This window comes from Mycobacterium sp. 1245805.9 (assembly GCF_001672915.1).
Lineage (GTDB): Bacteria > Actinomycetota > Actinomycetes > Mycobacteriales > Mycobacteriaceae > Mycobacterium.
Map to the genome: position 1 here is coordinate 1 of NZ_LZKR01000035.1, position 57671 is coordinate 57671.

The 57671-nt window shown below is 68.1% G+C and carries 45 protein-coding genes and 2 pseudogenes (1 of these 47 running past the window's edge); 23 read left to right on the forward strand and 24 right to left on the reverse strand.

Features of this window, described 5'->3' with window-relative positions:
• From coaE to A9X00_RS05870, 8 genes and pseudogenes are all read right to left on the reverse strand, one after another.
• Positions 1-655, reverse strand: a 655-nt coding sequence (gene coaE / locus A9X00_RS05840; RefSeq protein ID WP_067150374.1) for a dephospho-CoA kinase, incomplete at its 3' end; no start/stop codon positions are given.
• Positions 656-667: 12 nt separating this feature from the next.
• Positions 668-754 (reverse strand): annotated as a pseudogene (locus A9X00_RS31640) (hypothetical protein); the annotation flags it as partial.
• Positions 755-996: 242 nt separating this feature from the next.
• Positions 997-1431 carry a hypothetical protein gene (locus A9X00_RS05845; RefSeq protein WP_067150377.1) on the reverse strand — a complete coding sequence of 145 codons (435 nt, stop codon included), beginning with the start codon at positions 1429-1431 and terminating at the stop codon, positions 997-999.
• An 11-nt stretch (positions 1432-1442) separates the two neighbouring features.
• Positions 1443-2222 (reverse strand): Fpg/Nei family DNA glycosylase, encoded by a 780-nt coding sequence (locus A9X00_RS05850; protein WP_067150380.1) that lies wholly within the window; start codon positions 2220-2222, stop codon positions 1443-1445.
• Positions 2215-3108: a non-homologous end-joining DNA ligase gene (gene ligD, locus A9X00_RS05855; RefSeq protein WP_255363057.1), complete on the reverse strand. Its 894-nt coding sequence runs from the start codon at positions 3106-3108 to the stop codon at positions 2215-2217. The genes A9X00_RS05850 and ligD (A9X00_RS05855) overlap by 8 nt, the downstream gene beginning before the upstream one ends.
• Positions 3105-4103 carry a non-homologous end-joining DNA ligase gene (gene ligD, locus A9X00_RS05860; RefSeq protein WP_067150383.1) on the reverse strand — a complete coding sequence of 333 codons (999 nt, stop codon included), beginning with the start codon at positions 4101-4103 and terminating at the stop codon, positions 3105-3107. Before ligD (A9X00_RS05860) ends, ligD (A9X00_RS05855) begins: the two co-directional genes overlap by 4 nt.
• The gene (locus A9X00_RS05865; RefSeq protein ID WP_067150485.1) at positions 4100-4537 is read right to left on the reverse strand and encodes a hypothetical protein; all 438 of its coding nucleotides are present in this window, start codon (positions 4535-4537) and stop codon (positions 4100-4102) included. The genes ligD (A9X00_RS05860) and A9X00_RS05865 overlap by 4 nt, the downstream gene beginning before the upstream one ends.
• Positions 4538-4574: 37 nt before the next feature.
• Positions 4575-5015 (reverse strand): DUF402 domain-containing protein, encoded by a 441-nt coding sequence (locus A9X00_RS05870; protein ID WP_067150386.1) that lies wholly within the window; start codon positions 5013-5015, stop codon positions 4575-4577.
• A gap of 153 nt (positions 5016-5168) precedes the next feature.
• Here A9X00_RS05870 and A9X00_RS05875 point away from each other — a divergent pair, with 153 nt between their 5' ends.
• Positions 5169-5915, forward strand: a complete 747-nt coding sequence (locus A9X00_RS05875; protein ID WP_156771944.1) for an SDR family oxidoreductase — start codon at positions 5169-5171, stop codon at positions 5913-5915.
• A gap of 12 nt (positions 5916-5927) precedes the next feature.
• Here the strand turns inward: A9X00_RS05875 and A9X00_RS05880 are convergent, their stop codons facing one another.
• Positions 5928-8612, reverse strand: a complete 2685-nt coding sequence (locus tag A9X00_RS05880; RefSeq protein ID WP_232006687.1) for an ATP-binding cassette domain-containing protein — start codon at positions 8610-8612, stop codon at positions 5928-5930.
• 176 nt (positions 8613-8788) lie between these two features.
• Here A9X00_RS05880 and A9X00_RS05885 point away from each other — a divergent pair, with 176 nt between their 5' ends.
• Complete coding sequence (locus tag A9X00_RS05885) at positions 8789-10861, forward strand: serine/threonine-protein kinase (RefSeq protein ID WP_067150392.1); 2073 nt, start codon at positions 8789-8791, stop codon at positions 10859-10861.
• A 417-nt stretch (positions 10862-11278) separates the two neighbouring features.
• On the forward strand, positions 11279-12520 hold the full coding sequence (locus A9X00_RS31185) for a hypothetical protein (RefSeq protein WP_197515070.1): 1242 nt from the start codon (positions 11279-11281) through the stop codon (positions 12518-12520).
• 117 nt (positions 12521-12637) lie between these two features.
• Here A9X00_RS31185 and A9X00_RS05900 read toward each other — a convergent pair whose 3' ends face one another.
• Positions 12638-13054: a hypothetical protein gene (locus A9X00_RS05900; protein WP_232006688.1), complete on the reverse strand. Its 417-nt coding sequence runs from the start codon at positions 13052-13054 to the stop codon at positions 12638-12640.
• A gap of 60 nt (positions 13055-13114) precedes the next feature.
• Between A9X00_RS05900 and uvrB the strand changes: the two genes are divergently transcribed.
• The gene (gene uvrB / locus A9X00_RS05905; protein WP_067150400.1) at positions 13115-15283 is read left to right on the forward strand and encodes an excinuclease ABC subunit UvrB; all 2169 of its coding nucleotides are present in this window, start codon (positions 13115-13117) and stop codon (positions 15281-15283) included.
• Positions 15280-16680, forward strand: a complete 1401-nt coding sequence (locus tag A9X00_RS05910; RefSeq protein ID WP_067150403.1) for an MFS transporter — start codon at positions 15280-15282, stop codon at positions 16678-16680. The genes uvrB and A9X00_RS05910 overlap by 4 nt, the downstream gene beginning before the upstream one ends.
• Positions 16681-16682: 2 nt before the next feature.
• Here A9X00_RS05910 and A9X00_RS05915 read toward each other — a convergent pair whose 3' ends face one another.
• Positions 16683-17402 carry an MgtC/SapB family protein gene (locus A9X00_RS05915; RefSeq protein WP_067150406.1) on the reverse strand — a complete coding sequence of 240 codons (720 nt, stop codon included), beginning with the start codon at positions 17400-17402 and terminating at the stop codon, positions 16683-16685.
• A 39-nt stretch (positions 17403-17441) separates the two neighbouring features.
• Positions 17442-19025, reverse strand: coding sequence for a hypothetical protein (locus A9X00_RS05920; RefSeq protein WP_067150409.1), 1584 nt, complete (start codon positions 19023-19025; stop codon positions 17442-17444).
• A gap of 307 nt (positions 19026-19332) precedes the next feature.
• Between A9X00_RS05920 and A9X00_RS05925 the strand changes: the two genes are divergently transcribed.
• A complete protein-coding gene (locus A9X00_RS05925) occupies positions 19333-19773 on the forward strand; it encodes a universal stress protein (RefSeq protein ID WP_067150411.1) in 441 nt (146 codons plus the stop codon).
• 113 nt (positions 19774-19886) lie between these two features.
• Here the strand turns inward: A9X00_RS05925 and A9X00_RS05930 are convergent, their stop codons facing one another.
• A complete protein-coding gene (locus tag A9X00_RS05930) occupies positions 19887-20573 on the reverse strand; it encodes an MBL fold metallo-hydrolase (protein ID WP_067150413.1) in 687 nt (228 codons plus the stop codon).
• Between the two features lie 119 nt (positions 20574-20692).
• Here A9X00_RS05930 and uvrA point away from each other — a divergent pair, with 119 nt between their 5' ends.
• Complete coding sequence (uvrA, locus tag A9X00_RS05935; RefSeq protein ID WP_067150417.1) at positions 20693-23596, forward strand: excinuclease ABC subunit UvrA; 2904 nt, start codon at positions 20693-20695, stop codon at positions 23594-23596.
• Between the two features lie 177 nt (positions 23597-23773).
• Here uvrA and A9X00_RS05940 read toward each other — a convergent pair whose 3' ends face one another.
• From A9X00_RS05940 to A9X00_RS05950, 3 genes are read right to left on the reverse strand one after another with little or no spacing between them, the layout of a single operon-like run.
• Positions 23774-24958 (reverse strand): winged helix DNA-binding domain-containing protein, encoded by a 1185-nt coding sequence (locus A9X00_RS05940; RefSeq protein WP_067150420.1) that lies wholly within the window; start codon positions 24956-24958, stop codon positions 23774-23776.
• 1 nt (position 24959) lies between these two features.
• Positions 24960-25199, reverse strand: a complete 240-nt coding sequence (locus A9X00_RS05945; RefSeq protein ID WP_067150423.1) for a PspA/IM30 family protein — start codon at positions 25197-25199, stop codon at positions 24960-24962.
• Between the two features lie 9 nt (positions 25200-25208).
• Entirely contained in the window at positions 25209-25637 is a 429-nt protein-coding gene (locus A9X00_RS05950; protein ID WP_369830722.1) for a DUF6653 family protein, read from the reverse strand.
• A gap of 617 nt (positions 25638-26254) precedes the next feature.
• On the opposite strand from A9X00_RS05950, the gene A9X00_RS05955 reads away from it, so the two are divergent.
• Entirely contained in the window at positions 26255-26971 is a 717-nt protein-coding gene (locus tag A9X00_RS05955; protein ID WP_067150426.1) for a hypothetical protein, read from the forward strand.
• A gap of 31 nt (positions 26972-27002) precedes the next feature.
• Here A9X00_RS05955 and A9X00_RS05960 read toward each other — a convergent pair whose 3' ends face one another.
• Positions 27003-28934, reverse strand: coding sequence for a bifunctional diguanylate cyclase/phosphodiesterase (locus A9X00_RS05960; protein WP_082974716.1), 1932 nt, complete (start codon positions 28932-28934; stop codon positions 27003-27005).
• Between the two features lie 343 nt (positions 28935-29277).
• Positions 29278-30588 carry a cytochrome P450 gene (locus tag A9X00_RS05965; protein ID WP_156771948.1) on the reverse strand — a complete coding sequence of 437 codons (1311 nt, stop codon included), beginning with the start codon at positions 30586-30588 and terminating at the stop codon, positions 29278-29280.
• 256 nt (positions 30589-30844) lie between these two features.
• Between A9X00_RS05965 and A9X00_RS05970 the strand changes: the two genes are divergently transcribed.
• Positions 30845-31714 carry a class I SAM-dependent methyltransferase gene (locus A9X00_RS05970; RefSeq protein ID WP_232006690.1) on the forward strand — a complete coding sequence of 290 codons (870 nt, stop codon included), beginning with the start codon at positions 30845-30847 and terminating at the stop codon, positions 31712-31714.
• A gap of 59 nt (positions 31715-31773) precedes the next feature.
• Here the strand turns inward: A9X00_RS05970 and A9X00_RS05975 are convergent, their stop codons facing one another.
• Both A9X00_RS05975 and A9X00_RS05980 read right to left on the reverse strand, forming a co-directional pair.
• On the reverse strand, positions 31774-33906 hold the full coding sequence (locus A9X00_RS05975) for an Rv1355c family protein (RefSeq protein WP_067150435.1): 2133 nt from the start codon (positions 33904-33906) through the stop codon (positions 31774-31776).
• Between the two features lie 120 nt (positions 33907-34026).
• A complete protein-coding gene (locus A9X00_RS05980; RefSeq protein ID WP_067150438.1) occupies positions 34027-34734 on the reverse strand; it encodes a dienelactone hydrolase family protein in 708 nt (235 codons plus the stop codon).
• A gap of 320 nt (positions 34735-35054) precedes the next feature.
• Between A9X00_RS05980 and A9X00_RS05985 the strand changes: the two genes are divergently transcribed.
• Positions 35055-35726 carry a TetR/AcrR family transcriptional regulator gene (locus A9X00_RS05985; RefSeq protein WP_067150441.1) on the forward strand — a complete coding sequence of 224 codons (672 nt, stop codon included), beginning with the start codon at positions 35055-35057 and terminating at the stop codon, positions 35724-35726.
• An 80-nt stretch (positions 35727-35806) separates the two neighbouring features.
• Here A9X00_RS05985 and A9X00_RS05990 read toward each other — a convergent pair whose 3' ends face one another.
• The 3 genes from A9X00_RS05990 to lysX all read right to left on the reverse strand — a co-directional run bounded on the left by A9X00_RS05990 (position 35807) and on the right by lysX (position 42105).
• Positions 35807-37177, reverse strand: coding sequence for a cytochrome P450 (locus A9X00_RS05990; protein ID WP_067150444.1), 1371 nt, complete (start codon positions 37175-37177; stop codon positions 35807-35809).
• Between the two features lie 71 nt (positions 37178-37248).
• Positions 37249-38724 carry an alpha/beta hydrolase family protein gene (locus tag A9X00_RS05995; protein WP_197515071.1) on the reverse strand — a complete coding sequence of 492 codons (1476 nt, stop codon included), beginning with the start codon at positions 38722-38724 and terminating at the stop codon, positions 37249-37251.
• A gap of 45 nt (positions 38725-38769) precedes the next feature.
• Positions 38770-42105 carry a bifunctional lysylphosphatidylglycerol synthetase/lysine--tRNA ligase LysX gene (gene lysX, locus A9X00_RS06000; protein WP_197515072.1) on the reverse strand — a complete coding sequence of 1112 codons (3336 nt, stop codon included), beginning with the start codon at positions 42103-42105 and terminating at the stop codon, positions 38770-38772.
• Positions 42106-42514: 409 nt separating this feature from the next.
• Between lysX and infC the strand changes: the two genes are divergently transcribed.
• The 4 genes from infC to A9X00_RS06020 all read left to right on the forward strand — a co-directional run bounded on the left by infC (position 42515) and on the right by A9X00_RS06020 (position 44646).
• Entirely contained in the window at positions 42515-43123 is a 609-nt protein-coding gene (gene infC, locus A9X00_RS06005; protein WP_082974724.1) for a translation initiation factor IF-3, read from the forward strand.
• Between the two features lie 71 nt (positions 43124-43194).
• Complete coding sequence (gene rpmI, locus A9X00_RS06010) at positions 43195-43389, forward strand: 50S ribosomal protein L35 (protein ID WP_067012098.1); 195 nt, start codon at positions 43195-43197, stop codon at positions 43387-43389.
• Positions 43390-43446: 57 nt separating this feature from the next.
• Positions 43447-43842: a 50S ribosomal protein L20 gene (rplT, locus tag A9X00_RS06015; RefSeq protein WP_067150449.1), complete on the forward strand. Its 396-nt coding sequence runs from the start codon at positions 43447-43449 to the stop codon at positions 43840-43842.
• The gene (locus A9X00_RS06020) at positions 43843-44646 is read left to right on the forward strand and encodes an RNA methyltransferase (RefSeq protein ID WP_067150452.1); all 804 of its coding nucleotides are present in this window, start codon (positions 43843-43845) and stop codon (positions 44644-44646) included.
• Positions 44647-44672: 26 nt separating this feature from the next.
• Here the strand turns inward: A9X00_RS06020 and A9X00_RS06025 are convergent, their stop codons facing one another.
• Positions 44673-45731, reverse strand: coding sequence for an oxygenase MpaB family protein (locus A9X00_RS06025; protein WP_067150455.1), 1059 nt, complete (start codon positions 45729-45731; stop codon positions 44673-44675).
• Positions 45732-45985: 254 nt separating this feature from the next.
• Here A9X00_RS06025 and A9X00_RS06030 point away from each other — a divergent pair, with 254 nt between their 5' ends.
• The 9 genes and pseudogenes from A9X00_RS06030 to A9X00_RS32715 form a co-directional block, all read left to right on the forward strand.
• Positions 45986-46888: a PE family protein gene (locus A9X00_RS06030; RefSeq protein ID WP_067150458.1), complete on the forward strand. Its 903-nt coding sequence runs from the start codon at positions 45986-45988 to the stop codon at positions 46886-46888.
• 139 nt (positions 46889-47027) lie between these two features.
• The gene (locus A9X00_RS06035; RefSeq protein ID WP_232006692.1) at positions 47028-47879 is read left to right on the forward strand and encodes an adenylate/guanylate cyclase domain-containing protein; all 852 of its coding nucleotides are present in this window, start codon (positions 47028-47030) and stop codon (positions 47877-47879) included.
• An 18-nt stretch (positions 47880-47897) separates the two neighbouring features.
• Entirely contained in the window at positions 47898-48704 is an 807-nt protein-coding gene (locus tag A9X00_RS06040; RefSeq protein WP_067150504.1) for a rhomboid-like protein, read from the forward strand.
• A gap of 123 nt (positions 48705-48827) precedes the next feature.
• Positions 48828-49871 carry a phenylalanine--tRNA ligase subunit alpha gene (pheS, locus tag A9X00_RS06045; protein WP_067150464.1) on the forward strand — a complete coding sequence of 348 codons (1044 nt, stop codon included), beginning with the start codon at positions 48828-48830 and terminating at the stop codon, positions 49869-49871.
• Positions 49871-52357 carry a phenylalanine--tRNA ligase subunit beta gene (gene pheT / locus A9X00_RS06050; RefSeq protein WP_067150467.1) on the forward strand — a complete coding sequence of 829 codons (2487 nt, stop codon included), beginning with the start codon at positions 49871-49873 and terminating at the stop codon, positions 52355-52357. The genes pheS and pheT overlap by 1 nt, the downstream gene beginning before the upstream one ends.
• Positions 52358-52494: 137 nt before the next feature.
• Positions 52495-53886: a PE family protein gene (locus A9X00_RS06055; protein WP_067150470.1), complete on the forward strand. Its 1392-nt coding sequence runs from the start codon at positions 52495-52497 to the stop codon at positions 53884-53886.
• Between the two features lie 274 nt (positions 53887-54160).
• Complete coding sequence (locus A9X00_RS06060; protein ID WP_067150473.1) at positions 54161-55678, forward strand: PE family protein; 1518 nt, start codon at positions 54161-54163, stop codon at positions 55676-55678.
• Between the two features lie 348 nt (positions 55679-56026).
• Positions 56027-57553, forward strand: coding sequence for a PE family protein (locus A9X00_RS06065; RefSeq protein WP_082974732.1), 1527 nt, complete (start codon positions 56027-56029; stop codon positions 57551-57553).
• Positions 57554-57648: 95 nt separating this feature from the next.
• Positions 57649-57671 (forward strand): annotated as a pseudogene (locus tag A9X00_RS32715) (PE domain-containing protein); its annotated part runs 154 nt beyond the window's last position; the annotation flags it as partial.

Here is a 57671-nt window from a genome sequence, read left to right on the forward strand (position 1 = left end):
TCGGGTCGGCCGGTACGAGACGCGCGGGCGCCCTGGCGATCTGGCACGCGCTCAGGTTGTGGGCGAACGGCAGGATACGGGCGTTCCAGACGTCGCGGGCCCGCTGCGCCAGCTCCTCGGGGCTGCCCGAGTTGTCCAGCCAGACGTCGGCGACGGCGCGGCGCTGCTCGTCGTCGGCCTGCGCGGCGATCCGCGCGCGGGCGTCGTCCTCGGGCATGCCACGTTGGTCGACCAGCCGTCGCACCCGCACCTCGACGTCGGCGTGCACCACCACGACGAGCGGGAACAGCGGCGCCATCCCCGACTCCACCAGCAGCGGAATGTCTTCGACCACAACGGAATCCTCGGGCACCGACGCGATGATCTCCGAGCGGCGCTTGCCCACCAGCGGATGCACGATCCCGTTGAGCTTCTGGCGCGCCTCGTCGTCACGAAAGGCCTTGGCGGCCAACGCGGGACGATCCAGCGATCCGTCGGGCGACAGGATGTCGTCGCCGAACGCCTCGACGAGCGCCTTCAGGCCCTCGGTGCCCGGCTCGACGACCTCGCGCGCGATGACGTCCCCGTCGACGACGACGGCACCGCACTTCGCGAAGGTCGACGAGACCGCCGACTTGCCGGCGCCGATGCCACCGGTCAACCCGATGCGCAGCATCCCTGGACGCCGTTAGGCGTTGCCGGCGAGCTTTTCCCGCAGAGCCGCCAACTGGGCGTCGCTGGCGAGCGATCCACCCGCCGCCTTCTCCGACGACGCGCCGTTGCCCGGCGCCGAGTCACCGGCGGCATGGGCGGCCGACTCAACCGGATGGCAGCCCTAGGCGTCGCGGTCACAACAGTCACACTGGCCACCGCAGGGTTGGGGTGCGCGTGGTGCCCACCTCACAGCGACAAATCCTTTGCGTGCCTTGGTTTGTCGCTGTGAGGTGGACAGAAAGGGTGCCGTCGCCGGGAGAGATTCCTGTGGCAGATGTGATTGCCGGCGGCCGCCGTGCCTGGTCACCCGGATGGCAGCCCTAGCCGATCCGGCGTCGCGCCGCACTGCAGCATGCCGTTCTTGGGGTCGGAATTACCGGGCGTTGGTCTGACGAACTGATCGAGCTGCGTGAAAACGTTGTCGTCCACGTCGATTTCGCAGTGCACGTTCGCCGAGTAGGGGAAGTGCAGCACGATCTGCATGCCGGCCTGTTGCGGATCGGGCAACACCGTGTTGGCCTCGAACACGTTGCCGGGCATCGACGGCAGGTTGGTGCTGTTCGTCCGGTTGCCGTTGATCACGAAAATGGCCTGACTGCCGGTGGTCAGTGCATCGATCCGGGCGCGGTAGGTGATGTTGTGCAGGTCGGCCTTGGCGGTTGCCGGGCTTAGCTGGGACCCGGCCGCGATGACGGTCAAGGCGGTGATCGCCATCCATCTGTGGTTGCTGGGGCTCATAGCAGCCGAGATTACCCGGGCTGACAGCGCGGACACCACAGCGACGTCCGCCCCGCGACCCGGGCCCGCGCGAGGCGGGTGCCGCAGCGCGGACAGGACGGGTCGGGGTCGTCGCGCACGCGGGTGAGCCACCGCGGCAGGCCGGGCACCCGACCGTGCGGCACCGCGGTGCGCAGCACCTGAGTCATCGCGGCGTGCAGGCGCTTGACGTCGTCGGCCTCGAGTTGCGGGATCGGGCGGGCCGGCGCGATCCGGGCCCGCCAGCAGATCTCGTCGGTGAGCAGGTTGCCGAGCCCGGCGATCACCGCCTGGTCCATCAGCGTCGGCTTCAGGCGCCCGGACCGGCCGCGCAGCGCCTCGCGGAACGCCGGCAGGCCGAGGCCCAGCGCGTCGGGGCCCTGCGGGCCCGTGACGTGCGCGACGTCCTCGTCGTCGTCGGCCAGCCACACCCCGCGCAGCTTGCGCAGGTCGGCGTAGCGCAGTTCGCCGCGATCCAGCGCGATCACCAGCCGCTCGTACGGCTCGCGCTCGGCGCCGTCGGCGGCGTAGTACGGGTGCCCGGTCATCCCGCTGTGCACCAGCAGCGTCGGGCCGTCCGTCGGCAGCATCAGCCACTTGCCGTGCCGGCGTGGGCGATCGAAGCGGCGCCCGGCGAGCCGCCGGCCGAGCGCCGCGGCGGTGGTGTTTCGCAGGATGCCCGGATCGCGGACCCGCACGCCCCGGATCCGCCGGCCGGGCAGCGCGTCAGCCAGCTCGCGCCGAAAGCCCTCCACGTCGGGCAGTTCAGGCACGAAGCTTCGCCACCCGCTGCGCGGGACCCTTCAGCGAGCGGGCGTGCCGGTACATGCCGGCCCACGGATCACCCTGCCCGGCAAGCCGTTTGGGGACATCGCGGATGGTGAATCGGTCCGCCCGCAGGCCCCGCATGTCCAGCTCGTCCCACTCCAGCGGGGTCGCCACCGGGACGCCCGCCCGGGCGCGCACCGAATACGGCGCAACCGCGGTCTGCGCGTAGGCGTTTCGCATGATGTCGAGGTACACGCGGTCGCCGCGGTTGTCCTTGCGGGCTTCCAGGGTGCGATGCGCGGGGTCGTCGGCCACCACCACTTCGGCGACCTCGCGGGCGAATTGGCGGGCGGTGTCGAAATCGGTGTCGGGACGCAGCGGCACCACGACGTGCAACCCGCGCGACCCGGTGGTCTGCACATAGCGCGCCAGCCCGAGGTCGTCCAGGACCCCGGCCGTCACGTGGGCCGTCGCCCGCACCACCGCGAAGTCGCTGTCGGAGGGGTCGAGGTCGAACACCAGCCGGTCGGGCTTGTGCAGCCGGTCCCGCCGCGACTGCCATACGTGCAGCGTGACGCAGTTCTGGTTGGCCAGCCAGCGCAGCGCCTCGGGGCGTTCCGCCACTGGATGCACCACGGTGCCGCGCTCCTTGTCGACCTCCACCCGGCCCATCCAGTCGGGCAGCGAGTCGGCGAAATCCTGCTGCACCCAACCTTGTTCGCCGATGCCGCGCGGGAACCGCTGCACGGTCAGTGCCCGGTCCCGCAGGTGCGGCAGTATCGCGTCGGCGACCCCCTCGTAGTAGTCCACCAGCTCGCCTTTGGTGATCCCGTCCTTCGGGAACATCACCCGGTCCGGATGGGTGACCTCGACGTCGACGCGCGGCGTCACCGCGTCTCCCGCACGACGTCGGACGCGTCCTTGTCGGTGCGCAGCCCCTGGTATCGCGGGTGGCGCAGCTTGCCGTCACGCGTCCACTCGGAAAACCCGATCTGGGCCACCAACTCCGGGCGCACCCAGTGGGCGCCGTTCTCGCGCACCAGACCCCGGGTGAACGGCGGCTCGTCCTGCTCGAGGGGGGACAGCCGCTCGTGCAGGTTACGCAGCGTGGGTTCGTCGAACCCGGTCCCCACCTTGCCGGCGTAGACGAGGTCGCGGCCGTCGTGGTAGCCGAGCAGCAGCGCACCCAACTCGATGCGGCTGCCCTTGGGACTGGTGTAGCCGCCGACGACGAATTCCTGGTCCCGAACGCATTTGAACTTCAACCAGTTCTTCGACCGGCCGCCTTCGTACGCGGCGTCGGCCCGCTTGGCGATCACACCCTCGTCGCCGCGCTGACATGCCGCCTCATAGGCGCCGATCCCGTCCTCGACCCGGTGCACCGCGAAACGCAGGGGATCCTCGAAGTCAATCGCCTTGCGCAACAGTTTCTTTCGCCACAGCTGCGGCACATCGATGGTGGACTTGCCGTCGATGTGCAGCAGGTCGAACACGTAGTAGAAGACGCGGACGGGGGACGCGCGGGCCACCTCGGGGTCGGTGATGCCCAGCCGGCCCTGCAGCCGTTCGAAGCTGGTGCGCCGGCCCGCGAACGCCACCACCTCGCCGTCCACGACGAACCGCGTGGTGCGCTGGGCGCCGAGCGCGTCGACAAGCTCGGGATAGGTTCCATTGAGCGGCTGCCGATTTCGCGACAGCAGCCGCACCCGGTCACCGTCGCGAAAGCCGACGCAGCGCATCCCGTCGAATTTGCGCTCGAATATCCACTGCGGATCGGAAAACCGCCGGTCGGTCAGGGTCGCCAGCGTGGGGGCCCGCCAGTCGGGCACCGGTTCGTCGTGCAGCGCCGCGCGCACCGGTGCGGGCAGGGCGGCGAAGTCGGTCATGACACGTCGTCCAGTGAGTGGCCGGTCAGCGCCGGCTGGCGCAGCGTGTCGGCGTCCTCGTCGCCTTTGCGCCTGATCAGCAGCCACGTCTCGGCGCGGCCGTCCCGGACCCGGGTCAGCGTGTACCAGCCGCGCAGCCACTCGCCGCACAGAAAGAACGAAAGATGGCCGCGTTCAAGGCATTCGCCCATGTCGAAGGGCGTCGCATTGACATAGGTGCCGCGGTCGCCGTCGACGTCGCGCTCGGCAGCGTCGAGCGGCAGGTCCTCGGTGCGGTGGGCAATTCGGCTGTGGTCGGGGATCGCCCAGGACACCAGCACGCCGTCGATCTCGAGGCGAAGGTAGTAGTAGTCGCTGGCCGCCCCCTGCCGTTGGATGACGAAACGCGGGTCCCGGTCGGGCCGGCGTTTGCGTCGGTGGTCGATCAAACGCATCAGGAAGTGATACCCGTGGGTCACGTGAGGAAACGAGCTATGCCTCACGCCAGGTCAGCTCCATGCCATGGGTGGCCATCCACCGGGAAAGGTCGTAGTCGTTGCGGGCCAGGCCGTCGATGGCGACCACGGCGCGCCGCACGGCCCGTTCGGCCACCTCCGGGGTCAGCAGGCCGTGGCGCACGGCGTCGAGCAGCTCGTCGACGTCGGCCAGCCCGGCGCCGTCGCCGGTGCGGACGACGATGTCGAGGTAGTGGTCTTCCGAACGCCACACGTCCGGGCCCGGCGTGTATTCGCCCACGTCGAGGTAGAAGTCCTGGTCGCGTTCGTGCCCCGGGTTGAAGTGAAAGACGGTGGCGCGCAAGCCCAACGACGGCAGCAGCCACGATTCGAGGTAGTGGAACTGCGCGCGGCCCGGGGTGGGGCGGGCGAGGTAGAGCCCCCACGGGTGCACGACGTACTCGTCGACGGCCCGCACGATGCCCTTCGGATCGGTGTTGGTGCGGGCGACCAGGTCGAACGTCTCGTGCTTCGGCGGGTGGATGGTCCCACCCTAGTTGCCGCGGCCGTTGGCAGGCATCATCACCATGTCGAAGTGAGCATGGGCAATCGGGCCACGGGGAGGGGCAGAGTGAGCGACCTCAGCGGAAAGACAGCCCTCGTCACCGGCGGGAACTCGGGCATCGGGTTGGCGACCGCGCAGCGACTGGCCGACGCGGGCGCCCACGTCTTCCTGACCGGTCGCAATCAGGACACCATCGACGCCGCGGTGGCCTCGATCGGTGACCGGGCGACGGGGATCCGCGCCGACGTGGCCAACCTCGACGACGTGGCGGCGGTCGCCGACGCCATCACAGCCCGCGGGGGCGGCCTCGACGTGCTCTTCGCCAACGCGGGCGGCGGGGAATTCGCGGCCCTGGGCGACATTTCGGTCGAACACTTCACCTCTACGTTCATCACCAACGTGGGCGGCACTTTGTTCACCGTGCAAGCCATGCTGCCGCTGCTCAACCGCGGCTCGTCGATCGTGCTGACCGGTTCCACCGCCGCCTACAACGGCACCCCGGCGTTCAGCGTGTACGCGGCGACCAAGGCGGCGATCCGCTCCTTCGGGCGGACCTGGGCCGCCGAACTCGTGGGCCGTGGGATCCGCGTCAACACCATCGTTCCCGGCCCGGTCGAGACGCCGGGGCTGCTGGGACTGGCGCCGGCCGGACGAGAGCAGGAGCTGCGAGAAGGCGAGGCCTCCAAGGTCCCGATGGGCCGCCTGGGCAGGCCCGAGGAGGTCGCCGCGGCGGTGCTTTTCCTCGCGTCGGACGAAAGCAGTTTCATGACCGGCAGCGAGTTGTTCGTCGACGGCGGTGCGGAGCAGCTCTAGGGTCGGCCCGGACTAACGCTTCAGCCGGATCTTCCACCGCACGAAGCCGCCGTAGAACACCGACAGCGCGGCCAGCATCCCCATGTCAATCAGCCAGACCTTCGAGGTGTGCTCCCAGAACCGGTCCTGGGACAGCAGCGTGTCGGGCACCAGGTGGCGCAGGTCGACCGTCGACGCCGCCGCGGCGTAGCCCCAGCGCGCCGGCATCGCGAAGGACAGCTGGTCGAGCCCGAGCCGGCCGGTCACCGGGACCATCCCGCCGCACAGCACCAGCTGCGCCATCACCGTGACCACGAACAGCGGCATGATCTGCTCGCTGGAGCGGACTAGCGACGAAATGGCCAGCCCGAGGATGGCCGAGGCGACGCAGGTCCCCGCCACGGTCAGGAATAGCTCGATGGTGGCCCCGGCGGTCGAATGGCCGAGCAGAACGGCGCCACGAGTGGGGGCGCTCTTGCCGATCACCACGATCGCGGTGACGATCGCCGACTGCAGGATCGCGAACCCGCAGAACACCGCCGTCTTCGCGAGCAGGTAGGCCGTCGTCGACAGCCCGACCGCCTGCTCGCGCTGGAAAATGGCGCGCTCGCCGACCAGGTCGCGGATCGTCAGCGCGGTGCCCATGAACGCCGCGGCCGGCAGCAACAGGGCCAGGATCTGCGCGGCTTCGTCGGGCGTCCCGGCGTTCGGCCCCGGCACCTGGAATCCGTGGTTGCCCGGCACCGTCAGCGACAGCGAACCCAGGATGAACGGCAACAGCGCCAGGAAGACGAAGTAGGCGCGGTCGGCGACGACGAGGCGGACCTGCCGGCGGGCGACCGTGGAAATCTGGCGCCGCACGCTGGTGTGGACCGGCTCGCCCAGGTCGCCGGGCTCGTCGGTCCGGGCCGGCAGCAGTTTCTGGGGCCGCTTCTGGGCCTCGGCCCGCTCCTGGAAGCGCCGGTTGGCCTCCTCGGGGTCGGCGCCCACCTTGGTGAAGATCTTGGCCCAGTTGGTGGTGCCCATCGCCTCGCCGATCTGGTCAGGCGGGCCAAAGTAGGCGGTCTTGCCGCCCGGGGCCACCAACAACAGCTGGTCGCAGATGTCCAGGTAGGACAGCATGTGCGTCACCACGATCACGACGCGGCCGGCGTCGGCCAGCTGGCGCAGCATCGTCATGACCTGGTGGTCCAGCGCCGGGTCGAGGCCCGACGTCGGCTCGTCGAGGATCAGCAGCGACGGCCCGGTGAGCAGCTCGAGCGCCACCGAGGCGCGTTTGCGCTGGCCGCCCGACAGCTTGTCGACGCGGGTGTCGGCGTGCTTGGTGAGGTCGAGCTCCTCGAGCACCTGGGCGACCACCTTGGCGCGGTCGGCCTTGCTGGTGTCGGGCGGCAGCCGCAGTTCGGCGGCGTAGCCCAGCGCCTGGTTGACCGTCAGCTGGCGGTGCACCACGTCGTCCTGGGGCACCATGCCGATCCTGCTGCGCAGCGACGCGTACTCGGCGTGGATGTCGTGGCCCTCGAAGGTCACCGAACCCGAGGTGGGGCTGGTGTAGCCGGCGATCAGCCGGGCCAGCGTGCTCTTGCCGGCGCCCGACCCGCCGATCACGGCGGTCAGCGTCCCCGGGCGGGCGGTCAGCGAGATGTCGTCGAGCAGTTGCTTGCCGTTGTCGACGACGTAGCGGACGTTGCGCACCTCGAGGCCGCCGGTGCGCGCCGCGGCGGCGCCGCCCTCGACCAGCGTGCCGTCCCGGAACACCAGGTCGACGTTGCCGATGGTGACGACGTCGCCGTCGGTCAGGATCGCCGACCCGACCCGGGTGCCGTTGACGAAGGTGCCGTTGATGCTGTTGTCGCGGATCTCGGTCCCGAGCGGGGTGTGCAGCAGCGTGGCGTGGTGACGCGAGGCGAGGACGTCGTAGACGACGATGTCGCTCTCGGCGGCGCGGCCGATCGTCTTGGCGCCGGCCGTGCCCGCGGCCGCCGACAGGCGCGGCGAGAGCAACTTCACGAACCTCGTCGCCAGGTTGGAGACGTCAGCCGTCCTGGCGTCGATCACGGTCGACTGGGCGGGCGGTGGCGCCTCCGGCTGGAGCGCCGGTTCGGCGTTGACAGTGGTCACCTGGTCGGGTGGCGTCCTGTCGGGGGGCCTGGGCGGCGGCGCCTGCCGCGGCTGCGGGGGACGCGGTGGCCTCGGTGGTGTCGGCGGCCTTGGCGGCTGCCGGGGCGGGCCCTGGGACGGCATCGGGCGCGGCGGCGCGGGCTGCCTGGGCTGGCTCCCGGTCTGGCCGCGCCGGGGGACGGGCGGCGCGGTGGGGTTCGTCCGCTCCGGCAGCGCGGACCACGCCACGGTCGGCGGCCCGGAGTCCCGCGTCGGCCTGGCCGGCGGCGGTCCACTGGCGTGGCCGTGCTGCGGTCCGACCGCGAACGTCAGCCTGGGTCCCTGCGGGTTGCCGACGTTGATGCTCTGGCCGTCGTGGATGTCGATGACCGGCATCCGGTAGCCGTTGACGTAGGTGCCGTTCAGCGAGCCGTTGTCGATCGCCAGCCAGCGGCCCTGGTCGAACCGCACAATCAGGTGCGCGCGCGAGATCCGGGGGTCCGGAATCCGCATGTCCGCGTTCGCGTCCCGCCCGACGACGACCTCGTGGCCGGCCGCGAACGAGCGTTGGGACCCGTCGTGCCGGATGGTCAGGACAGGCGGGGCGGGTCGAGTCACTACACAAGTATCGGTCCGCGGTTTGAGTGCTCCCCATGGGACTCGCCTGTGATTTGGCTTTGTTTCGATTTGGCCACTCATAGCTCGCTCATAGCCTCCTGAGACCCGTCGCCAACCGAGATCCGGCATCATTCGGACGTGCGGGGAGTGAAAGCACAGAAACGAGGGGGCAACGATTGACGGACGAACACAGGGGCACGACCCGGCGCATCGACGCCGGACGACGGCTGCTGAGTAACCCGCGCCTGGCGCGTGAGGCCCTGCGCGCGGGCTTCAATTCGGGTCCCTCGGCGACCGTCGCGCACCTGTTTCGTCGCATCCCGCCGGTCAACTCGACCCCGAACGCCGAGCCCCCGGCCTTGGAGGCGGCTGTTGTGTCCCGCCCCGAGGCCAGCGCCTCCCGCCTCGCGCTGAGCAGCGGTGCGGCGTTCGCCGGCTACACGATCCTGCGGCAGCTCGGCGCCGGCGGCATGGCCGAGGTCTACCTGGCGCTGCATCCCCGGCTGCCGCGCCGCGACGTGATCAAGGTGCTCGCCGAGGCGGTCACCGCCGATCCCGAGTTCCGCGAGCGGTTCAACCGCGAGGCCGACCTGGCGGCGACTCTCTGGCACCCGCACATCGTCGGCGTCCACGACCGCGGCGAATTCGACGGCCAGCTCTGGATTTCCATGGACTACGTCGAGGGCACCGACGCCGCCCGGCTGGTCAAGGAGCGCTACCCGGACGGGATGCCCATCGACGAGGTGTGCGCGATCGTGCAGGCGGTCGCGGGGGCGCTGGACTACGCCCACGATCGCGGCCTTTTGCACCGCGACGTCAAGCCCGCCAACATCCTGCTCACCCATCCCGAGGACGGGGAACGCCGAATCCTGTTGGCGGACTTCGGTGTAGCGCGTCACCTCGCCAACATCAGCGGCATCACCGAGACCAACGTCGCGGTGGGGACCGTGGCCTACGCCGCCCCCGAGCAGCTGACCGGTTCCAACATCGACGGCCGCGCGGACCAATACGCGTTGGCGGCCACGGCATTTCATCTGCTCACCGGCGCGCCGCCCTTCCAGCACTCTAACCCGGTCGCGGTGATCAGCCAGCACCTGCACGAGGATCCGCCGCGGCTCAGCGATTACCGCCCCGATTTGGCCTACCTCGACGACGTGTTCCTCACGGCCCTGGCCAAACGCCCCGAGGACAGGTTCGAGCGGTGCCGCGCGTTCGCCGCCGCCGTCGGCGAGCGGATCGACGCCGCCGCGGAGGACGCTTCGGCCGATGGCGCCGCGATCACACCACGGCGCGGGGTGATGGCCCTTGTGCGCCACCGGTTCTCGTCGCGGGCCCGGTGGGCGACCGCGCTGGTGTGCGCGGTGCTGATCGCCATCGCGGCGACCTGGTCGACGCTGTACTCGTTCCAGCCGCAGAGCCCGACGCCCAACGTCCCCGCACTCGCGTCGCGACCGTCCGTGCCGGAGCCCAGCGCGGCGCCCGCGCGACCCGGGGGACCGGTGCTCAACGGCACCTACAAGCTGACCTACGACCGCAGCAAGCAGACCACCAACGGCATCCCGATCCGCCACGACGGCCCGGTCGCCAGCTGGTGGGCATTCCGCTCGGTGTGCACCGCCAACGGGTGCGCGGCGACCGGAACCCAGCTCGACGACACCAACCACCAGGTGGCCAGCACGGTTGACGGCGGCCACACCTACTCGCTGCGGTTCATCGGTGGCTATTGGCAGGGCGGGTTCCAGCAGGAGCGGGCCGGCTGCACCGAGCCCAACGGGCAGGTCAGGGCCACCCAACAGGAAAGCGTCGCCGGGTCGCTGGCGCCGCAGGCCGACGGCACGCTGCGCGGCACCGTGACACAAACCGCCCTGTCCGACGAGTGCGGCGCGCAGGGAGCGGTGGTGCGGGTTCCGGTGGTAGCCACCCGCGTCGGCGACGCCCCGCCGTCCGTGCCGGTCGCCGATCCCGCGCAGGTGATCAGCGCGTCGACCACGCCGCCCCACCCGGGCGCGCCGGTCCTGGGCGGGTCGTGCAGCGACGTCGACAAGCTCGCCTACGACCCGACCAACAGCGAGCAGGTCGTCTGCGAGGGCAACACGTGGGCCAAGGCGCCGATCACAATGGGCGTGCACGCCACCGGCAGCTCCTGCAACCGTCCGAACACCTCGGTGTTCGCGATGTCCACCTCGAGCGACGGCTACCTGCTGCAGTGTGACCCGGTCACGCGGACCTGGACGCGCCCCGGGGCCTAGTTTCTCTGGCCGCTCTGGCCGCGCCCCTTAGCCGCGAGCGTGCGTGTCTGTCCGCCGACACGCCGCGTCGCGTGGCATTCTGCGCACGCTCGTGTGGTCGTGACTGACTTTCGTGGCCCGCGAGTCCTAATAAACTTCCACGTATGCGTGTGGACGTCGCTGATGTGCAGGCGATGGCGGGTCGATGGGGCGCGTCGGTCGGTGAGCGACACGGCCGCTCCGCCGAGGCTCGGCTTGTCGTGTCAGGCCAGCGCCGCAGCGGTGGCTGGCGCTCATGCGGAGGTCACCGCGTTCACGGCGGCACTGGCCGCGCGCGTGGGTGCCCACGCGACTCGCGTGTCTGAGGCTGACACGCGATATGTCGCCAACGAGGCTGACGCTGCCAACGAGATGTCCGCGGTGATCGGCGGGTAGCGAATGTCGGGGGTCGCGGGGTTTCCCGACCTTTCGGGGCTGTTGACCTGGCCCACCGAACATCTCACGGCCGCGGCCGACCACTGGGAGGCCGTCGGTGCGCGCAGCTATGGGGTAGCCAACCAGGTGTGGCGGGACGCGCTTGCCGTCGATTGGCAAGGTGACGGCGCCGACGCGCTGCGCATGGCGACCCACGCTGACATGCTGACGACCAGCGGGGCAGCCGACCAACTGCAAGCGGCGGCCAAGGTGGCCCGCAGCGGAGCCGCCGATCTTTTTGCGGCCCGCTCGCGGCTGCGCCACGCGATCGAAGACGCCAATGCCGCCGGATTCGATGTGCGCGAAGACATATCGGTCACCGACCGCTCCACTGGCGGTACGCCCGCGTTGCGGGCCGCCCGGGAAGCCCAGGCGCAAACCTTCGCCGCCGATATCCGGCAGCGCGCAGCGCACTTACTCGCGCTCGATCAACAGGTGGCGGCGAAAGTCACCGCGGCCGTAGCCGGTGTTCGTGACACCTTTCCGCGAGATCGTGGTACTTCGCTGGACCCCAAGGCCCAAGCCGTCGACAACCACACGTTCAAACAAGACCCGCCGTCGCCGGGTCCTCCTGGCGACCCGTTTAAGGGGTGGAGCGAAGAGCAAAAGCAGCAAGTGGCCATCGAGATCGCGCACGGTCACGCACTCGACAAGCATGCCGAGGACTTTCCGAAGGGGTGGTCCGAGCGAGACCTGGCCCGCTGGATCTACGACTCGATGAATGACCCCAATACTCGTTTCGGTACCGATGTGGACTCTGGCGCGTTGACGTTGCTGCGCGACGGCAAAATTATTCAAATCAATCCAAAGGGCCGGGACTATGGCACTACTTACGCGCCTCAGCCGCGTCCTGGAAGTACCTGGCGAACCCCGCAGGATTATTTTGAGCAGCGCACGCGGCCATTCGAGCCTCTGCCCCCTCCTGCGCCGGGACGGCTCCCGCCCGTCGCTCCGGGCGAGATGGCGCCCCCTGCATCCGCACCACAATCCCCATCGGCACCGCGGGCGGCAGCCCCACCGCCCGTGGAAGCACAGCCAGCGCCCAAACCGGCACCTTCGGCCCCGGGTGGGAGGGGACCGGTCGTTGTTGGCGGACCGGGGGCCACGCCCTTCGGTCCCACGCTGGTGCCGCCTCCGCACACGGGCCATCACCAGCCGCCAGTGCTCGGTGACATGGACCCTGACCCATGGGACCACGGTGAATGATCTCGATCAGGTGGAAATCGGATTGACTATCGGAGCCGGCCGATCGGGCTGCTTCCCGCGAGTCACCTGTGCGTCATCGCCACGCCGTCCGGTCCGTGGCCCCGCTAAACGCGGCCTTTAGTCGACTTGCCCTTGAGTATCGTTTCGGCCGCCCTTTGGGAACAACAGCTTGGCGCGGCGGTAGCCGCCGATTTTGCGCTGCAAACCGCGAAGCAAAGCCAGGGCCTCGACGTCGGAGAAGCTCGTGACCGAGTCAAAGTCCAAACCCGATCCGACCAGGTCGCTGGCCCAAGTGACTTCAGTCAAGAACAGCACTCGCGCCCAATCCAGATCGGTCAGTGCCTCGTGGTCGGTGACGGCATGCTCAAGACGTAGGGTCAGCGCCCCGAATTCCTCCCAAGTTGGCAACCCGAGCACCTGAAACGGAAACGGTTGTCCAGCCGCCGACGACTCCCACTGGCGCAGGGTCTGTCGAATGAAATTGCGTTCATCATCGGTCAGTTCGACTACCACCAAGCCCGAAGAACTTGTCATCGCAACGATCTTAAGACCAGCATTGACACGCTTGTCGGTGGCCGCCTCTACCCTGGTGCCATGGCCTTTGCCACTGAACACCCCATCGTCGCGCACTCGGAATACCGCCCGGCGGCCGAGGACGTCGAAGCGCTGGTGCGCGCCGGTGGCCGCTTCGAAGTTGTCAGCCCGCACGCACCGGCCGGCGACCAGCCCGCGGCCATCGACGAGCTGGAGCGCCGCATCCGGGCGGGGGAGCGTGACGTGGTCCTGCTCGGCGCCACCGGCACCGGAAAATCGGCCACTACCGCCTGGCTCATCGAGCGGCTGCAGCGCCCCACGCTGGTGATGGCGCCCAACAAGACGCTGGCCGCTCAGCTGGCCAACGAGCTGCGAGAGATGTTGCCGCACAACGCCGTCGAGTATTTCGTGTCGTACTACGACTACTACCAGCCGGAGGCGTACATCGCGCAGACCGACACCTACATCGAGAAGGACAGCTCCATCAACGACGACGTGGAGCGGCTGCGACACTCCGCGACGTCGGCGCTGCTGTCGCGGCGCGATGTGGTGGTGGTCGCGTCGGTGTCGTGCATCTACGGCCTGGGCACGCCGCAGTCCTACCTGGACCGCTCTGTCGAACTGCAGGTCGGGACCGAGGTGCCCCGCGACGGCCTGCTGCGGCTTCTGGTCGACGTCCAGTACACCCGCAACGACCTTTCCTTCACCCGCGGCTCGTTCCGGGTCCGCGGCGACACCGTGGAGATCATCCCGTCCTACGAGGAGCTGGCGGTCCGTATCGAGTTCTTCGGCGACGAGATCGAGGCGCTGTACTACCTGCACCCGCTGACCGGCGAGGTGGTTCGCCAGGTCGACTCGCTGCGGATCTTCCCCGCCACCCACTACGTGGCCGGGCCGGAGCGGATGGCCCACGCGATCTCCACCATCGAGGAGGAGCTCGCCGAGCGGCTCGCCGAGTTCGAGCGACAGGGCAAGCTGCTGGAGGCCCAGCGGCTGCGGATGCGCACCAACTACGACATCGAGATGATGCGCCAAGTCGGGTTCTGCTCGGGCATCGAGAACTACTCGCGGCACATCGACGGCCGGGGGCCGGGATCGCCGCCGGCGACGCTGCTCGACTACTTCCCGGAGGACTTCCTGCTGGTCATCGACGAGTCGCACGTCACCGTGCCGCAGATCGGCGGCATGTACGAGGGCGACATGTCCCGCAAGCGCAACCTGGTGGAGTACGGGTTCCGGCTGCCGTCGGCGTGCGACAACCGTCCGCTGACCTGGGAGGAGTTCGCCGATCGGATCGGGCAGACGGTGTATCTGTCGGCCACGCCGGGGCCGTACGAGCTGAGCCAGACCGGCGGTGAGTTCGTCGAGCAGGTGATTCGGCCGACCGGCCTGGTGGATCCCAAGGTGCTGGTCAAGCCGACCAAGGGGCAGATCGACGACCTGATCGGGGAGATCCGCAAGCGCGCCGCCGCCGACGAGCGGGTGCTGGTCACGACGCTGACCAAGAAGATGGCCGAGGACCTCACCGACTACCTGCTGGAGATGGGCATCCGGGTGCGCTACCTGCACTCCGAGGTCGACACCCTGCGCCGGGTGGAGCTGCTGCGCCAGCTGCGCCTCGGCGATTACGACGTGCTGGTGGGCATCAACCTGCTGCGTGAGGGCCTCGACCTGCCGGAGGTGTCGCTGGTGGCGATCCTCGACGCCGACAAGGAAGGCTTCCTGCGCTCGACGCGAAGCCTGATCCAGACCATCGGCCGCGCCGCGCGCAACGTGTCCGGCGAGGTGCACCTGTACGCCGACACCATGACCGACTCGATGAAGGAGGCCATCGACGAGACCGAACGGCGCCGCGCCAAGCAGATCGCCTACAACGAGGCCCACGGCATCGACCCGCAGCCGCTGCGCAAGAAGATCGCCGACATCCTCGACCGGGTCTACGCCGAAGCCGACGACAGCGAAACCGTCGAAATCGGCTCCGGGCGCAGCATGTCCCGTGGCCGGCGCGCCCAGGGTGAGCCGGGTCGCGCGGTCAGCGCCGGCGTCTTCGAGGGCCGCGACACGTCGAACATGCCGCGCGCCGAACTGGCCGACCTGATCAAGGACCTCACCGCGCAGATGATGGCCGCCGCCCGCGATTTGCAGTTCGAGCTTGCGGCCCGGTTCCGCGACGAAATCGCCGACCTCAAAAAGGAACTGCGCGGGATGGATGCCGCCGGCCTGAAGTGACGCACACCGACGCCGTCACCGGCAGCTGGCGCGAGCTGCTGGGCGCCAAGTACCTGGGAACCTCGGTCGTGCTGGCCGGTGGCGTCGCGCTGTACGCGACCAACGAGTTCCTGACGATCAGCCTGCTGCCGAACACCGTCGCCGAGATCGGCGGCAGCCGCCTTTACGCCTGGGTGACCACGCTGTACCTGGTCGGGTCGGTGGTCGCGGCGACCATGGTCAATCCGATGCTGGCGCGCATCGGCGCGCGCTCGTCATTCCTGTTGGGGCTGGCCGTGTTCGGTGTCTCGAGCCTGGCGTGCGGGGCGGCCCCCAACATGGAGGTGCTGATCGCGGCGCGCGCCCTGCAGGGCGTCGCCGGCGGCCTGCTGGCCGGCCTCGGCTACGCGGTCATCAACGCGGCGCTGCCCCGCTCGCTGTGGACCCGGGCCTCGGCGCTGGTGTCGGCGATGTGGGGGGTCGCGACGGTGGTTGGGCCCGCGACGGGCGGCCTGTTCGCCCAGTTCGGTTTGTGGCGGTGGGCTTTCGTCGCGATGACCGTTCTGACGGCGCTGATGGCCACGCTGGTGCCGATCGCGCTGCCCGCCGGCCGCGCCGGGCAGAGCGCCGACGCACTGCGGCTGCGGGTTCCGGTGTGGTCGCTGGTGCTCATCGGTGCGGCCGCCCTGGCGGTCAGCGTCGCCCAGATCCCGCACAACGTCGTCGCGACGGCCGGGCTGCTCGCCGCCGCCGTGGTGCTGGTCGGTCTGTTCGCGGTCGTCGACTGGCGGATGCACGCGGCGGTGTTGCCGCCCAGCGTGTTTGGGCCCGGACCGCTGAAGTGGATCTACCTGGCGATGGGCCTGCTGATGATCGGGGCGATGGTGGACACCTACGTGCCGCTGTTCGGTCAGCGGTTGGCCCACCTGTCGCCGCTCGCGGCCGGATTCCTGGGCGCCGCGCTGGCGGTCGGCTGGACGGTTTCCGAGATCCTCAGCGCGTCGCTGGAGAGCCCGCGGGCGATCGGGCGGGTGATCGTGGCGGCGCCGGTGGTGGTGGCGTCGGGCCTGGCGCTGGGTGCGCTCACCCAGCGCGACAACGCGCCGGCCGGGACCGTCGCGGCCTGGACGCTGGGGTTGCTGGTCGCGGGGATCGGGATCGGGATGGCCTGGCCCCATTTGTCCGTGCGCGCAATGGAATCCGTCGACGACCCGGCCGAAGGCGTCGCGGCGGCCGCGGCGATCAACACCGTGCAGCTCATCTCGGGGGCGTTCGGGGCCGGGGTGGCCGGCGTCGTCGTCAACACGGCTCAGGGCGGCGGCGACGCCACCGCTGCCCGCTGGTTGTTCGCCGTGTTCACAGCGTTGACGGGCGCGGGTGTTGTGGCTTCGTACCGCGCGGTGCGCGGCAACCGCTGAGCTCAGTCGGGCTCTTCGCCGCCGCGGAGGATGGCAACCACCCCGTCGACGTCGGCGAAAACCTCCGAGGCGCTGCCCATCTTGGCGCCCGACAGGGTCATCGTCACCCTGACCTCGCCGTCGTCGATGTCGTGGGCGTCGGCGTCGAGCTCGGTGAGCTGCCACTCGCGCTGCCCGCAGATCCGCAGCAGCTCCCGCAGCACGCCGCGGCCGTTTTCGTAGATGATGGTCAGCCGGCGGGTCCCCCGCAGCCGGGCCGTGAGCTGACGCTCGACCGCGCTGAACGCCAGCGCGCTGACGAAATGCAGGGCCACGACCGCGATGGCCAGCAGCAGCAACCCGGCGCCGACCGCCATGCCGATCGCGGCCGATTCCCACACCGCCGCCGCCGTCGTGAGCCCGTGCACCGCGCCGCGCCGCGTGATGATGATGCCGGCGCCCAAAAAGCCTACGCCCGAAACGATTTGGGCCGCGACGCGGGACGGGTCGAGCGAGACGGTCCCTGCGTGCACGATGTCGAAGAAGCCGAATTTGCTGACCAGCATGATCAACGCCGACGACGTGCCGACGATGGTCTGGGTCCGCAGGCCCGCGCTCTTGCCCTGCACCGTGCGTTCCAGTCCGATGAGCGCCGTCAGGCCGAAGGCGGCCAACAGCTCGATGACGTGGCGCGCGCCCTGCACGTCGCCGCCGAGCAGCGGGTTGGCCAGCAGGATCTGCATCTCCGTCAACTACCCACGGATGGCGCTTCTACGCGCTCGTCACCGCGTCGACTTCACGACCTGCGAGTAATGGAACTGCCAACGCTCGACGATGCGGAACCCGAGATAGCTCGGGAACCGGTACGCGGGGCTACGCCCGAAGGCGGTCCCCGGCGGCAGCGACTGCCCGGCTTGGTGATCCGGCAGCGAGCCGTCCTTGTTGGTGATAGTCCAGATGGCGGGGCACTTGTTGATCTTGGCCGTCGTCAGCCACACGGCGACGTGGCCGTCCCACAGCCAGCCGACCTTTGGCCCGTAGGCGCCGCGCTCCACGTCGATCAGCGAGCGGAAGGCCGCCGGCCGGGTGGCCAGCAGGGCGCGGATCGGTCCGGGTCGCCAGGGCACGGTGTTGTCGACCATCAGGCAGTCCCCGGGCGCGGCGTGCGAGCTGATCAGGTCGGCCACTTGGCTGTAATCCCAGCCCTCCTTGGCGTACGGCCAGCGCTGGATGAACAGGTAATTCGGCACCGCGGCGGAGGCGAACGCCAGGACCACCGCGACGATGAGCCAGGGCTTGCGGGCCAGCGTGACGATGCAGACGGCCATGACGACGGCCGCCGCGGGCGTGGTGAGGATCAGGTAGCGGGGAAAGTAGATCGGTTCGACGACAGCCGAGTAGATGACGACGAGCGCGGTCGGCAGGACGATCCACGCGGCGCAGCTGATCAGGAGCACGCGCAGGTCGCCCCCCGGACCCCGCGCGCCCCGCAGCCACGCCACGACCGCCGCGACGAGAAGCACCGCCGTCAGGATCGCGAACGGCACGCTGTGGTCGAAGTACTGCCGCAGGGTGATGTCGAAGGCGTAGTGCCAGCTGACGGGAAAGAGCCAGTTGACCTGGTACACCTGGCCGTGGGCGAAGACGAGGAACGGTGTCATGGCGCCGACGGCGATGGCCGAGCTGGCTGCCCACCACGTGACCGGCGACCTGCGGGATCCCTTCGGCGCCAGCAGCGGCACCAGCACCGCGTACACCGGCACCAACAGGATCAGGTTGAGGCTGAGCAGGATCGACAGCATCAGCGCCAGCGCGTAGCCCACCCACAATCGCGGCCGGTTGCGCCGCACGGCGGCGACGAGCAACACCGTCAGCCAGATGGCCGCGGCGGCCGCGAAGGCGTACGAGCGCGCTTCCATTCCCGCCCAGGTGGTGCGCGGCAAGATGGCGAAGACCGCGCCCGCGCACCGGGCCGTGGCGCGCCCGGGGACGAACTGCCTGGTGAACACCGTGACGCCCGCGGCGGCGGCCCCGACGGCCAGGGCGCTGGGCGCCCGCGACCAGAACTCCGTCGGCGGAAATATCGCGAACCAACCGTGCATGACCAGGTAATACAGGCCGTGAACAGCGTCGATGTGGCCCAGCAGCTTCCACAGCTCGGGCAAAGTCCTGCTGGCCGAGGCCGAGATGGTGGCTCCCTCGTCGAACCACAACGACGGCCGGCTGGCCCAGGCGGCGCTGACGGCGGCGGCGAACACCGCGATCGCCCACGGATCGAGCAAACCTCCGCGCGGGCGCGCCGGCGCGGCGTCGTCGGCGACGTCTGAGGCGTCGGCGGCGCGCGGCTCAGCGGTGGACATGGCCATGATGCTTGTCACTGTAAGGGGCGCAACGTGAACTGGCTCGCGACGAGCCTGGTGGGGGAGGGTAGGGTGCTTGCCCGCAATTGCGGCGCGCGCCCGCGGCGGGCCAAAAGCGGGGCCGTGCAAGGCTTTCTGCGTGGGCCCCGCTGAATCGGCCCTTGAATCGCGGGGCAAATCGGCCGCTAGTGCCGCCCGGCCTCGGTAAATGCCCGTGGCGTCACGCCACGCTGAGCAAGAAATCTTTCTCCTCTCCCTCCGGCAAACGCGATACTGTCTTGGGTTGGCTGACCAACCGAAACTGGGAGGGTAAATGAGTGCCTATCGAACCGTGGTGGTCGGGACCGACGGCTCGGATTCGTCGTTTCGCGCGGTAGACCGGGCGGCGCAGATCGCGGGGGACGACGCGAAGCTGATCATCGCGTCGGCGTACCTGCCCCAGCACGAGGACACCCGGGCCGCCGACGCACTGCGGGACGAGAGCTACAAGGTGTCCGGGACCGCGCCGATTTACGCGATCCTCCAGGACGCCAAGGAGCGGGCGCGCAAGGCCGGCGCCAAGAACATTGAAGACCGGTCGATCGTCGGCGCCCCGGTCGACGCGTTGGTCAAGCTCGCCGAGGACGAGAAAGCCGACCTGCTGGTCGTCGGCAACGTCGGCCTGAGCACCATCGCGGGACGGCTGCTGGGATCGGTGCCGGCCAACGTCTCGCGCCGGGCCAAGGTCGACGTGCTCATCGTGCACACCACGTAGCGATCGGGGTGTGCAGCTAGGGCTTTGGGTGTGAGGCTAGGGCGCGAAAATCGCCTCAAGCGCCCCGTCAGTGCACGCGGAAAGCCGTCGACGCACACGCGCCGCGCAACGACCTACCAGCCGCGCTCGCGCCATTCGGCCAGGTGCGGGCGCTCGTCGCCCAACACGGTGTCGTCCCCGTGGCCGGGGTAAATGACGGTCGAGTCGTCGTAGACGTCGAACACCCGGGTGGTGACGTCGTCGAGCAGCTGCGCGAAATCTCCGGGCTGCCACGTCTTGCCCACACCGCCCGGGAAGAGGCAGTCGCCGGTGAACAAGTGCGTGACCCCGCCGGGCGCGGGCCCGGCGAGGGCCAGCGCGACCGAGCCGGGGGTGTGCCCGCGCAGGTGGATGACGTCGAAGCTCAGGTCGCCGACCCGCACGGTGTCACCGCCGGCCAGCAAACGGTCGGGCTTGACCGGTAGCGGCTCCGCGTCGATCTCGTTCGCGGCGGTCGGGGCGCCCGTGGCCTTCGCGACAGCCTCCAGCGCCTGCCAGTGATCGAAGTGCTGATGGCTGGTCACGATCAGCGACAGCTTCGGCGCGTACCGGCGGATCAGGTCGATCAGGACGTCGGCGTCGTTGGCGGCGTCGATCAACAGGGTTTCCCCGGTCGCGGAACACGTCACCAGATACGCGTTGTTGTCCATTGGGCCCACCGACGCCTTTAGAATCGTGGCGCCGGGTAGGGTCCGGCGGGCCGCGGTGCCAGGGTCGACGTGTCCGGTGTAGTTGTCGCTTGGCTCAACCGAGACGGTCATAGCGGCCACGTTACTGGTCACCGATCGCTTGTCGGTATGGGCACATAGCATGGAATGCGCCGTGCGCATCAACGGCTACAGCATCAAAGATTCGTTGATAGATCCTGAAAGAAGGCAGCGTGGCTGACCGCCTGATCGTCAAGGGTGCCCGCGAGCACAACCTGCGCGGCGTCGACCTCGACCTGCCGCGCGACTCGTTGATCGTGTTCACCGGGTTGTCCGGATCGGGCAAGTCGTCGCTGGCGTTCGACACCATCTTCGCCGAGGGCCAGCGCCGCTACGTGGAGTCGTTGTCGGCGTACGCCCGCCAGTTCCTGGGTCAGATGGACAAGCCGGACGTCGACTTCATCGAGGGCCTGTCCCCGGCGGTGTCGATCGACCAGAAGTCCACTAACCGCAACCCGCGCTCGACCGTCGGAACCATCACCGAGGTCTACGACTACCTGCGGCTGCTGTATGCCCGCGCGGGCACGCCGCACTGCCCGGTCTGCGGCGAGCGCATCGCCCGCCAGACGCCCCAGCAAATCGTCGACCAGGTGCTGGTGATGCCGGAGGGCACCCGGTTCCAGGTGCTCGCGCCCGTGGTGCGCACCCGCAAGGGCGAGTTCGCCGACCTGTTCGAGAAGCTCAACGCGCAGGGCTACAGCCGGGTGCGGGTCGACGGCGTCGTTCATTCGCTGACGGATCCGCCGAAGCTGAAGAAGCAGGAAAAGCACGACATCGAGGTGGTGGTCGACCGCCTGACCGTCAAGGCCAGCGCCAAGCAGCGGCTCACCGACTCGGTGGAAACCGCGCTGAACCTGGCCGACGGCATCGTGGTGCTCGAGTTCGTCGACCACGAGCACGACGCGCACAACCGCGAGCAGCGGTTCTCCGAGAAGCTGGCCTGCCCCAACGGGCACGCGCTGGCGGTCGACGACCTGGAGCCGCGGTCGTTCTCGTTCAACTCGCCCTACGGCGCGTGCCCCGAGTGCACCGGCCTGGGCATCCGCAAGGAGGTCGACCCCGACCTCGTAGTTCCCGACCCCGAACGCACGCTGGCCGAGGGCGCGGTGGCGCCCTGGTCGACGGGCCACACCGCCGAGTACTTCACCCGGATGATGGCCGGGCTCGGGGAGGAGCTGGGATTCGACGTCGACACGCCCTGGCGCAAACTGCCCGCCAAGGCCCGCAAGGCCATCCTCGAGGGGTCTGACCACCAGGTGCATGTGCGGTACCGCAACCGGTACGGGCGCACCCGCTCCTACTACGCCGACTTCGAGGGCGTGCTGGCGTTCCTGCAGCGCAAGATGGCGCAGACGGAATCCGAGCAGATGAAGGAGCGCTACGAGGGCTTCATGCGTGACGTGCCCTGCCCGGTCTGTGAGGGCACCCGGCTCAAACCGGAGATCCTGGCCGTCACGCTCGCCGCCGGGCGGCACGGCAAGAAGTCCATCGCCGAGGTGTCCGAGCTGTCGATCTCGGACTGCTCGGACTTCCTGAACGCGCTCACCCTCGGGCCGCGCGAGCAGGCGATCGCCGGGCAGGTGCTCAAGGAGATCCAGTCGCGGCTGGGGTTCTTGCTCGACGTCGGGCTGGACTACCTGTCGCTGTCGCGCGCGGCGGCCACGCTGTCCGGCGGTGAGGCGCAACGCATCCGGCTGGCGACGCAGATCGGATCCGGTCTGGTGGGCGTGCTTTATGTGCTCGACGAGCCGTCCATCGGGCTGCACCAGCGCGACAACCGCCGGCTCATCGAAACCCTCACCCGCCTAAGGGATTTGGGCAACACGCTGATCGTCGTCGAACACGACGAGGACACCATCGCCCACGCCGACTGGATCGTCGACATCGGCCCGCGGGCCGGCGAGCACGGCGGCCAGATCGTGCACAGCGGAACCTACGCCGAGCTGCTGGCCAACAAGGACTCGATCACCGGCGCCTACCTGTCGGGCAAGGAGAGCATCGAGATCCCCGCCATCCGGCGGCCCGTCAACCACAAGCGCCGGCTCACCGTCGTCGGCGCGCGCGAACACAACCTGCGCGGCATCGACGTGTCCTTCCCGCTCGGCGTGCTGACCGCGGTGACCGGGGTGTCGGGCTCGGGCAAGTCGACGCTGGTCAACGACATCCTGGCCGCGGTGCTGGCCAACCGGCTCAACGGCGCCCGGCAAGTCCCGGGCCGCCACACCCGGGTGACCGGGCTGGATCACCTGGACAAGCTGGTGCGCGTCGACCAGTCGCCGATCGGCCGCACGCCGCGGTCCAACCCGGCGACCTACACCGGGGTGTTCGACAAGATCCGCACCCTGTTCGCCGCCACCACCGAGGCCAAGGTCCGTGGCTACCAGCCCGGCCGATTCTCGTTCAACGTCAAGGGCGGTCGCTGCGAGGCGTGCACCGGCGACGGCACCATCAAGATCGAGATGAACTTCCTGCCCGACGTGTACGTCCCGTGCGAGGTGTGCCACGGCGCCCGCTACAACCGGGAAACCCTGGAAGTTCACTACAAGGGCAAGACGATCTCCGAAGTGCTCGACATGTCGATCGAGGAGGCGGCGGAGTTCTTCGAGCCGATCAGCGGCATTCACCGGTATCTGCGCACGCTGGTCGACGTCGGGCTGGGCTACGTCCGGCTCGGCCAGCCCGCGCCGACGCTGTCCGGCGGTGAGGCGCAGCGCGTCAAGCTGGCCGCGGAATTGCAGAAGCGCTCGACCGGCCGGACCATCTACATCCTCGACGAGCCGACTACCGGGCTGCATTTCGACGACATCCGCAAACTGTTGAGCGTCATCAATGGCCTTGTGGACAAGGGCAATACGGTCATCGTCATCGAACACAACCTGGACGTCATCAAGACGTCGGACTGGATCGTCGACATGGGGCCCGAGGGTGGCGCCGAGGGCGGAACCGTTGTCGCCGAAGGGACCCCGGAGGACATCGCCGCCGTTCCGGAAAGCTACACGGGCAAGTTCCTGGCCGACGTCGTCGGGAGCCCCGCGCCCGCGCGGCGGTCGAACGGGCGTCGCAAGGTCACCGCCTGACTGCGTCGCCGCGACACTTAAACGTCGCACCCGACACGCCGACGAAAAGTGTCGCAGCCGTTTAAGTTTCGCGACCATGCAGGCGGGTTGATGGCCTCAGGGGCGCGTCGAGTCTGCGCTCAGCGACTCGATTTCGCGAATTCCGCGCTCTGAGCGCAGTCGCGACGGCCGAAGCGCTCAGCTCGCCGGCCCGGCACCGGATTTCGACAGCGGCGACGGGAAGCGCGGGCTGATCCGCACGCCGTCCAGCCACGACGTGAGCTCGTCGGCGCGTCGCTGCAGGGCGCGCCGGCCGTCGCGGCCGGGGTCCTCGAGCAGCTGCAGCCGGACCCGGGCGTCGTCGTCCTGGTACCAGCCGCCCACCACGCGCCCGTTCCACCAGGCGGTGGGGCCGGCGTTGCCGTTGGTGTCGAAAACGTGGGCGCGGTGTTCGCCGAGGTACCAATCGCGCTGAAGCCAGCCCATTGTGGTCACGTCCAGTCCCGGCAGCAGCGCGCACCACGGCGGTACGTCGGGTTCGGGATCGAGGTCGTCGGGCAGCGCCCAGCCGGGACCGCTGCCGTGCAGCTCGACTTCCACCGCGCCGACGTCGGCCAGGGCCTGGCGCGCCGCCGCCAGCGTGGTGCCGAACCACCACTTGATGTCGGCGACGGTCGCCGGCCCGAACGTCGCCAGCCAGCGGCGGGTCAGCTCCGCCCGCGCCTGCCGGTCGGGTGGCGGATCGCCCAGGTCGCCGAGCCAGTGCGCGGTGGTGGCCCAGCGCGGCCGCGACGTGGTCCAGGCGCCGTCGTTTGGCCCGCGCACGATCTCGCCGCTCGCCGACAGGACGGTCAGCACCCGGGGGCCGAGCGGAACCTCGCCGCCCCAACGCTTTCCGGGCGCCGGGTCGTATGTCCCGGCCAGTTCGGGTAGCGCGGCCCGCAGTTCGGTGCTGCTGGCCGGGCCGCTGTCGCGGAGGTGGCGCACCACCGCGGCGCAGGCCAGGTCGACCCAGCGGTCGCCGTCGGCGGCGACACCGGCCTTGCGGACGTCGGCGGCCAGCCGGCGACGTTCGTTGTCGGCGACCCGGTCGCTGGCGGCGGCCTGAATCGTCGTCAGGTCATCGCTGCGCACCAGCCATAGCGTTCGGCGCATCGCCAGATGCTTGACCGCAGAACGTTTCCGGTACAGCTGCTCCTCGAGATCGGCGGTCGCGAATCCCGGCGACCGCGCCCAGAGCGACAGGTAGGGCGTGGCGGGATCGCTCGCGTGCAGGCCGAGCAGCCCGGCGATCACCCGGGTTGTCGGCGATGCGTCGCCCGCCGCTAGGAAATGCCTGCGCGCCAGGCGGTTACGCCGCTCGTGGACGGTGAACGCACGCACCTCAACGCTCGTCGGAGCGCATCGACTCCCGGATCTGCGCCAGCCGCTCGGCCGCGGCGCGCTGGCGCTCTTCGTATTGCTCCTCGACCGAGCGGCCCTCGGCCGTGTCGGCGTCGAGTTCCGCCCCGCCTTCTGCCGTCGCGTACCGGGATTCGATCTTTTCGCGGACGGATTCGAAAGTCGGCACGCCGGCGCTGTCGTACCCGGTGTCGGGTTCGGGGCCTGTCGGTTCGTCGGGCATGCCGCCACGCTACTGCGCGTGGCGGTCCAGGTAGCGCACCATCTGCTCCCAATACACCAGAGTCAGGGCCATCTGCACCACGGTGGCGAGCGCGGCCGGTCGCAGTCGACGGCGGCGGGCGGCGACGACGGCGCCCACCGCGGTCGCGGACGTCACGGCGCTGACGACCATCGCCGCGTCTCGGGGCCGACGGCTGACCCACAGCTCCTCGCCCAGCATCGCCCGCGTCGACCAGGCGCGTTCGTGCGCCGGTTTGCCGAAGACGACCGGGTTGGCGGCAAACCACAGCGCGACCAACGCCGCGTGGCTCCATCGCCGCGTCCAGACGGGGACAAGGGTCAGCGGCGTGGTTGCCCAGCGGGTCCAGGCGCTCCAGGGGTTGCAGTGCCGTGCGAATATCGCACGCCGCACCCGCGCCACGGTCGGGAGCCTGGTCACGACGTCGAGTCTGCCCCACGGCCGGGGTTTCGCCGCCGGCAACCCGCCACCGCTTGAAGAAAGGCGATCAGTTGCCAAACATCAACCGGCAAAATCGCCTCCGCTATGGAATTTCGGCGTGTTCGCCGCCGAGGTGCCAGCGCGACTCAAAATCATGGAAGCGTGCGAAAGTCGGCGGAAAACTCGGTCCATTTCCTCGGTCGGCGGTAGCAAACAGGCCGGACACTCGCCGCCGCAACACAGGAAATCCACAGGTAGAAGCCCCCAGGGCAGTCCGGTTGAATCATCTGGGTGAGAACGGGCCTGGCTGCGTTAAGTGAAGGTCATCGCCACCCGTGGCCAGACCTGGGGCGGCGCGCAGTGCGCCGGCCGACCCCGACTGGGTCGGCGAAGCGGCTACCGGTTCGCCTGACAGATGGCCCCTCCTCCGACACCGACCGCAAACTCTCGGCTCGTTGCCGATTACCGATGGGTAACGCTAACGGTTTGGCCGCCCGGAACGATGTTTCAGAGAATAAATACTGCTGGTTATTTGTCGGGCGCAATTTTTAGGAAATAATTCAAGGCGCGCCGACGAAATAGTCCGGCGGTCATGCTTCAGATTCGAAGGGATACCTATGGAAGCGGCTCAACTCACCCGTGAGGTGATTGACGGCTCGTGGTTGCAAGGTGGGGCGGGCTGGCGCGACCAGGCGACGGGGTGTTGGATCGCCGCGTCCACGCCCGAGGCGGAGCCGGAGCTGTGGGATCAGTACCTGGAAGGCGCGTTTCGCAGCTATCGCCGGCACGGGCTGGAATGGGTGCTCGACCTCGACGCGGTTCGCGACGGCGCCGACACGACGCTGTTCTTCGCCGCGGTCGATCCGGCGGGCCGGGTGGTCGGGGGGACGCGCGTCGTCGGGCCCCTGCGCGCACCGGAGGAGTCCCACGCGCTCGAGGAGTGGAACGGCAGCCCCGGGCGTGCCGTGCTGCGCCATATGATCGCCAACCGCATCCCCTTCGGCGTGGTGGAGGTCAAGAGCGCCTGGACAGACTCCCGGGACTACGGCGGCCGGGCGCTGTCCCGGGTGCTGGCCCGCACCGCGCTGCCGATGATGACGCTGCTGGGCGTGCAGTTCGTCATGGCCACCGCGGCGGCACACGTGCTGGAGCAGTGGCGATCCTCCGGAGGTGTCGTGGCGTCTCGGATACCGGCGGCCGCCTATCCCACCGAGGAATACCGGACCAAGGTGATGTGGTGGGACCGCCGCACCATCGCGACGCACGCCGAGGCCGAACAATTCAAGCTGATGTGCGCCGAAAACTCCGAAATTCTCAGTCGTATCTCGGCTTAGGAGACTATCGCCCTGGGTCGCGGGGAATCCGTCAAGGTAGGTTCCCCTTCCCGCTTCCCTTCCCACGAGCTGAGACCGCTTTCTTCGTTCCAGCCCCTGCATCCTCGCGGGCATCGCTCGTGTTGGAGAAGTCCATCGGTACGACGCGCCTCGCGAGGAGCGATTCCATGGCCGCGCTGTCCAGCGGACGGGATAGCAGAAAGCCTTGCGCCCGATAGCATCCCAGGTCGAGCAGCGTCCTAGCCGACGCCACGGTTTCGACTCCTTCCGCGACGGCGTTGAGCCCGAAGGCGTCCGCTAGGGCCATTGTGGAGCGCACGATCGCGAGATCGCCGGCGTTGGTGTCGAGACCGAGGACGAATCCCTTGTCGATCTTGAGGGTGTCGACGGGTAGTGATTTCAGATATGTCAGCACACTGTAGCCGGTGCCGAAGTCGTCGATTGCGATCTTTACCCCGATGTCCTTCAGTCTGAACAGCGTTTTGCGTGTGGCATCGATGTCTTGCACCACAACGCTTTCGGTGATTTCTAGACACACCGTGTTGGGTTCGAGGCCGAACTCGTCGAGGGTTGCCGCGACATTGTCGACGATGCCATCGGTGACAAGCTGCACGGGCGAGACGTTGATACGCAGCACCGCGCCGTGCCCGACGCCGCGTGACCGCCACAGCCCAAACTGCGCACACGCAGAACGCATGACATGGCGGCCGAGTTTGGCGCCCAGGTTGATCGATTCCACCACGGGGATGAACGAATCCGGCATCAATAGGCCAAGAGTCGGGTGTTGCCAACGGATTAGTGCCTCGGTGCCGAGGATTTCGCCCGAGCGCATATCGAACTCCGGGAGATAATGCAATACAAGTTCGCCGCTGTCGCCATCGATCATCCCTTGCAGATGCAGCTCGATGTCGTTGCGGATCATGTCTGTTCGAGACATTTCCGGGCTAAACGTTGCAACTTTATTGCCGCCGGAACTCTTGGCCGACCGGGTGGCCTGATCGACGCGGCGGAGTAGATCCGAGGTGCTCTCCTCCCCCGGTAGACCGGCGGCGACGCCCATACTGACCGTGCGACTGAGCATTTCACCGTCGATCTCAAGCTGCTTGTCGGCTCGACTGTGTAGCGACTGAGCGAACGCTTCGGCAGCTTCGGCGTCCATCGGCGTGGCTGGCACGATGACGAACTCGTCACCGCCAAAGCGGGCGAATACCGATGGCACCTCGGTAGCCTCACGCAGCATCTTGGAATAGGCCTCGATGAACCGGTCGCCGGCACTTTGACCGAGGCGGTCGTTGATGACCTTGAAGCGGTCCAGGGCAAGGAACACGACCGAGACGGGGCCTGGCTGCCCCGGGGCCATCCTCTGGTCTAGATACTGGATCAGCGCCCTGCGGTTGAGCAGGCCGGTGAGGTCGTCATGTTCAGCGAGATAGTGGAGCTGCTCTTCGGCGACCGTGCGGCCCTGCAGCTGAGCGAAGAGAGCGGCGATCGCCTGCAGCGCGTTGAGTTCTTCCGGTAGCCATTCGCGGTCTCCGAACTTGCCGAAGCCGATCGTGCCGGCGGTGATGTCCCCGGACAGCAACGGTACGGCGGCCAGAGAAACGGCGGGGACGCCAGCGCCCGCCTCTTCGATGTGGCGTTGATAGTCGGCATTTCCCGGGTCGGGACGTACAACCTGCGGCTCTTTGAGGTGTTCAACCTCGGCGAAGACAGAGTCGGCCTCGGCGAAGTACACCACACGGATTGGATCGGGATCTGGAACTTCCGGGCGTTCTGGCCATTCGGCGATGAGCACCGTGGCGCGGATCGTGTGATCGTTATGGCGCAGGAAGCTGAAATCCACGCCTAACTCATTAACCAGGTCGCGGAGTACCCGCTGGCTTATCGTGGCAGCGTCAGCCGCGGTGGCCGCCATCAAGTTGGCGGCAGCAGCGGTAACGAGATGGTCCAATGCGCCCGACATCGCTCTTACCGTAACGGTAACCGGACCAGAGGGCGCGCATTACATAGCGCGTCAAAGCGTCCGGCCTGATCACACGGCGGGCTATCCGTAAAAACGAACCGGTCGAGTGAGCATCCTGGCCGGTCAAAGGCTGCGGCCCGATACCGATGTTGATGGACCAAAGGTCGGGTGACGCCGCACACATCGATAGGACAACCCAGTCCGACACCGGAAGGCGCGGAGTCGCGGCGGCGCACCAATACCGTCTTTTGGGGAAGGTCTCCGAGTACATGCGGTGGCCTCGACGCCGATCTCCAGACCGGTCGAGCAGCTAGGTCTGAACTCGTTGGCTTACCGAAGCCGGCTATCGACGAGGCCGCACCCGCGCGCGGATCGGACCGCCGGCAATCATGGTGAAGTGGAGCGCAAGCGGGAATTCGTCATCAAGAGAATGGATTTCGGCCCCACGGATGATGGTCGCCAGCGCCAGCGTCACCTCGAGCATGGCGAAGTGGTCGCCGATGCACGAACGGGGCCCGCCACCGAACGGCAGATACTGCCAGCGATCCAAAGCCTTAAAGTTCTCCGGGCTAAACCGGTCGGGGTCGAATCGAAGCGGGTCATCCCAAAGATTCGGATCGCGTTGAACGGCCATTCTGCCCACAACGAGCATGGTGCCTTTCGGCACCAGATAGCCGCCGACTTCGACGTCGCGGCAGGCCATACGCGTCCCCGTGGGCGCCGGCGGACACAGGCGCAGCGCTTCGCGTATCACCTGCACGGTGTAGCCGAGCCGTGGAATGTCATCAGGCGTCAACGGCCGATCCGGCAACGCCACAACTTCCGCCGCAACCCGATCCTGGTAGGCAGGGTGACGGCCCAACGACCACAATGCGTACGTCAAAGTCGTCGCCGTGGTGTCGTGACCGGCGAACAGAAAGATGATCAGCTCGTCGCAAATCTCCTGGTCGGACAACCGCTTTCCGGTTTCCGGATCCTCGGCCGCGAGCAACGCTCGCACCAGAGGCGCGACCCGTGTCGGGTCGGCGCGACAGTCACGCAGGATCTCCTGGGTCAATGCATGCAGTTTGGCGCTCGCCGCTCGGGCACGACGCCGCGCCGGTGTTGGCAACCAGCTCGGGGCACGCAAAATGCGCGTCGCGCGCCTGATCGCATAGGTCAATGCAACCCGCAGTGGTTCGGAAACCTCGTCGGCCCGCTGCTCGAGGTCGAGCCCGAGCACGGAGCGTCCGAGTGCGCGCAACGTCAGCGTGCGGCACTGGGCGTCCAAATCGACCTCAGCACCTTCGTGCCACCCGTCACACACCGACTGTGCGGCCTGCGCCATGTGGCCGCCGAACTCGCTCACGCGTTGCCTGGTGAACACCGGCTGCAGGGTGCGTCGACGCGGCTTCCACGGCTCGAAAGGCAGATCCGCCAGGTTTGCGCCGATGACGCGGCGCATCTGGTCGAAGACCGGAGTTGTCTTGTCAACCGAGTCGTCCTTTGTGCTAAGGATGTCGCGAATCGCGCTCGGCGACGTCGCCAGCACCATCGGGGGCATGAGCCAGCGCGGCCCCAAGGTGAAAGCGGTCACCGGCCCACCCGCGTCCCGGAGCCTCTCGGTGCCGGTGCTGAACTCTTTCACCGCCGCCACGCGCTGCCTAAACGACATCGGGTTCACCGGAGGCTTGGACAGTGCCTTGAAGCCATCGTCTACGGGAACCTGGATCACGACATCCTCCCGACATATCCGCTGCGCGCCGATCAAGTTCGAAGCTTTCCGAGCCTAACGGACCGCATTCGCTGGCGAGAATCGTCAAGAAATCCGCGGACAAGCCTTGAGCCGCGACACCATCGCGCTGCTCTGATTATCATGAAGGCCGTTTGCGTGGAGAAACTCGCACACCCACTCAAAAGAAAGATTTGCGGTGACGATCATCCGACCGGTGTGGCGGATACCCGGGATTGTCGCGCGCGAGCGATTCCACTCGCCCGGGCGCCAACGGACTCCCGAACCCATGGTGATGGACGACCCCGAATCCGTTGCCCATTTCCATCTCGGCGGCGCGACCAACCCGGGCATGCGAGCGGTTTACGACTTGTGTGCTCGCGCCCTCGATGCGCTGCTGCCGCCCGACGGCCGGCTCTTGGACCTGGGAGTCGGATCTGGCCGTGCGCTCAGCGCCGTCCTGCGTCGACGCCCCGACATCACGGCGACCGCGGTCGATCTCGCTCCCAACATGCTGTCCACCGCGCGCGAACTGTTCGACCGCGAAGGCCTGGGCGGGCGCGTCGAGCTCCTGCAGGCCGACATCACCGCGCTGCCCGAGCACCTTTCATCCGGCTCGTGGGACGTGATCTCGTGCATGTGGACCCTGCATCAGTTGCCGGATTTCGACGTCCTGCGCGGCGCCCTCGGCCAGATCGCTGCAGTGCAACGCCGCAGCGGGGCCGCAGTGTGGATCTCCGACTTTCAACGCCTACGCGACCCGACGGCCTGCCCCAAAATGCTCGCGTGCGTTGACCCCGACTCGCCAGAAGGCCTGCGGCAGGACGCGATTGCGAGTGAGGCAGCGGCGTTCACGTTCGCCGAGCTAGCGAACGAGCTTGCCGCAGCCGGGCTGCAGGATCTGAATTCTGGCCACTCAACGCCGCTTCCATACTTGCAGGCGTACTGGAAGTTCGGTTCGCGCGCCAAGACGAAATCTTCGAGCGCCGCGCGTCGCGGCGAGCTGCGAGGTCAGGCCCGCCGCGAAGCGGCCTTGTTGCGGTGGGGATTCACGGCCAAACCGTTCTAGGCCGCCCGTCGACCTGGCCGCGCCCCCGCGCGCCGAGATCAACGCAAGGCGGCGTCGGCTTAATTGCGCCCGATGTGGACTCGGCTCAGACTGCGCCGACTCGACATCGACGCCGGTGGTGCGTCGGTGAACCGCAGCACCAGCACGATCGCTTCGTCGGCGTCAACCTCGGCCAGATGCACGAAAGCGCTTTGCAATTGCCCTAACTCGTCGGCAAAGCCGGACGACAACTTGGTCAAATCCTGCGCGCTACGAGCGTGCAAAAACACAGGCGACAACGGTTGAACGCTCAGGCCTGCGCGCTGGGCGAGTATCCAGACCGCCTCCACCGCCGACCCGCCCCTTGCGTAGTCAGCAAGACTATCTCCCGTCACAGTGGTCACCGCCAGCGCGGAGCTGGCCAAGATCCGGTCCCGCATGTCGTCAGCCAGCGCGCTGCCGGCGCGCCACTCCGCGAGGTGAGCCATAACATCGGGTCTACGCAATACATCGAGTAACGCTACGTCGCTGGCATCGAGCTCGAGAGTGCGGATGTCGAGGCCGGTGTCGGGGTCGGAATCCCCAGGCCAGCGAAGCTCCGAAATCATCTCTTTGTGCAGCTGCGGCGTCAGATAACGGATGCGGTCCGCCGCACCGAAAATTGCTGCGGCCCGCGACAATTCATCTCGGCCAGTGATCAGGCGAAGACGCGCCCCCTCCTGCGCGGCGGCGGTGGTGAGTAACTCGATCGTCTCGTCGTCGATCTGGCGCGGGGCCCCATGATGGCGGTTGGTCTCACGGGCGAGCATCGGTTGATACAGATCTGCCAGAGCGGCATCGGTGCCGGCCTGGAATGTCATGCTGGCCTGGAGCGGACTCCCGTCGACGTCCTCGGCAACGCTCACCGGACCGAGCATCCCGCGGGCGGCGGCGGCGATTCTGACGTTAAACAGAGCTGCGCCCAATGCGACGGCACTACCACGGAAAGAAACGTCCATTGATGAGGTGTGTTCTGCCGCAACGCTGATCGTGACCCTGGCCGGTTCAGCGTCGATTCTCCAGGGTTGGCTGTTTCCGCCGGACGGTGCCCGCATGGCGGCATAAATGATTGGATCGTCTTCGGCCGAAAACGTTGCAGCGTCCGCATGCGCGATCTCGGGTGCAAGTTTTCGCTTGGCCATCTCGGGTTCGTCGAGTTGATCGAGCGCCCGGCCGATGTCGATGCGGCACCGGCCTGATCTCAGGGGCTCGCCCAGCCCGATTCTGCGCACAGCTTCGGCCAGCGCTGAGGCGCCGATGCCGACATCGGACGCCAACTGGGGCCAGGTCGAAAGTGTCCGGTCGACCTCGACGAGTGAAGCAGCAGTGCGCGGCGATATTCGTTCGGCTTCGAGGTGGCGCAGCATGTGGGGGATTTTTTCCCGGCTGCTCATGCCGGGGAGCAGCGCCAGATCGAGCTGGCCCAGGAGCCCGTGCAAAATTGGACGCTCAGGTTCTTGATCGAAGCGTTCGACATCGATTATTCCGCGGTCGCTGGTCGCCATCAATACGGGGATATGCCGGTCACGGGCACCGATGCGCAAGACAGCCTTCATCTCTAGCGAGTCGCATTCTTCGACGACGATGTCGAGTCCATCCAGAAATGCGTCGACAGTGTCGACCGTGATGCCGGCGTCGTACACATCCACCCTCAGGTACGGGTCAACCTCGGCGATCCTGCGGGCCGCCACGTGGGCTTTATTGAGCCCGAGGTCGAACACGGTGGCCGGCACTCGATTCAGATTCGACAGTTCAAGCTCATCGAAATCGGCCAGCCGAATCTCACCACACAGCCACTGCATCGCCAGTGTGTGAGCAATGATGTGCCCGACGCTGAGACCGGCGACCCCGACGGTCAGGGCGCCGAGCCGGGCCTGTTCTTGCGTGGTGATGTTGTTTCTGTTGCGGTCAAGTCGTAGCGTGCGAAACCCGAGCGGGCCCAGGATCGCAACCACCGCGCGCCGCCAGGGATAGTAGGCCCACCGAACCCCTTCGGCGAGGATTTCCGCATCGGGCGCCGGGCGAAGCTTTCGCAGGCCTGATATCTGCGCCTCGCGGTGATCGACAAATTCCACGTCGGGATTTGCCTGCAACCGCTTTAACATCTCACGATCGGGGGAGTGATCGGGGTCCAGGATCCGCGCCGCATAGGCAGTCGCGTCGGCCTCGGCCACGGTGCTCCCATCTCGGTTCTAAGCGCCATATTGCGGACATAACGCCCGCGCCGCTTGCCGCTTGGGCTCAGCCCGCAAGATTACCGGTCGACGACCATGAATTGCGCCAGTCGCATCCCGCTAGGCGAGGTGCTTGTCGAAGAAATTCATGATGCGACGCCAGGCATCCTCTGCCTCCGGCGCGGAGTACGACATTCCTATTGCGCGTTCGATGACGCGGATCGGGCCGGGTAATCGCAAGTCGTTCATGAAGCTGTGGCCCACATTCGGATATTCCTTGATGTCACGGGGCACCGCGCCACGCGCCAGCGCGGTTTCGAGCTTGGCGGCGGTGCCGCGCGCCACGATGGGATCCTCGGCCCCGAAGCTCGCAACGATCGGACACGATCGGCCCAGCGCCTCCAAATCCTTGGGCAAATGACCGTAGTTGGGCGCGCTCACGTCGAACAGGCCGCCGGGCGCCAGCTGCAAACAAATCGAGGCACCCATGCAGAATCCGACCAATCCGATCTTGCCCGTGCACCGATCGTCCGCAATGAGGTGGTCCCGGGCGGCAACCAGCGAGTCGTGGGCGCTGCCACGGCCGGTGATCGCGGCCCGGATGGTGCTGATCATGCAGCGGATCCGCGGTCCGCGGCCATACAGCGACGGGGCCAGCGCTAGATAGCCGGTGGCCGCGAAGCGGTCCGTGATCCGCCGCAAGTCGGCAGTCATGCCAGTGACGTCCTGAACGACCACGACGGCAGGCCACGGGCCCGCGCCGTCAGGCACCGCCAGGTACCCGGGCACGTCGCCGTCAACGGGGTCACGATAGGTGATGTCCGGCATGGCCCTCACCGTTCCCGTTGATGCAGGAGGGCAGCGGCAGCACCAACCAACGGCAGTTCTCGCGTCGGCGCGCACTCGGACGCATCGACCGGAATTTCCGGGACGTCGTTGTCAGCGTTTCTGAGTCGGTGCGTGCGGTCCCCCGCTGAAGTCGGTGAGCCGTCCCCGCTGGAAGCCATTCGAATCAAAGTCATTGGCAAACCCCTTCGTGTGCGCAAGCGGGCGCGTGCCGCCCTCTGCGGCGGCGCGAAGACCAAATATATGAATATTGTCATCCCATATTGGCGTATCTTGCTACGTGTTCGCTATATTGCCCACCAATGGAACCGATCCGTCTGTTTCCCTACTCGCCGCCCGCTCCGCCGGAGCCGACGAGCGAGCAGAAGATTCGCGACGCAGCCCTGTCGTGCTGTGCTCGGGAGGGGATCGCGGCCACATCGTTTCGCATGGTCGCCGACGCCGCAGGTGTGTCGATCGGAGCGGTGCAACACCACTTCCGGACCAAGGTCGCGCTGATCGATGCAGTCGACGAGTACGTCATGCAGGTGGTTGGGGAGGCGTTGGGTGCCGAACCGCTGCCCGAGCTGACGTCCGAAGCGCTGGACGAGGCCGGGCGGCGAATAACCCGTCTGATGGGCGAACACCCCAGCGTCATGGACTACATAGGGCGCGCGCTGGTCGAGGGAGCCACGATCTCGGGCCTCGGTCGGGTGATCTTCGACGGACTCACCAAGATCAGTGAGGCGCAAGGCGATCACTTCGCGGAGGACGCCCGAGACGACATGGATCGTGCCTGGTCGGTGCTCAACACGATCATCTTGCGTATGGGCCCGATAATCTTGCGTCCGCACATCGAGCGTTACCTACGCCAGCCGTTCTACCGCGACGCCCAACTGAGACGGTGGGATGCCGCGGTGACCCACCTGATCCGGCACGGTCTGTTTGACTATCAACCCGAACCAGAAGACCCCGGCGAACCGCTTTCTTGGTGACCGCCGCGGCAGGGTTTGAGGGCGCCGCGGCCAGATGGGCGAAATATGTTGCGCCTACACAACTTCGGTGGCCACGGCACCTACCGTAGCTGCACGCGCGCCCAAATAGGACCCGCCGCGATCATCGTCAGAGACACCCTGAGCGGGAAATCGTCGTGGACAGCTCGGATCTTGAATCTTCGAACGACGGTCGCCAACGCCAGTGTCGCTTCCAACATCGCGAGGTGCTCGCCAATACACGAGCGTGGACCGCCGCCGAACGGAAGGTACTGCCAGCGATCGCGTTCCGCAGCAAGCTCAGGACTGAACCGATCCGGATCGAACGTCAGCGGGTCATCCCACAGCCTGGGATCGCGCTGTACCGACCCTCTTCCGAAAGCGAGCACCGTGCCCGCCTTTACCCGAAAGCCCCCAACCGCGACGTCGCGAGTTGCGACCCGTGTCCCGGTCGGCGCAGGTGGACACAGCCGCAACGCTTCCTGAAGCACCTGCACTGTAAACCCCAGCTGAACCACGTCATCGGGAGCCAGGGGCCGATCACCGATCTGCGCGACCTCCGCTGCGACCCGTTCCTGGACGTCAAGATGGCGACCCAATGCCCAGAGCGTGTAGGCCAACGTCGTTGCCGTTGCGTTATGGCCCCCGAGTAGAAAGATGATCAACTCGTCGACAATCTCGTCCTCCGATAACGGCTGGCCCGTCTCCGGGTCGGCGGCGTCGAGTAACGCCTGTACCAGCGGCGCATCTCTGGTCGGATCGGTGCGACAGGCCTGCAAGATTTCGGCCGCGAGATTTCGAAGCGTCGCGGCCGCCGCACGCGCACGCCGACGTGCCATCGTGGGAAGCCATTCTGGGGCGCGCAGCGGCGTCAGCCCCCGCCGTAGGGCATAAGTCGTCGCGATATGCAGCGGCATGGCGACCGCGTCGGCCCGCTCTTCCAGGTTCAAACCAAAAACCGAGCGCCCCAACGCCCGCAGGGTCAGCGTCAGGCACTGCGCATCTAAATCAATATCGACGTCCTCGCGCCATGTGCCACACATCATCTCCGCCGCCTCGGCCATGTGCCCGCCGAATTGTTGGACACGTTGCCGCGTGAACACAGGCTGCAGCGTGCGTCGGCGCGGTAGCCACTCAGAGTGAGAAAACACGAACAAATTCCCGCCCAGCAGGCGGCGAAGTGCCGCGTTCGTTGGACTTGCCTTGTCGATAGATCCATCTCTAACCGTGCAAATATCGCGGATACCTTGCGGTGAGGTAGCGAGCACGATCGGCGGCATTAGCCACCTGGGTGCCAACGTGATCAAGGTGACCGGCCCGCCCGCGTCGCGCAGCTTGTCGGCCCCGGTGTGATGGGACCTGACGGCTTGTCGACGCTCCCAATACGGCAGCGGGTTTTTGGGAGCCAAAGGGAGCGCGGCCAACGATGGCTCGGCGGCGTCAACGGCGGCCATGTTTGGAGCCTACAAGCGACACGACCTTCCGCACTCACGCGCGCCGGTGGCACCTCAAGTAACCGCAGCGGCTACCTGGACGGGTTGGACCGCTGCGCCGGGACCACCACCTGGGCCGGCGCCGCGGATGGCGGGGAAACGGGCGGCGTGGGCAGTGCCGTCCGGCGGACCCCCGGGGTGCAAAGCCGGCCGGCCAGCCACGGCAGTGCGGCGGCGAACGCCCGGGCGGCGAACGGCCAGTCGTGCCTGCCCGGCTGGGGCGCGACGGCGCAGTCGATGCCATTGGCGCGGCCGAGCGCGCACAGCGAGTAGGCGGCCGCGGTCTGGTTACCCGGGTTGGCCGCGGCGAGACGCATTGCGCCGGAGTCGGTTACGGTCACGTCCTGGCGTGGTGCCGGTGGGCCGTCCGGCGAGATGGCGAACCAGCCGGCGAGGTCGCGGTAGCGGCCGTGGCGGCTGATCACGGTGGTCGGGTCGAAAGCGGCCCAGGCGTCGGCGTTTCCGCCGAACAGTCGGGCGATGGTCTGCGCTTTGTTGCCGGCGTTCGGGTAGAAATCGCCCGCGATGTCGACGAAAGCGCCGAACATCTCGGGATGCATAACGGCCAGGTCCACGGCGCACGTCCCGCCCATCGACCAGCCGGTGACGCCCCAGTTGGACCGGTCGGCGCTCACGCCGAACTTCGAAATCATGTAGGGGACAACGTCTTTGGTCAGGTGGTCGGCGGCGTTGCCGCGCGCCCCGTTGACGCATTCGGTGTCGTTGTTGAACGCCCCGCCGGCGTCGACGAACACCAATACCGGCGCCCGGCCGTCGTGGGCGGCGGCGAAGTCGTCGATCGTCCTGACCGCGTTGCCTGCCCGCGTCCAGTCCGCGGGCGTGTTGAACTGCCCGCCGATCATCATCACAGTCGGCAGGGCCGGCGGTGGGCTACTGGTAAACCACTCGGACGGCAGGTACACCAGTTCCCCGCGATGCTTGAAATGCGATGCATCCGAGGGGATTACCACCGGCACCACGCTGCCGTGCGGGGGGCGGGCCCGTTCGGCGACCATCGCGGTGACGGCGGCCGGGTCCGTCTGATCGGGCAGGGGCCCCGAGGTGAGCTGGCTCCATGCCGCCTGCACGGTCGGGAAGTAGCCGACCCACGCGTTGAGCACCAGCGCCGCGCAAAGCACGCACGACGGCACGGCAAGCAGCGTCGCACCGCGCCGCCCCGGCGGCGCGCTGCGCCAGCCCACAACCAGCACCGCCGCGGCCACGCCGGCCAACGCGATCCAGACCCACAGCGCCGACGGCGCCGGCTCGCCGGCCAGGCCGCGGTCGACGATGTACCAGTGCGTCAGGAAAGCGGCGGCGCCCCCGACCGCGCCCGACAGCGGCAGCCAGACCGCCCGCCATCGTCGCGACCGCCACCCCACGGCCAGCGTCAGCACGACGGCAGTGCCGATCTGGATCGTCGCGGGTATCCAGCCGTGCATCAGCGAGGTGAAATTACTGGCCAGCACGTGCTTCAGTGTGAGCCACCCTAAACACTCCCGGAACATTTTGACCGGATGTCCGCTGCGCCGTCGCCGGCAGCGGCGGCCCGTCTAATGCGGCTTGGCCAGCGGGAATGGCAGGGTTTCGCGGATGCTGCGGCCGGTTATGAGCATAACGAGCCGATCGATACCCATACCGAGTCCGCCGGTGGGTGGCATCGCGTACTCCATGGCCTGCAGGAAGTCTTCGTCGAGCTCCATCGCCTCGGGATCCCCGCCGGCGGCCAACAGCGACTGCTCCTGCAGGCGGCGCCGCTGCTCCACCGGGTCGGTCAGCTCGCTGTAGGCGGTGCCCAGCTCCACGCCCCACGCCACCAGGTCCCACCGCTCCGCGACGCCGCGCTGGCTGCGGTGCGGCCGCGTCAGCGGCGACACGGAGGTGGGGAAGTCGATGTAGAACGTCGGTTGCTCGGTGCGGTCCTCCACCAGGTGCTCGTAGAGCTCGAGCACCACCGCGCCGGAATCCCAATGCGCCCGATACGGAATGTGCAGGGCGTCGGACATCCTGCGCAGGGCGGTCAGCGAGGTGTCGGGGTCGATGTGCTCGCCCAGCGCTTCCGATACGGCGTCGTAGACGGTCTTCACCGGCCAGGTACCGGAGATGTCGACCGGTTCGAGGCTGCCGTCGCTGCCCGGGCGCGGGCGCAGCACGGTCTGCTCGCCGTTGGCGGCCTGCGCGGCGTTCTGGATGAGCTCCCGGCAGCCGTCGATCCACACCTTGTAGTCGGCGTGCGCTTGGTAGGCCTCCAGCAGCGTGAATTCGGGGTTGTGGCTGAAGTCGACGCCCTCGTTGCGGAAGGCCCGACCCAGCTCGAACACCCGCTCCACGCCGCCGACGCACAGCCGCTTCAGGTAGAGCTCCGGCGCGATGCGCAGGAACAGGTCCATGTCGTAGGTGTTGATGTGGGTGACGAACGGCCGGGCGGTGGCTCCGCCGTGGATCTGCTGCAGGATCGGCGTCTCGACCTCGATGAATCCCTTGGCGAACAACGTTTCCCGCACCGAACGCAGCACGTCGCTGCGGGCCCTGACCAGCTCTCGGGACTCCGGATTGACCGCCAGGTCGACGTAGCGGGTCCGCACTCGCGCCTCGGGGTCGGTCAGGCCCTTCCACTTATTCGGCAACGGCCGCAGGCACTTACCGATCATCCGCCAGTCCCGCACGATCAGCGAGCGGGTCCCCTTCTTGGAAAAGCCCATGTGCCCGGTCATCTCGACCAGGTCGCCGAGATCGATGGCCGCGGTGAAATCGGCGGTGCGGCCGCGTCCGAGATGCGAATTGTCCAGCAGCACTTGCATTTCGCCCGACCAGTCGCGCACCTGGGCGAACAGCACGCCGCCGTAGTCGCGGATCCGCAGGATGCGGCCGGCCACCGACACGTCTTCCTGGTCGTCGGCGTCCAACGCGGCGGCGATCGAGTGGCTGGGCGGGCAACCCACCGGGTAGGCGTCAATCCCGTTGCGCTGCAATACCTTCAGCTTTGCCAAGCGCACCCGTACCTGCTCGGGCAGGCGCAATCTCGACTCCTCGGCCTCGGCGGCCTTCACCCTGCCTTGCAGGTCGCTCACGTCGGGCGTCGACCCGTCGTGGTGCAACAGCCCGGACTCCGCCAGCCTGGCCGGCACCGCGGGATGGTGCCCGGTGTGCACCTTCTCGCGCCGGCTGAACGGCAGGACCAGGAAACCCTCCGCGATCACCGAGGCGACGCCGACCCGCGGAATCAATCGGGCGTCCTCGTAACACGCGTACCGGGGAACCCACTCGGGCTGGTACTTCATGTTCGAGCGGTACAGCGTTTCCAGCTGCCACCATCGCGAGAAGAACAGCAGGAATCCGCGCCACAACCGGGCGACCGGGCCGGCGCCGAGCTGGGCGCCCTGCTCGAACGCCGAGCGGAACATCGCAAAGTTCAGCGAAATGCGGATGATGCCAAGGGCTTCGGCGTTCAGCGCGAGCTCGCTGACCATGAGTTCGATGGTGCCGTTGGGGGATTGCGGGGAACGCCGCATCAGGTCGAGGGAGACGCCGGTGCTTCCCCACGGGACCAGCGACAGCATCGCGACCACGCGGCCCTCGCGGTCGATGGCTTCGACCAGCAGGCAGTCGCCGTCGGCCGGATCGCCGAGGCGGCCCAGCGCCATGGAAAAGCCGCGCTCGGTTTGGGTGTCGCGCCAGGCGTCGGCGCGCGAAATCGTCTCGGCCATCTCCTCGGCGGAGATGTCGCGGTGCCGACGGATGCGCACCGTCAGCCCGGCCCTGCGGGCCCGCGTCACCGCCTGGCGCACCCCGCGCATGTCGGGGCCGGACAGCTTGTAATCGGAGGTCCGCAGGATCGCCTCGTCGCCCAGCTCGAGGGCGTTGAGTCCGGCCTCCCGGAACGCCTGGGCGCCTTGCGAACTGGCGCCCATCACGCCGGGCGCCCAGCCGTAGGTTTGGCACAACCCCAACCACGCGTCGACCGCCTGCGGCCACGCCCTCGGGTCGCCGATCGGGTCGCCGCTGGCCAGGCAGACCCCGATCTCGACCCGGTAGGTGATGGCCGCGCGGCCGCTCGGGGCGAACACCACCGATTTGTCGCGGCGGGTGGCGAAGTATCCCAGCGAGTCCTGTTTGCCGTAGAGCTCGAGCAGCCCGCGGATCGCGGACTCGTCCTCACCCGTGAGCGCGTTGTCGGCGCGCTGGGATTGGAACAGCACGATCGTCGCCGCGATCAGCGCGAGCGCGCCGAAGAGCCCGAAGATCGCGTTGAGCAGAACGTGCGGCCGGCCGGTGAACGCATCGGGGTCGACGATGGAGAACCCCACCACCCGGTTGACGACGTACCAGAAGCGCGAATCGGGCGCCAGGGTGCCCGGCCACATCTCGACCAGGCCCCAGGACGCCAGGATTCCGATCACGAGGCCGGTGACCAGGACCGCGGCCGCCTTGAACAGGGCGGCCCTGCGCACCTTGGCCCAGAACTGCCGATAGGACAGGACGAGTAGGACGATCGCGACGATGTGCACGGCGAAGCCGAGGTTCTCGCCGAACGACTCGGCCGCGGTGTTGTCGCCCGCGGCGATGTCGGCGGCGTTCAACGCGGCGGCCAGGACCATGTTGCCGAGCAGCAACACCCAGGCGATGCGTTTGCGCGCGGTGAGCGCCGCGGCCAACAGGGCCAGCACGAACGACCACGCGATGCTGGTGTCGGGGAAGTTGAACAGGTAGTCGTTGATGAACTCCCGCGGGGCCTTGATCAGCCACCGGACCAGCGGTGAGACGCTACCGATCAGCGACAGCGTCGCGATGACGCCGACAGTCCAGCCCGCCGCCGCCGGTACCCAGCGATACCGGGAGTTCGGCTGGCTGCCCGAACGCGGGCCGAAGCGGGACGTTGCGAGTGTCACAGACCGCGAGGATATGCCGTCAAGCCGTGAAAATCCTGGCGAAGCGCCCGGAGACGCGGAGCGCAGTTGGCCGGGCTGCCACGCGGGCCGGACGCCCGTCCGGCCGCATACGTGCAGGAAGGCGCGTCATGGCTGCTAAACTATCGACTGCGACCATCCCGGTGAACGCCGGGGACAGTAAGTGGAGTCCCACTCCCACCGTTGGCCACGAGTGTTTTCAAGGTTCAACGGTCCGGTCACAGGCAACGTGAATGCCTGTTCCGCGCGCGGCGCGGGCGGCTGGAGCAGTTCCAGCCGCGATCGGTCGGCATTGGGCCCTGCTTGTGCAGGGCTTTTTTGCTGATGGTGTGGTTTTCCACCGCTGCGGCCGCCACAAGAGAAAGAAAAGAAGCCCAACAAGGGAGGCCCCATCAGCACTGAGACCCGCGTCAACGAGCGCATCCGCGTACCTGAAGTCCGATTGATCGGCCCAGGGGGAGAGCAGGTAGGCATAGTGCGCATCGAGGACGCACTGCGCGTCGCCGCGGACGCCGATCTCGACCTCGTCGAAGTTGCCCCAAACGCCAGACCTCCGGTCTGCAAGATCATGGATTACGGCAAATTCAAATACGAGGCGGCGCAAAAGGCGCGCGAATCCCGCCGGAACCAGCAGCAGACCGTCGTCAAAGAACAAAAGCTGCGACCAAAAATCGACGATCACGATTACGAGACCAAGAAGGGCCACGTAATCCGCTTCCTGGAGGCGGGATCGAAGGTCAAGGTCACCATCATGTTTCGCGGACGCGAGCAGTCGCGGCCCGAGCTGGGCTACCGATTGCTGCAGCGCCTGGGCGCTGACGTCGCCGACTACGGATTCATCGAAACGTCCGCCAAGCAGGACGGCCGCAACATGACGATGGTGCTGGCACCGCACCGCGGCGCGAAGACCCGCGCCCGGGCGCGCCACCCAGAAGCACCCGGGGGAGGCGCGGCACCGGATTCCGATGCGGCCGCCGACGCCAGCCCGTCGGCCAACTGACCTGACAGCGAGAAGCACGAAGTACGGGAAGTACTGGACAAGTACTGAAAAGTACTGAAAGTAGAGGAAACATGCCCAAGGCCAAGACCCACAGCGGGTCGTCGAAGCGGTTCCGGCGCACCGGCACCGGGAAGATCCTGCGCCAGAAAGCCAACCGCCGGCACCTGCTGGAGCACAAACCGTCGACCCGGACCCGCCGGCTGGACGGCCGCACCACCGTGTCGGCCAACGACACCAAGCGCGTCAACAAGCTGCTGAACGGCTGATAGCCGGCACTAGACCATTTAGAACCATTTACTGCCAGAACGAGAGTAGGAACATCCATGGCACGCGTGAAGCGGGCGGTCAACGCCCAAAAGAAGAGGCGCAGCGTCCTAAAGGCCTCGAAGGGCTATCGCGGCCAGCGGTCCCGGCTCTATCGCAAAGCCAAAGAGCAGCAGCTGCATTCGCTGAACTACGCCTACCGCGACCGTCGTGCGCGTAAGGGCGAGTTCCGCAAGTTGTGGATCTCGCGGATCAACGCGGCTGCCCGCGCCAACGACATCACCTACAACCGCCTGATCCAGGGCCTGAAGGCCGCCGGTGTCGAGGTGGACCGCAAGAACCTCGCCGACATCGCGATCACCGATCCGGCGGCGTTCACCGCGCTGGTCGACGTCGCCCGGGCGGCGTTGCCCGACGACGTCAACGCCCCCTCGGATTCCGGAGAGGCGGCCTAACTGCCGGCGACGCCGGCACCGCTCACCGAACGCTCGGCCAGGGTGGCCGCGGCGGTCAAACTGCATCGGCAGGTGACGCGGCGGCGCGCCAGACGCTTCCTCGCGGAAGGCGCCAATCTCGTCGAGGCCGCGTTGGCGCGCGGACTGGTCCGCGAGGTCTTCGTCACCGAGCAAGCCGCGCAGCGGCACGCGTCGTTATTTGCCACGCAGAGCCCGCCCGTGCACCGGGTGACCGAGCGCGCGGCAAAGGCGCTGTCCGACACGGTGACGCCGGCGGGCCTCGTCGCGGTGTGCGACATGCCCGACACACGACTGGAAGACGCGTTGGCAGGCGCGCCCCGGCTGATCGCCGTCGGCGTCGAGATCAGCGAACCAGGCAACGCCGGCACGTTGATCCGGATCGCCGATGCCATGGGGGCGGCGGCGGTCATACTTGCCGGGCACGGCGTCGACCCCTACAACGGCAAGTGCTTGCGCGCATCGACGGGCAGCGTTTTCTCGATTCCCGTCGTCGTCGCCCCGGATGCGGACGCCGCCGTCGGCGCGCTTCGTGACGCGGGGCTGCAAGTGCTGGCGACCACCGTGGACGGTGAGATCTCTCTCGACGAAGCCGAGCCACGGCTCGCCAGGCCGACCGCTTGGCTGTTCGGACCTGAATCGCGCGGCCTGCCGCGCGACATCGCCGGGCGGGCGGATTACCGGGTGCGCATCCCGATGTCCGGCGGCGCGGAGAGCCTGAATGTGGCTGCGGCCGCGGCGATCTGTCTCTACCAGAGCGCGCGCCGAGCCAGGAGCTCGCCGTAAGGCGCGGTCTCGGACGCCGGGCGTGCTCAGGCCGCCCTGGGCCGCCGGCCCCGGGCGGGCCGCAGGCCGGTAAGCGACAGCGTGCCGTGCACCAACGATCCCGCGCGCTCCATCAGGAACTTGGCGGGGTCGAGCGGGGTACGCGGAGCGAAACGGGGACGCGGCGGAAAGTAATGCATCGGCAGGCCGCGACGGTCGCGCGGGGGGCCCACGAACGCCGGTGCCTCCACCAACGGGGCATCGCTGGGTAGCCGCCCTTCGGCGCGGCGATAGGCGGCCAGCGCGCGCGGGTGCAGTCGGATCTCGTCGGGAACGGCCAGGAACGCCAGCTCGACGAGCTTGCCGAACACGCGCAGCAGCACCTCATCCCCCGGCGTCCAGTGCATGCCCGCCTTCTCGCGCACCGCCGGCTCGAACAGCCCCGCCGCGATCCAGCGCTGACCGGCCACCAGCGGCCGAAACAACTGGTCCCAGATCGGCGTCGGCATCAGCACGAACTTGGGCTTGGGAATGCGGATCTTGAAGATGTCCAGCGTCGCCTGGTTGATTTCCAGCTCCTCGCGGCACACCCGATCCCAGTACTCCAGGAACTCCTCCCACGACCGGGGCACCGGGCGCATGCTCATGCCGTACATGCGGTACCACTGCACGTGCTCGTCGAAAAGCTGCCGCTTTTCCGCCTCGGTCAGGCCCCCGCAGAAGTACTCGGCCACCTTGATGATGAGCATGAAAAACGTTGCGTGCGCCCAATAGAACGTCTCGGGGTTGAGCGCGTGGTAACGGCGGCCCGCGCCGTCGACGCCCTTGATGGTGCGGTGGTAGCTCTTGATTTGCTGACCGGTCTGGGCCGCGCGGTCGCCGTCGTAGACCACGCCCATTATCGGATAGACCGAGCGCGCCACCCGCTGCAGCGGCTCGCGCAATAGGATGGAATGCTCCTCGACGCCCGCGCCGAGTTCCGGATACATGTTCTGGATCGCGCCGATCCACACGCCCATCATTCCGGTGCGGAGGTCGCCGAAGTACTTCCAGGTGAGCGAGTCGGGTCCGAGCGGATCCGTGGATGTCGTTGGTATGGCAGTCATCTCGGCCTCCTGCTCCTAACTCCGCTCACGATAACTTTGACAACGTGCGTTGTCTACGATTCGGCACGTCGGCGGCACCGTTGTTATGCAGTTTCCGCGTCGGCGTGGCAGCGTCGTGATAAGGAACGTTTGCGGGCGTGCGCTTGTGGGTACCTGCTCGCACGTCGACCGGAGGTGAGGCCAGCGCCGGCCCCGCGCCAGTACACTCAGTGCTCGATTTCGTGATGGCAGTCGCGAGTCCAAGGGGGACCGACATGTCTTTTCTCAGCGTCATACCGGATTTCGTCTCGGCGGCGGCCGGGGACTTGGAGGGGATTGGCTCGGTGCTGGACTCCGCCAGCGCGGTGGCGGCGGGCCCCACCACCGCGATCGCGCCCGCGGCTCAGGACGAGCTGTCGATCGCAATCGCGGGACTGTTCGGCAACGTCGGCCAGGAATTTCAGGCGATCAGCGCGCAATCGCGGGCCTTTTATGACCGGTTCGTGGGCGCGTTGACCAGCGCCGCCGACATGTATGTCGGCACCGAGGCGGCGAACGCACAGCAGACCTTGCTGAACGCGGTGAGCGGACCCATCGAGGCGTTGTCCACCGGCGGCGGCGTGGGCTCCCTGGCCAGTGCCGCGGGATCCAGCGGCACGGACCTGCTCAGCGCTTTGGTCGGAATGGAGGTCGCCATTCCCATCATCAATACGCTCACCCCGCTCGGTCCGGTGGTGCTGACGCTGTACGGGGAAGGATCGATACTGGGCGTCACCATCACCTCGGGATCCCTCGAGGTGGGCACGCCGCTCGCGCTGACCGTTGATGCGATAGGTGCGCCGTTCAACGCGCTGGCCGCGCTCAACGCCAGTGGCGCGGCATTTGTCGGTGCGGTGCAGACGGGGAACCCGGTGGCGGCCTTTACCGCGCTGGTCACCGCTCCCGCGAACGTCGGCACCGGTTTCCTCTACGGGCAGCAATCCGTGACGATCACCCAGCCGGCGCCGTCGGGTTCGGGATACTCGACGGGGTCGCTGACCATTCCGTTCGGAGGGCTCTTGGCGCCTGTACAGCCCGCTACGTTCACCCTCATCTCGAGTGACGGGACGGTGACTTCCTTCCCGTTGAGCGGCACCGAGTTCGGTGGCCTCCTCGCCGGCATCATGAGCGCCGCCTAACCGTCAGGTGACCCAGACGTGGCGGCCGTCATTGCCCGCTTCTTCGCCGACGACCTAACCTGGCCTGGTGGAACTCGCGCCGCGCGATCCGGACCCGGGCGAGGCCTCGGAGACCGATCTGAAGACCGACCATGAAGCGGTGGCGACGGCGTCCCCGGCTTCGGAGCGGCGATCTCCTGCGCGCTGGCTGCACTCCACGAACCACAGCCCGGGTGTGGTGTCGTTTCTGCGGCGGGCGCGACGGCTGTTGCCCGGTGACCCGGAATTCGGCGACCCGCTGTCCACCGCGGGCGAGGGCGGTCCGCGCGCCGCGGCGCGAGCCGCCGACCGCTTGCTGGGGGATCGGGACGCGGCCTCGCGAGAGCTCAGCCTGGGTGTCCTGCAGGTGTGGCAGGCGCTGACCGAGACGGTGTCGCGGCGACCGGCAAACCCCGAGGTCACGCTGGTCTTCACCGACCTGGTCGGCTTCTCGACGTGGTCGCTGCAAGCGGGCGACGACGCGTCGCTCACACTGCTGCGACGGGTGGCACGGGCCGTCGAGCCGCCGCTGCTCGACGCGGGCGGTCACATCGTCAAGCGCATGGGCGACGGGCTCATGGCCGTCTTCCGCGATCCGACCGTCGCCGTGCGGGCCGTGTTGGTCGCCGACGAGGCGCTGAAATCGGTCGAGGTGGCGGGCTACACACCGCAGATGCGGGTCGGCATCCACACTGGCCGGCCGCAGCGCATGGCCGCGGACTGGCTCGGCGTCGATGTGAACATCGCCGCACGCGTTATGGAACGCGCCACCAAAGGTGGAATCATGGTGTCGAGCTCGACGTTGGACCTGCTACCGCAGACCGAGCTGGACGCGTTGGGCATCGTCGCCAAGCGGGCACGTAAGCCCGTATTCGCGGGTAAGCCCGCCGGCGTCCCCGCTGACCTGGGGATATATCGCCTCAAGACTCTTAAGGAGTTAACAGCCTTTGATCACAGCTCCGAAACAAATTAGCCGACATAATGGATGGCAATGATTGGGGGCATCTTCTCCCGGCTTGCCCGGGTTCGGTTCACCGTGGGGTATGTGGCGGCGCTGCTTGCCATCAGCTGCGCGCTCATCGCGCTCGGCCCGCACGCGCATGACGTGCTCGTCCAGCGGGCCAGCACCAACCTGCACAACCTGGCCCACGGCCACGTGGGCACCCTATTGGGCAGCGCGCTGGTCGTCGACGCCGGACCGCTGTACTTCTGGTTGCCCTTCCTGACCTGCCTGCTCGCGCTCGCGGAGCTGCACCTGCGCACCATCCGGCTGGTGGTGGCGTTCCTGGTCGGCCACATCGGCGCCACCCTGCTGGTGGCCGCCGCCCTGGCCGCGGCCGTCGAGTTCGGCTGGATGCCGGTGTCGATCACCCGGGCCAGCGACGTCGGGATGAGCTACGGCGCCCTGGCGGTCCTCGGCGCGATGACGGCGGTGATCCCCGCGCGGTGGCGTGCGGCCTGGGTCGGCTGGTGGGTCGCGGCGGGCCTGGCCTCGGCGATCATCGGCGGCGATTTCACCGACGCGGGCCACACCGCGGCCGTGGTGCTGGGCGTGCTGGTGTCCGCCCGGTTCCGGCAACCGATCCACTGGACGCCGACGCGGCTCGTGATGCTGGCGGCGTCCTCGGGCTTCGGATTCCTGATCCTGGCGCACCACTGGGGGACGATGGCCGCCGCGCCGGTGTTCGGCATCCTGGGCGCGCTGGCGGCCCACAAGATCTATCTATTCGTCACCGCACGCGCTGCGCTGCCGGTGTTGCCGGTTGACGCCGGTCCGCAGCCCGTCGCGGCCGGCTAGACATTCGCCGGCTAACGGCCCGGCACGCACCGAGCGTCGCGCACCGAATCACCTATGATCGGCACTTGCGCTGGCGCATCCCGCCGCGTTCAACAGCCTCATCAGCAAGGAGAGTGCCGCCGCGTGGGCGATCAACCCGTCGACCTGTCGCCGGAAGCGTTGGCCGAGGCGGTCTCGGCCGCCCGTCAGGCCATCGCGGGCGCCGACGATCTGGACGCGCTGGCGCGGGTCAAGACCGAGCACCTCGGTGACCGCTCGCCGCTGGCGCTGGCGCGTCAGGCGCTCGGCGGCGTCCCGAAGGACGAGCGCGCCGACGCCGGCAAGCGGGTCAACACCGCGCGCGGCGAAGCCCAACGCAGCTACGACGAACGGCTGGCGGAACTGCGCGCCGAGCGCGACGCCGCGGTCCTGGTCGCCGAGGGCATCGACGTCACGTTGCCCTCGACCCGGCAGCCGCCCGGCGCCCGGCACCCGATCACGATCTTGGCCGAGCACATCGCCGACACGTTCGTCGCGATGGGATGGGAGCTGGCGGAGGGGCCCGAGGTCGAAACCGAGCAGTTCAACTTCGACGCCCTGAACTTCCCCGCCGACCACCCCGCCCGCAGCGAGCAGGACACCTTCTACGTCGCGCCCGAGGATTCCCGGCAGCTGCTGCGCACCCACACCTCGCCGGTCCAGGTCCGCACGCTGTTGGAGCGCGAGCTGCCCGTCTACATCATCTCGATCGGCCGCACGTTCCGCACCGACGAACTCGACGCCACCCACACGCCGGTCTTCCACCAGGTCGAGGGCATGGCGGTGGATCGTGGCCTGTCGATGGCGCACCTGCGCGGGACGCTGGACGCGTTCGCCCGCGCCGAGTTCGGGCCGACCGCGCGCACCCGGATCCGGCCGCACTTCTTTCCGTTCACCGAGCCGTCCGCCGAGGTCGACGTGTGGTTCGCCAACAAGAAGGGCGGCGCCGACTGGGTGGAGTGGGGCGGCTGCGGGATGATGCATCCAAACGTGTTGCGCGCCGCCGGAATTGACCCCGACGTCTACTCCGGCTTCGCCTTCGGCATGGGCCTGGAACGCACGCTGCAATTCCGCAACGGGATCCCGGACATGCGCGACATGGTCGAGGGCGACGTCCGGTTTTCGCTGCCGTTCGGGGTGGGTGCCTGATGCGCGTCCCCTACAGCTGGCTGCGCGAGGTTGTAACGGCCGGCGCCCCGGGGTGGGATGCGGCGCCCGACGACATCGAGCAGACGCTGGTGCGCATCGGCCACGAGGTCGAAGAGGTCGTCAGCCTCGGCCCGGTCGACGGCCCCCTGACGGTCGGGCGCGTCACCTCCATCGAAGAGCTCACCGAATTCAAGAAGCCCATCCGCGCCTGCCTGGTGGACGTCGGCGAGGAAAAGGCACGCGAGATCGTCTGCGGGGCAACCAATTTCGTGGTAGGGGATCTGGTGGTGGTGGCGCTGCCCGGCACCACGCTGCCCGGCGGCTTCGCCATCACCGCCCGCAAGACCTACGGCCGCAGCTCCGACGGGATGATCTGCTCGGCCGCCGAACTCGGTTTGGGCGCAGACCATTCCGGGATCCTGGTGCTGCCGCCCGAAACCGCCGCGCCGGGGGATTCGGGCGCCGACGTGCTGGGCCTCGACGACGTGGTTTTCCACCTGGCGATCACCCCCGATCGCGGCTACTGCATGTCGGTGCGGGGCCTGGCGCGTGAGATCGCGTGCGCCTACGACCTCAACTTCGTCGATCCGGCCGACATCAAGCCGCTGCCCGTCGAGGGCGAGGCGTGGCCGCTGGCGGTGGACCCCGAGACCGGCGTGCGTCGCTTCGCGCTGCGCCCGGTGACCGGCATCGATCCGGCCGCCGTGTCGCCGTGGTGGCTGCAGCGCCGGCTGCTGCTGGCCGGGATCCGCGCGACGTCGCCCGCGGTGGACGTCACCAACTACGTGATGCTCGAGCTCGGCCACCCCATGCACGCGCACGACCGCAATCGCATCACCGGGGGCCTCGCGGTGCGCTTCGCCCGGCCCGGCGAAACCGTGGTCACGCTGGACGACATCGAGCGCAGGCTCGATCCGGCCGACGTGCTCATCGTCGACGAAGCGGCGACCGCGGCGATTGGCGGCGTCATGGGAGCGGCCACCACCGAGGTGTGCGACGACTCCACCGACGTGCTGCTCGAAGCGGCGGTCTGGGACCCGGCCGGGGTATCGCGCACCCAGCGACGGCTGCACCTGCCCAGCGAGGCGGCCCGCCGCTATGAGCGCGCCGTCGACCCGGCCATCTCGGTGGCCGCCCTGGACCGGTGCGCCGCGCTGCTGGCCGAGATCGCCGGGGGAGCGGTGTCGCCGACGCTGACCGATTGGCGGGGTGAGCCGCCGCGCGAGGACTGGTCGCTGCCACCGATCCGGATCAGCGTCGACCTGCCGGACCGCGTCGCCGGGGTGGCCTACGGCCCGGGGACGACGGCCCGGCGGCTCGCCCAAATCGGCGCGGCGGTAGCCGAAAACGACGACATCCTGATCGTGACGCCGCCGAGCTGGCGCCCCGATCTGCTGCAGCCCGCCGACCTCGTCGAGGAGGTCACGCGGCTGGAGGGGCTGGAGGCTATCCCGTCCGTGCTGCCGGCGGCTCCCGCGGGGCGTGGCCTCACCGCGGTGCAGAAGCGGCGCCGCGCGATCGGCAAGTCGCTGGCCCAGTCGGGCTATGTCGAGGTGTTGCCGACGCCGTTCCTGCCCGCCGGCGTCTTCGATCTGTGGGGACTGCCGGCCGACGACCCGCGGCGCTCGGCGACACACGTGCTCAACCCGCTGGAGGCCGACCGCCCCGCGCTGGCCACCACGCTGTTGCCCGCGCTGTTAGAAGCGTTGGGGCGCAACGTATCCCGCGGTCTCGTCGACGTCGCGCTGTTCGCCCTGGCGCAGGTGGTCCAACCGACCGACGAGACCCGCCGCGTCGAGCTCATCCCGGTCGACCGTCGGCCCACCGACGCCGAGATCGCGGTGCTCGACGCCTCCCTGCCGCGACAGCCGCAGCACGTCGCCGCGGTGCTGACCGGCCTGCGTGAACCGCGTGGTCCCTGGGGTCCCGGCCGCCGGGTCGAGGCCGCCGATGCGTTCGAGGCGGTGCGAATCGTGGCGCGCGCCAGTGGGATCGACGTTCGCCTGCGCGCCACCCAGCGCCTGCCGTGGCACCCGGGCCGGTGCGCCGAGGTGCTCGTGGGCGAGACGTGCGTCGGCTACGCGGGGCAGCTGCATCCCGCCGTGATCGAGCGCTCCGCATTGCCCAAGGGCACCTGCGCGATGGAGCTGAACCTCGATGCGATCCCCATCGTCGACGTGCTGCCGGCGCCGCGGGTGTCGCCGTTTCCGGCCGTCTTTCAGGACGTCAGCCTCGTGGTGGCCGCGCACGTGCCGGCCCAGGCCGTGGCGGACGCCGTCCGCGAGGGGGCCGGCGAACTCCTCGAAGACCTGCAGCTGTTCGACGTGTTCACCGGGCCGCAGATCGGCGAGGACCGCAAATCGCTGACCTTTGCCCTGCGCTTCCGGGCGCCGGACCGCACGCTGACCGAGGACGACGCGAGCGCAGCCCGCGACGCCGCCGTGCGGCGCGCCGCCGAGGTGGTTGGCGCCGAACTGCGCGCCTGAGAACCGGCACCCGCGGATCTACGACCCCCTCGCGCGGTTTTCTACGCCATTTGACCGATGGTCTTCGTCGGCCCCGCCCAAAAGATCTTACTTGCAAGTAAGAACTGGTCATCGGGCAAACAGTCGAGGAGATCGGTATGTCTTTTCTGAGCGTGGCGCCGGAGCTGCTGCAGGGAGCCGCACAGCAGTTGGCGGGTGTGGGTTCGTCGCTGGCCGAGGCCGCCGCGACCGCGACGGGTCCCACCACCGGGATCGCGGCCGCCGCCGGTGACGAGGTTTCGGTCGCGATCGCTGCGATGTTCGGGAACGCGGGGCAGGAATTTCACGCGATAAGCGCCCAAGCGCAGGCGTTTCATTCGGAGTTCGTCGCCTTGATGAACGCCGGTGCGGGCGCTTACGTGGGCGCCGAGGCGGCCAATGTCGAGCAAGTCCTGCTGGACTTCGGTGCCACCGTCGCCGCCCCGTATCAGGCGTTGGTCTCGAACACGGCGAGCAACCTCCAAAGCCTCGGAACCGCGATCAGCGGGAACCCCGCGCCACTCCTGAACCAGTTCCTCAGCAACCAAATCGGCTACGGCCAGGCCATCGCGACGGGATTTGCGAACGCAGTAGTGAACCTGCCCGCCGAGCTGGCCAACCTGCCTGCGAACATCTCCGGGGTCTTAGCCTTCAACCCGGCATACGTTGCGCAGCAGGTCATCAACCAACAAGTCGGCTACGCCCAGTTGATTGCCACCTCGCTGCAGAACGCCGGCAACGATTTCATGGCGGGGTTGAACGCGCTGCCGGCCAACCTGCAAACCGGGATGCAAACCATCATGTCCGGCGATGTCACCGGCGGGCTGCTCCAAGTCGGCGGCGCGTTCCTGGCCCCGGTTTTCACCGACCTCAACGTCACCGTGGACCCCGTCACCGGGCTCCTCGATATCGTGCCCGGCGGCGCGTTAGGGGACCTGCTGCCCATCCTCGGCATCCCCGCGCAGATGGCGCAGAACTTCACCAATCTCCTTCCGGCCGGAACGATTCCGGCAAGAGTGGCGCAGAACGCGACCAATTTGTTCGCGACGCTGACGGATCTGTCCCAGACGCTGGATCTCAACACCGGCAACCTGCACATCGGGTTGCCCGTGGTGCTCGCGCTTGACGCGCTGGGTCCGCCGATCACCACGCTGCAGGCGGCCGCATCGAGTGGGAGCGCGTTTATCGGCGCGGTGCAAACCGGGGACGGGCTCGGGGCGCTCGCCGCACTGATCGATGCCCCCGCCGTCATCGCCAACGGCTTCCTCAACGGCCAGGCGGCGCTGCCCCTGCCGGCTCTGCTTGGCGGCCCCGGCGGCATCGAAACGATCACCGCGATCCCGGTCGGTGGGATCCTCACCCGGCTGCAATTCGCATCGCTCAGCATCCCGGCGTTCGGGCCCGGATCGCTCACTCTCAGCGGCACAACCTTCGGCGGTATCCTCCCCGGCCTGCTGGTCTTCCTGCCCGAAACCCTCGCGCTGGCGATCGGTGCTCCGCCGCTCGGATAGCCGTGCGGCTACCCTGAGCTGCGGCGTTAGGCTCGCCGCCTCCGGAACGGTTCGCCAGCCTAACAATTTCCGGGAAATCCTTCTGCCCGTATTGACAACGGGCGACGGCTTATTAGACTCACGTCTGTCTTGCTTACCCGCGGGTAAGTTTACCGCTCGGTAAGTGGCAGCAAGAAGAGTCGAGGGGGCCTCGCGCGTCCGTGCGCGGGCGCCTTATACGGCTGTGCCGATGTGGGTGACCACTGGTCACCGTGGATCCGAGGAGAGGGTGGATATGTCGTTTGTGATCGCAACGCCGGACCTGGTCGAGAGCGCGGCTACGGATTTGGCGGGCATTCGTTCGTCGCTGCCCGAGGCGGCGGCGTCCGCGGCGGCGCCCACGACCGGGATCGCGACGGCGGCGTCCGACGAGGTATCAGTCGCGATCGCATCGATGTTCGGCAACTTCGGCCAGGAATTCCAGGCCGTCACCGCGCAGGCGCAGGCGTTTCATCAGCAGTTCGTCTCCCTGCTGAACGCGGGCGCGGGCGCCTACGCGAGCGCCGAGGCCGCCAACGCCGCGCAGGCCGCGTTGGGCGGTGAGATTCAGGCTGGCGCGCAAGCGATTTCGAACGCGATCGCCAGTTCGCCGATTGGGCTCGGGTCGCTCCCGACGGGCGGGGCGGCCGCGTTGTTCAGCGGGATCAACTCGTTCGGCGCCACCGTGGCCGGGCCCTACCAGGCGCTCGTCTCGAACACCGCCGCCAACCTGCAGGTCATCGGGGGCACTATTAGCGCCAACCCGTTCCCGTTCCTGCACCAACTCGTCAATAACCAGATCATCTACGGGCAGACGATCGCGACCGGCATCCAGAACCTGCCCGCCGAATTGGCCAGTCTGCCGGCGACCATTCAGGCCGGCATTCACGGCCTGGCCAGCGTCAACCCCGGCGCCCTGCTGCAGCAGTTGGCCACCAGGCAGATCGCCAACGCCCAAGTGGTCGCCACGGGGCTGCAGAACGCCGCGAATGATCTCGCCACCGGAATTCAAACGCTGCCGGGGGGCTTCCTCACTGCCGCCCAGGATCTCTTGGCCGGCGACAACGGTGGCGCATACGGCGCCATCAACCGGACGCTCATCAACGCCTTCCTCCCGGGCTTCAACGGCGTTCAGGCGGGGTCGGATGGATCGACGCTGGTTACCGATATCGTGCCGATAGGTCCGTTGGGGGACCTGGCACCCATCGTGGCCATCCCCGGACAGATGGCGCAGAACGTCGCCAACCTGTTCCCGGCGGGATCCGTTCCGGCGCAGATCGCGCAGCACGCAACAAATCTGATCAGCGCCTTCACCAACCTGGGGACGACGCTGACCATCTCGGATACGGCCGAGCTGAGCTTTGGGATCCCGCTGCAGCTGATCTTGGACGGGATCGGCGGGCCGGCGAACGCGCTCAGCGCGCTCAACTCGACCGGCGCGGCGCTGGTCAGCGCGGCGCAGGCCGGGAACGCGTCGGCGTTCGCCGCCACCTTCCTGGATGCCCCGGCCGTCGTCGCCAACGCGTTTCTCAACGGCACCACCGTCGTAACGTTGCCCCCGGCGACCGTCTCGCTGCTCGGCCTTTCTCTGCCCTCAACGACGTACTTGACCCTCGGCGGGCTTCTTGCCCCGCTCACTACCCCCGAGGTCTTTGTCGACCTGGATGGGCTCCAGTTGCAGCTCCAACTCACAGGCGGGACCCCGATCGGTGGGCTGATTCCCGGGTTGCTTAGCTTCCCCGCCCAGCTGGCGGCGGACATCGCCGCTAGCTGATCGGCCGTCACCTATCCATGAGGGGCGGGGCGTCGGAGTTGGCCGGCGTCCCGCCCCTCGGCGCGTCCCAAAGGTCCTCTCGAGCTGCGGATTTGGCGCGTCGCTCCGGGAAAGATCCCAAACCGTAACGAACGCTGTGAAAACGCAAATTGTCTTTTTCGTTGCAGCCGAGGGCTTATTAGGCTCGTGTCTGTCAAGGGTTACTGCGGGGTAAGTTCCCGGCCGGTAACCGGCAGCGAATGACTCAAGTGGGGTTTCGCGCCGCGCGGGCGCGGGGTCCTTGGGGGTCTCGTATTGAACATCGGGTGACCACCGGTCACCCGACCGGTGCCCGAGGAGAGGGTGGAGATGTCGTTTGTGATCGCAACGCCGGACCTGGTGCAGAGCGCGGCCCAGGATCTTGCCGGTATTCGTTCGTCGCTTGCGGAGGCAGCGGCGTCGGCGGCGGGTCCCACGACGGGGATCGCGACGGCCGCCCAGGACGAGGTATCGGTCGCGATCGCATCGATGTTCGGCAACTTCGGCCAGGAATTCCAGGCGCTGACCGCCCAGGCGCAGACCTTCCATCAGCAGTTCGTCAGCCTGATGAACGCGGGTGCGGGCGCCTATGCGAGCGCCGAGGCAGCCAACGCCGCCCAGGTCGTCCTCGGTGGCGAGATTCCGTCTGGCGCGCAAGCGATTTCGAATGCGATCGCCAGCTCGCCCATCGGTCTGGGATCGCTCCCCACCGGCGGCGCGTCCGCGGCGATCAGCGGGCTCAACTCGTTCGGCGCCGCGGTGGCCGCGCCGTACCAGGCGCTCGTCTCGAACACGGTCACCAACCTGCAGGCCATCGGAGGCACCTTCACGGCCAACCCGTTCCCCTTCCTGCACCAGCTGGCTAACAACCAGATCCGCTATGCGCAGACGATCGGTTCATCGATCGCGACCGGCATCCAGAACCTGCCCGCCGAGCTCGCCAATCTGCCCGCGACCGTCCAGACCGGCATCCAGGGCCTGTCGACGCTCAACCCCGGCGCGCTGCTGCCGCAGCTGATCACAAACCAGATCGGCGACGCGCAGACCGTCGTCACGGCGCTGCAGAATGCCGGCACCGACCTGGTCACCGGGTTGAACGGGTTGCCCGCCAGCTTCCAGGCGGCCGGTGAGGCCCTCGCCGGCGGTGACGTCCAGGGTGCGGTGCACGCCATTGCGCAGGGCTTGGAAAATGTTGTGCTGCCCGGTTTCCAGCCGTTCAACGTTGACATAGGTCAACTCGGCTCGCCCACGGCCCCGGCGCTGCCCGTCACTCCGCTTGGCCCGCTGGGAGATCTCGCGCCCATCCTGGCGATCCCCGGACAGATGGCGCAGAACGTCACCAACCTGTTGCCCCCGGGCTCCATCCCCGCGCAGATGTCACAAAACTTCACCAACGTGGTAAACGCGCTCACCAACTTCGGGGTGACGCTTAATCCGGGGAACTTCGAAATCACCTTCGGCTTGCCGTTGCAGTTCCTTCTGGACGCGGTAGGTGCGCCGGCCAACGGGTTGAGTGCCCTGAATTCCAGCGCGCTAGCGGTCGTCACCGCGGTGCAGTCGGGGGAACCGTTGGGGGCCGCGGCGGCGCTGATCGGTGCGCCGGGCGCGATCGCGAACGGCTTCCTCAACGGCCAAACGTTCATAAGCCTGCCGACGCTGACGGTCACCGTAACGTCAGAGGGGGTCCCCGTCCTGGCCATCCCGTCAGTCGCCGAAATCCCGCTGGGTGGGCTTTTAACTCCTCTAAGTCCTGTTGTCGACAACGTGTTGGGTCCGCTGCCGGGTACGCAAATCGGTGGCCTCATCCCGGGCCTGCTGAGCTTCGGGTCGCAGCTCGCGGCGGTCATCACCCCCTAGCGTCGCCTTCGCGAGCCGGCCTTTCGGCGGCATAGCCGCATTCAGGGGTATTCGCTCCCTGCCCGCCGAGTGCAGCGCGTCGGCGTGGCGCCGCGACCGGGATCGTGGCTGCGGCCGC

What these genes read in the sequence shown, in the direction of transcription:
- A9X00_RS06040 (WP_067150504.1), top strand. Translation starts at nt 47,898, where the DNA reads ATGATTGGGGGCATCTTCTCCCGGCTTGCCCGGGTTCGGTTCACCGTG.
- A9X00_RS06055 (WP_067150470.1), top strand. Translation starts at nt 52,495, where the DNA reads ATGTCTTTTCTGAGCGTGGCGCCGGAGCTGCTGCAGGGAGCCGCACAG.
- A9X00_RS06025 (WP_067150455.1), bottom strand. Translation starts at nt 45,731, where the DNA reads ATGACTGCCATACCAACGACATCCACGGATCCGCTCGGACCCGACTCG.
- A9X00_RS05925 (WP_067150411.1), top strand. Translation starts at nt 19,333, where the DNA reads ATGAGTGCCTATCGAACCGTGGTGGTCGGGACCGACGGCTCGGATTCG.
- A9X00_RS31185 (WP_197515070.1), top strand. Translation starts at nt 11,279, where the DNA reads ATGTCGGGGGTCGCGGGGTTTCCCGACCTTTCGGGGCTGTTGACCTGG.
- A9X00_RS05995 (WP_197515071.1), bottom strand. Translation starts at nt 38,724, where the DNA reads ATGTTCCGGGAGTGTTTAGGGTGGCTCACACTGAAGCACGTGCTGGCC.
- A9X00_RS06060 (WP_067150473.1), top strand. Translation starts at nt 54,161, where the DNA reads ATGTCGTTTGTGATCGCAACGCCGGACCTGGTCGAGAGCGCGGCTACG.
- uvrB (WP_067150400.1), top strand. Translation starts at nt 13,115, where the DNA reads ATGGCCTTTGCCACTGAACACCCCATCGTCGCGCACTCGGAATACCGC.
- rpmI (WP_067012098.1), top strand. Translation starts at nt 43,195, where the DNA reads ATGCCCAAGGCCAAGACCCACAGCGGGTCGTCGAAGCGGTTCCGGCGC.
- A9X00_RS05930 (WP_067150413.1), bottom strand. Translation starts at nt 20,573, where the DNA reads ATGACCGTCTCGGTTGAGCCAAGCGACAACTACACCGGACACGTCGAC.
- A9X00_RS05990 (WP_067150444.1), bottom strand. Translation starts at nt 37,177, where the DNA reads ATGGCCGCCGTTGACGCCGCCGAGCCATCGTTGGCCGCGCTCCCTTTG.
- A9X00_RS05985 (WP_067150441.1), top strand. Translation starts at nt 35,055, where the DNA reads ATGGAACCGATCCGTCTGTTTCCCTACTCGCCGCCCGCTCCGCCGGAG.
- A9X00_RS05900 (WP_232006688.1), bottom strand. Translation starts at nt 13,054, where the DNA reads ATGACAAGTTCTTCGGGCTTGGTGGTAGTCGAACTGACCGATGATGAA.
- rplT (WP_067150449.1), top strand. Translation starts at nt 43,447, where the DNA reads ATGGCACGCGTGAAGCGGGCGGTCAACGCCCAAAAGAAGAGGCGCAGC.
- A9X00_RS06030 (WP_067150458.1), top strand. Translation starts at nt 45,986, where the DNA reads ATGTCTTTTCTCAGCGTCATACCGGATTTCGTCTCGGCGGCGGCCGGG.
- A9X00_RS05960 (WP_082974716.1), bottom strand. Translation starts at nt 28,934, where the DNA reads ATGTCGGGCGCATTGGACCATCTCGTTACCGCTGCTGCCGCCAACTTG.
- A9X00_RS05965 (WP_156771948.1), bottom strand. Translation starts at nt 30,588, where the DNA reads ATGTCGTTTAGGCAGCGCGTGGCGGCGGTGAAAGAGTTCAGCACCGGC.
- pheT (WP_067150467.1), top strand. Translation starts at nt 49,871, where the DNA reads ATGCGCGTCCCCTACAGCTGGCTGCGCGAGGTTGTAACGGCCGGCGCC.
- A9X00_RS05845 (WP_067150377.1), bottom strand. Translation starts at nt 1,431, where the DNA reads ATGAGCCCCAGCAACCACAGATGGATGGCGATCACCGCCTTGACCGTC.
- A9X00_RS05920 (WP_067150409.1), bottom strand. Translation starts at nt 19,025, where the DNA reads ATGGCCATGTCCACCGCTGAGCCGCGCGCCGCCGACGCCTCAGACGTC.
- A9X00_RS05980 (WP_067150438.1), bottom strand. Translation starts at nt 34,734, where the DNA reads ATGCCGGACATCACCTATCGTGACCCCGTTGACGGCGACGTGCCCGGG.
- ligD (WP_067150383.1), bottom strand. Translation starts at nt 4,103, where the DNA reads ATGACCGACTTCGCCGCCCTGCCCGCACCGGTGCGCGCGGCGCTGCAC.
- A9X00_RS05945 (WP_067150423.1), bottom strand. Translation starts at nt 25,199, where the DNA reads ATGCCCGACGAACCGACAGGCCCCGAACCCGACACCGGGTACGACAGC.
- A9X00_RS05955 (WP_067150426.1), top strand. Translation starts at nt 26,255, where the DNA reads ATGGAAGCGGCTCAACTCACCCGTGAGGTGATTGACGGCTCGTGGTTG.
- A9X00_RS06065 (WP_082974732.1), top strand. Translation starts at nt 56,027, where the DNA reads ATGTCGTTTGTGATCGCAACGCCGGACCTGGTGCAGAGCGCGGCCCAG.
- A9X00_RS05915 (WP_067150406.1), bottom strand. Translation starts at nt 17,402, where the DNA reads ATGCAGATCCTGCTGGCCAACCCGCTGCTCGGCGGCGACGTGCAGGGC.
- A9X00_RS05865 (WP_067150485.1), bottom strand. Translation starts at nt 4,537, where the DNA reads ATGCGTTTGATCGACCACCGACGCAAACGCCGGCCCGACCGGGACCCG.